The 44637-nt window shown below is 64.9% G+C and carries 46 protein-coding genes, 1 tRNA gene and 1 pseudogene; 29 read left to right on the forward strand and 19 right to left on the reverse strand.

Features of this window, described 5'->3' with window-relative positions; translation table 11 throughout:
• Positions 1-228 precede the first annotated feature (228 nt).
• Positions 229-1608, reverse strand: a complete 1380-nt coding sequence (locus AC066Y_RS37620; RefSeq protein WP_478278266.1) for an MFS transporter — start codon at positions 1606-1608, stop codon at positions 229-231.
• A 125-nt stretch (positions 1609-1733) separates the two neighbouring features.
• Here AC066Y_RS37620 and ggt point away from each other — a divergent pair, with 125 nt between their 5' ends.
• From ggt to AC066Y_RS37645, 5 genes are all read left to right on the forward strand, one after another.
• Entirely contained in the window at positions 1734-3479 is a 1746-nt protein-coding gene (gene ggt / locus AC066Y_RS37625; RefSeq protein WP_478278267.1) for a gamma-glutamyltransferase, read from the forward strand.
• 114 nt (positions 3480-3593) lie between these two features.
• Positions 3594-4892 (forward strand): MFS transporter, encoded by a 1299-nt coding sequence (locus AC066Y_RS37630; RefSeq protein ID WP_478278268.1) that lies wholly within the window; start codon positions 3594-3596, stop codon positions 4890-4892.
• 97 nt (positions 4893-4989) lie between these two features.
• On the forward strand, positions 4990-5886 hold the full coding sequence (locus AC066Y_RS37635) for an SDR family oxidoreductase (protein ID WP_478278269.1): 897 nt from the start codon (positions 4990-4992) through the stop codon (positions 5884-5886).
• A gap of 36 nt (positions 5887-5922) precedes the next feature.
• Complete coding sequence (locus tag AC066Y_RS37640) at positions 5923-6273, forward strand: hypothetical protein (RefSeq protein WP_478278270.1); 351 nt, start codon at positions 5923-5925, stop codon at positions 6271-6273.
• Between the two features lie 59 nt (positions 6274-6332).
• Positions 6333-6770 (forward strand): DUF1330 domain-containing protein, encoded by a 438-nt coding sequence (locus AC066Y_RS37645; RefSeq protein ID WP_478278271.1) that lies wholly within the window; start codon positions 6333-6335, stop codon positions 6768-6770.
• Here AC066Y_RS37645 and AC066Y_RS37650 read toward each other — a convergent pair.
• Positions 6767-7432, reverse strand: a complete 666-nt coding sequence (locus AC066Y_RS37650; protein WP_478278272.1) for a glutathione S-transferase family protein — start codon at positions 7430-7432, stop codon at positions 6767-6769. The two genes, AC066Y_RS37645 and AC066Y_RS37650, sit on opposite strands and share 4 nt — an antisense overlap.
• A gap of 131 nt (positions 7433-7563) precedes the next feature.
• On the opposite strand from AC066Y_RS37650, the gene AC066Y_RS37655 reads away from it, so the two are divergent.
• The 4 genes from AC066Y_RS37655 to panE all read left to right on the forward strand — a co-directional run bounded on the left by AC066Y_RS37655 (position 7564) and on the right by panE (position 11490).
• Positions 7564-8151: a DUF2239 family protein gene (locus AC066Y_RS37655; protein ID WP_478278273.1), complete on the forward strand. Its 588-nt coding sequence runs from the start codon at positions 7564-7566 to the stop codon at positions 8149-8151.
• Positions 8152-8371: 220 nt separating this feature from the next.
• On the forward strand, positions 8372-9727 hold the full coding sequence (locus AC066Y_RS37660; RefSeq protein ID WP_478278302.1) for an MATE family efflux transporter: 1356 nt from the start codon (positions 8372-8374) through the stop codon (positions 9725-9727).
• A 77-nt stretch (positions 9728-9804) separates the two neighbouring features.
• Entirely contained in the window at positions 9805-10455 is a 651-nt protein-coding gene (locus tag AC066Y_RS37665; protein ID WP_478278274.1) for a DsbA family protein, read from the forward strand.
• Positions 10456-10572: 117 nt separating this feature from the next.
• Complete coding sequence (gene panE, locus AC066Y_RS37670) at positions 10573-11490, forward strand: 2-dehydropantoate 2-reductase (RefSeq protein WP_478278275.1); 918 nt, start codon at positions 10573-10575, stop codon at positions 11488-11490.
• A 145-nt stretch (positions 11491-11635) separates the two neighbouring features.
• On the opposite strand, the gene AC066Y_RS37675 is transcribed toward panE, so the two are convergent.
• From AC066Y_RS37675 to AC066Y_RS37695, 5 genes and pseudogenes are all read right to left on the reverse strand, one after another.
• Entirely contained in the window at positions 11636-12214 is a 579-nt protein-coding gene (locus AC066Y_RS37675) for a c-type cytochrome (protein ID WP_478278276.1), read from the reverse strand.
• Positions 12215-12400: 186 nt separating this feature from the next.
• Positions 12401-13678, reverse strand: a complete 1278-nt coding sequence (locus tag AC066Y_RS37680) for a PQQ-dependent sugar dehydrogenase (protein WP_478278277.1) — start codon at positions 13676-13678, stop codon at positions 12401-12403.
• Positions 13679-13946: 268 nt separating this feature from the next.
• Positions 13947-14324, reverse strand: a pseudogene (locus AC066Y_RS37685) (DUF2865 domain-containing protein); the annotation flags it as partial.
• Positions 14325-14463: 139 nt separating this feature from the next.
• Positions 14464-14538: transfer RNA gene (locus tag AC066Y_RS37690), tRNA-Gly, on the reverse strand.
• A gap of 160 nt (positions 14539-14698) precedes the next feature.
• Complete coding sequence (locus AC066Y_RS37695; RefSeq protein ID WP_478278278.1) at positions 14699-15154, reverse strand: SRPBCC family protein; 456 nt, start codon at positions 15152-15154, stop codon at positions 14699-14701.
• Between the two features lie 239 nt (positions 15155-15393).
• Here AC066Y_RS37695 and trxA point away from each other — a divergent pair, with 239 nt between their 5' ends.
• Both trxA and AC066Y_RS37705 read left to right on the forward strand, forming a co-directional pair.
• Positions 15394-16314, forward strand: coding sequence for a thioredoxin (gene trxA / locus AC066Y_RS37700; RefSeq protein ID WP_207834130.1), 921 nt, complete (start codon positions 15394-15396; stop codon positions 16312-16314).
• A gap of 31 nt (positions 16315-16345) precedes the next feature.
• Positions 16346-17020 carry an LON peptidase substrate-binding domain-containing protein gene (locus tag AC066Y_RS37705; RefSeq protein ID WP_478278279.1) on the forward strand — a complete coding sequence of 225 codons (675 nt, stop codon included), beginning with the start codon at positions 16346-16348 and terminating at the stop codon, positions 17018-17020.
• A 42-nt stretch (positions 17021-17062) separates the two neighbouring features.
• Here the strand turns inward: AC066Y_RS37705 and AC066Y_RS37710 are convergent, their stop codons facing one another.
• The 6 genes from AC066Y_RS37710 to AC066Y_RS37735 all read right to left on the reverse strand — a co-directional run bounded on the left by AC066Y_RS37710 (position 17063) and on the right by AC066Y_RS37735 (position 22419).
• Complete coding sequence (locus tag AC066Y_RS37710) at positions 17063-17617, reverse strand: cytochrome b/b6 domain-containing protein (RefSeq protein WP_478278280.1); 555 nt, start codon at positions 17615-17617, stop codon at positions 17063-17065.
• Between the two features lie 10 nt (positions 17618-17627).
• Positions 17628-17912 carry a PepSY domain-containing protein gene (locus tag AC066Y_RS37715; RefSeq protein ID WP_478278281.1) on the reverse strand — a complete coding sequence of 95 codons (285 nt, stop codon included), beginning with the start codon at positions 17910-17912 and terminating at the stop codon, positions 17628-17630.
• Between the two features lie 222 nt (positions 17913-18134).
• Positions 18135-20669 (reverse strand): bifunctional diguanylate cyclase/phosphodiesterase, encoded by a 2535-nt coding sequence (locus tag AC066Y_RS37720; protein ID WP_478278282.1) that lies wholly within the window; start codon positions 20667-20669, stop codon positions 18135-18137.
• Positions 20670-20831: 162 nt separating this feature from the next.
• Complete coding sequence (locus AC066Y_RS37725; protein ID WP_478278283.1) at positions 20832-21254, reverse strand: PaaI family thioesterase; 423 nt, start codon at positions 21252-21254, stop codon at positions 20832-20834.
• Positions 21251-22057 carry a crotonase/enoyl-CoA hydratase family protein gene (locus AC066Y_RS37730; RefSeq protein WP_478278284.1) on the reverse strand — a complete coding sequence of 269 codons (807 nt, stop codon included), beginning with the start codon at positions 22055-22057 and terminating at the stop codon, positions 21251-21253. Before AC066Y_RS37730 ends, AC066Y_RS37725 begins: the two co-directional genes overlap by 4 nt.
• 11 nt (positions 22058-22068) lie before the next feature.
• Entirely contained in the window at positions 22069-22419 is a 351-nt protein-coding gene (locus tag AC066Y_RS37735; RefSeq protein WP_478278285.1) for a hypothetical protein, read from the reverse strand.
• A 92-nt stretch (positions 22420-22511) separates the two neighbouring features.
• On the opposite strand from AC066Y_RS37735, the gene AC066Y_RS37740 reads away from it, so the two are divergent.
• From AC066Y_RS37740 to AC066Y_RS37750, 3 genes are all read left to right on the forward strand, one after another.
• The gene (locus AC066Y_RS37740; RefSeq protein ID WP_478278286.1) at positions 22512-23048 is read left to right on the forward strand and encodes a TetR/AcrR family transcriptional regulator; all 537 of its coding nucleotides are present in this window, start codon (positions 22512-22514) and stop codon (positions 23046-23048) included.
• 106 nt (positions 23049-23154) lie between these two features.
• Entirely contained in the window at positions 23155-23352 is a 198-nt protein-coding gene (locus AC066Y_RS37745) for a Trm112 family protein (RefSeq protein ID WP_018269337.1), read from the forward strand.
• An 85-nt stretch (positions 23353-23437) separates the two neighbouring features.
• Complete coding sequence (locus tag AC066Y_RS37750) at positions 23438-24352, forward strand: alpha/beta hydrolase family protein (protein WP_478278287.1); 915 nt, start codon at positions 23438-23440, stop codon at positions 24350-24352.
• A 102-nt stretch (positions 24353-24454) separates the two neighbouring features.
• Here AC066Y_RS37750 and AC066Y_RS37755 read toward each other — a convergent pair whose 3' ends face one another.
• Entirely contained in the window at positions 24455-25675 is a 1221-nt protein-coding gene (locus AC066Y_RS37755) for a ubiquinone biosynthesis hydroxylase (protein ID WP_478278288.1), read from the reverse strand.
• A gap of 215 nt (positions 25676-25890) precedes the next feature.
• Between AC066Y_RS37755 and tesB the strand changes: the two genes are divergently transcribed.
• Positions 25891-26754 (forward strand): acyl-CoA thioesterase II, encoded by an 864-nt coding sequence (tesB, locus tag AC066Y_RS37760; RefSeq protein ID WP_375786069.1) that lies wholly within the window; start codon positions 25891-25893, stop codon positions 26752-26754.
• 5 nt (positions 26755-26759) lie between these two features.
• Here the strand turns inward: tesB and AC066Y_RS37765 are convergent, their stop codons facing one another.
• Positions 26760-27650, reverse strand: coding sequence for a DUF4339 domain-containing protein (locus AC066Y_RS37765; RefSeq protein WP_478278289.1), 891 nt, complete (start codon positions 27648-27650; stop codon positions 26760-26762).
• A gap of 326 nt (positions 27651-27976) precedes the next feature.
• On the opposite strand from AC066Y_RS37765, the gene AC066Y_RS37770 reads away from it, so the two are divergent.
• From AC066Y_RS37770 to AC066Y_RS37805, 8 genes are all read left to right on the forward strand, one after another.
• On the forward strand, positions 27977-28315 hold the full coding sequence (locus AC066Y_RS37770) for a P-II family nitrogen regulator (RefSeq protein ID WP_092121117.1): 339 nt from the start codon (positions 27977-27979) through the stop codon (positions 28313-28315).
• A 155-nt stretch (positions 28316-28470) separates the two neighbouring features.
• Complete coding sequence (locus tag AC066Y_RS37775; protein ID WP_478278290.1) at positions 28471-29787, forward strand: ammonium transporter; 1317 nt, start codon at positions 28471-28473, stop codon at positions 29785-29787.
• A gap of 138 nt (positions 29788-29925) precedes the next feature.
• Positions 29926-30240, forward strand: coding sequence for an ArsR/SmtB family transcription factor (locus tag AC066Y_RS37780; RefSeq protein ID WP_478278291.1), 315 nt, complete (start codon positions 29926-29928; stop codon positions 30238-30240).
• Complete coding sequence (locus AC066Y_RS37785) at positions 30237-30590, forward strand: SRPBCC family protein (RefSeq protein WP_478278292.1); 354 nt, start codon at positions 30237-30239, stop codon at positions 30588-30590. Before AC066Y_RS37780 ends, AC066Y_RS37785 begins: the two co-directional genes overlap by 4 nt.
• Positions 30591-30646: 56 nt before the next feature.
• Positions 30647-31249, forward strand: coding sequence for an ATP-dependent Clp protease proteolytic subunit (locus AC066Y_RS37790; RefSeq protein WP_092121107.1), 603 nt, complete (start codon positions 30647-30649; stop codon positions 31247-31249).
• Between the two features lie 316 nt (positions 31250-31565).
• On the forward strand, positions 31566-31904 hold the full coding sequence (locus AC066Y_RS37795) for a P-II family nitrogen regulator (RefSeq protein ID WP_029080945.1): 339 nt from the start codon (positions 31566-31568) through the stop codon (positions 31902-31904).
• A 39-nt stretch (positions 31905-31943) separates the two neighbouring features.
• Positions 31944-33392 (forward strand): ammonium transporter, encoded by a 1449-nt coding sequence (locus tag AC066Y_RS37800; RefSeq protein WP_478278293.1) that lies wholly within the window; start codon positions 31944-31946, stop codon positions 33390-33392.
• 201 nt (positions 33393-33593) lie between these two features.
• Positions 33594-33998 carry a GFA family protein gene (locus tag AC066Y_RS37805; RefSeq protein WP_244068903.1) on the forward strand — a complete coding sequence of 135 codons (405 nt, stop codon included), beginning with the start codon at positions 33594-33596 and terminating at the stop codon, positions 33996-33998.
• Between the two features lie 261 nt (positions 33999-34259).
• Here the strand turns inward: AC066Y_RS37805 and AC066Y_RS37810 are convergent, their stop codons facing one another.
• The gene (locus AC066Y_RS37810; RefSeq protein WP_478278294.1) at positions 34260-35033 is read right to left on the reverse strand and encodes a GGDEF domain-containing protein; all 774 of its coding nucleotides are present in this window, start codon (positions 35031-35033) and stop codon (positions 34260-34262) included.
• A 133-nt stretch (positions 35034-35166) separates the two neighbouring features.
• On the reverse strand, positions 35167-35640 hold the full coding sequence (locus AC066Y_RS37815; protein ID WP_478278295.1) for an NUDIX hydrolase: 474 nt from the start codon (positions 35638-35640) through the stop codon (positions 35167-35169).
• A gap of 189 nt (positions 35641-35829) precedes the next feature.
• Between AC066Y_RS37815 and AC066Y_RS37820 the strand changes: the two genes are divergently transcribed.
• From AC066Y_RS37820 to AC066Y_RS37835, 4 genes are all read left to right on the forward strand, one after another.
• A complete protein-coding gene (locus tag AC066Y_RS37820) occupies positions 35830-37056 on the forward strand; it encodes an aminotransferase class I/II-fold pyridoxal phosphate-dependent enzyme (RefSeq protein WP_478278296.1) in 1227 nt (408 codons plus the stop codon).
• A 16-nt stretch (positions 37057-37072) separates the two neighbouring features.
• Complete coding sequence (locus tag AC066Y_RS37825) at positions 37073-39547, forward strand: DNA translocase FtsK (protein ID WP_478278297.1); 2475 nt, start codon at positions 37073-37075, stop codon at positions 39545-39547.
• A 99-nt stretch (positions 39548-39646) separates the two neighbouring features.
• Positions 39647-40471: an outer membrane lipoprotein carrier protein LolA gene (locus tag AC066Y_RS37830; RefSeq protein WP_478278298.1), complete on the forward strand. Its 825-nt coding sequence runs from the start codon at positions 39647-39649 to the stop codon at positions 40469-40471.
• Positions 40472-40627: 156 nt separating this feature from the next.
• Positions 40628-41443: an exodeoxyribonuclease III gene (locus tag AC066Y_RS37835; RefSeq protein WP_478278299.1), complete on the forward strand. Its 816-nt coding sequence runs from the start codon at positions 40628-40630 to the stop codon at positions 41441-41443.
• 158 nt (positions 41444-41601) lie between these two features.
• Here AC066Y_RS37835 and AC066Y_RS37840 read toward each other — a convergent pair whose 3' ends face one another.
• Positions 41602-42042 carry a Crp/Fnr family transcriptional regulator gene (locus AC066Y_RS37840; RefSeq protein ID WP_176534510.1) on the reverse strand — a complete coding sequence of 147 codons (441 nt, stop codon included), beginning with the start codon at positions 42040-42042 and terminating at the stop codon, positions 41602-41604.
• 57 nt (positions 42043-42099) lie between these two features.
• Positions 42100-42786: a response regulator transcription factor gene (locus AC066Y_RS37845; protein ID WP_016841446.1), complete on the reverse strand. Its 687-nt coding sequence runs from the start codon at positions 42784-42786 to the stop codon at positions 42100-42102.
• Positions 42787-43028: 242 nt separating this feature from the next.
• Between AC066Y_RS37845 and AC066Y_RS37850 the strand changes: the two genes are divergently transcribed.
• Both AC066Y_RS37850 and AC066Y_RS37855 read left to right on the forward strand, forming a co-directional pair.
• A complete protein-coding gene (locus tag AC066Y_RS37850) occupies positions 43029-43568 on the forward strand; it encodes a L,D-transpeptidase family protein (protein ID WP_478278300.1) in 540 nt (179 codons plus the stop codon).
• A 117-nt stretch (positions 43569-43685) separates the two neighbouring features.
• Positions 43686-44471: a 2-keto-4-pentenoate hydratase gene (locus tag AC066Y_RS37855; RefSeq protein ID WP_478278301.1), complete on the forward strand. Its 786-nt coding sequence runs from the start codon at positions 43686-43688 to the stop codon at positions 44469-44471.
• Positions 44472-44637: the final 166 nt, after the last annotated feature.

Here is a 44637-nt window from a genome sequence, read left to right on the forward strand (position 1 = left end):
GCTTCGACGTATCCATCCCAATACGGATAATCTTTCTCACGGACGGTCTCCTTGTCTGAGATTTGCAACAACCTCATTCTGGCACACTGATGCCGTAGGGGGCCGTCCACACCATCAACCACAGGCGTCCGTTGTTAGAAAAGCTGGGGCTCCAGCGCCGCGCAACACGAGCTGCGGTGGTTATGGGTCCCGGCTCGCGCTTCGCTTGGCCGGGACGACGGTCGTGATTTACTCGCGCACCTTCGCTAGCAGAATGAGCCCCACCACGAAGAACCCCACCAGCACCGCCATGCCGTACTTCTGGCTCGCGGTCGCTGCCGTGATCGCGCCGATCAGGAGCGGGCCAATGAACGAGGTCACCTTCCCGGTCAGCGCGAACAAGCCGAAATACTGCGCGATGCGATCCTTCGGCGCGAGGCGGATCAGGAGCGAGCGCGAGGCCGCCTGCAGCGGCGCGCCGGTGGCGCCGATCAGGCAACCCAACACGATATAGGCGCGCTCGGCGGCGCCCGCGAACAGCGGGCCGCCCGGCACCGGCGGCGCGACCGGGATGAACAGGATGGAATCCTTGTTCACCGTGAGGATCACGACGATCGCAAACAGCAGGATCACGAGGCTGCCGGTAATCACCCGCTTCGGCCCGAACGCATCGTCGAGCTTGCCGCCGAGCCAGCCGCCAAATGTGCCGGCAACTGCGAGGATGATGCCGAAGGTACCGATCCGGATCGTGTCCCAGCCGAACGTGCCGGCGGCATAGATGCCGCCGAACGCGAACAGCGAGACCAGCCCGTCGGTATAGATCATGTTCGCCAGCAGAAACCACGCGAGCGACTGCTGCTTCGGCAAGCTGGCCAATGATTCCCTGAGCTCGCGCAGGCCTTCGCCGAGCGCCGCGCGCATCGGGCGCTTCGCCGGATAGTCCGGCGTGAACAGGAACATCGGCGTCACGAAGATGATGAACCACAGCCCGGTCAGCGGCCCGGTGATGCGGTCGCCTTGATGCATGACCGGATCGAGACCGAACAGCGGCACGAAGCCGAACAGCGTGCGGCCGGTCTCGGCATTGACGGCGAGGAAGCCGAGCACCAGCACGAGGCTCAGGATGTCGCCGACATAGCCGGTGGCCCAGCCAGTGCCGGAGAGCCGCCCGATCCGGTCCGGAGGCACCAAGGTCGGCATCATTGCATTGTTGAACACGGTCGCGAACTCGACGCCGACGCTCGCGATCGCATAAGCGAGCAGCAGTGCGGGGATGATGTCGGGATTGCCGGGCTTGCCGATCCACATTGCGCTCGAGCCGATCACCAGCAGCGCGCCGAAAACAGCGATCCACGGCTTGCGCCGGCCGCTGGCATCGGCGATCGCACCCAGCACCGGCGACAGCAGCGCGATCGCAAGTCCCGCAGCTGCTGTGGCAAAGCCCCACAGCGCCTGCCCGCTTGCGGCATCGGGCGCAACGAAGCTCGCGAAATAGGGCGCGAACACGAAGGTCGTGATCAGCGTGAAATAGGGCTGCGCGGCCCAGTCGAAGAAGATCCAGCTGACGACGGCTGCGCGGCCCGGATAGACCTTGGTGTAGGCCTTCGCATGTTCAGCGCCCGTCTGCATTGTTGCCGTCATCGCGAAAGATATTCCCCAACTCGAACTACAGGCAGGCTTTTGCCGCTTCAATCCGTTCCCATATAGCATGGGCCGGTTTGCTGATACGGCGATGAACAGGGCAGGACATTTCGATGGCGCTGACAGCAACGATGTCGCGACGGCTGTTTGCCGCTCTCCTCGTGATCGGCATCGCGACACCCGCCCTCGGTCAGGTGCAGCGGCGCGCTTACGAGCCCTCAGCCACCAATACGATTCAAAGCATTCGCGCCGAAAACGGCACGGTGGTGGCGCAGGAGAAGCTGGCCGCGCGGGTCGGCACCGACATCCTCCGGCAAGGTGGCAACGCCGTCGACGCCGCGGTCGCCACCGGCTTTGCGATGGCGGTGACCTATCCGCGCGCCGGCAATATCGGCGGCGGCGGTTTCATGGTGATCCATCTCGCCGGCCGCAACGAAGACGTCGCAATCGATTATCGCGAAACCGCGCCGCAGGCCGCGTCGCGCGATATGTTCCTGAACGCCGACGGCAAGCCGGACCCGGACAAGTCGCGCAACTCCGCGCTCGCGATCGGCGTGCCCGGCACGGTCGCGGGCCTTGCGCTGGCGCTGGAGAAATATGGCTCCGGCAAGTTCACGCTGGCGCAGATCGTCAAGCCCGCGATCGATCTCGCCCGCGACGGCTTCATCGTCACCGATGATACGTCGGACACGCTTGCGGACATGTATCGCCGCATGTCGCGCTGGCCGAATTCCGCCAAGACGTTCTCGCATGCCGACGGCACGCCGTTGCATGAGGGCGACCGCCTGATCCAAGGCGATCTCGCCGGCGTACTGACGGCAATTGCCGAGCAGGGACCGCGCGGCTTCTACGAGGGCGCGGTCGCCGAAAAGCTTGTCAGCGGGATCAGGAATGCCGGCGGCATCTTTACGCTCGCGGATCTGAAAGCCTACCAGCCGGTGATCCGTACGCCGATCCGCGGCACCTATCGCGGCTACGACATCGTCTCGATGCCGCAGCCGTCCTCCGGCGGCGTCGTGCTGCTGGAGATCCTCAACATCCTCGAAGGCTTTCCGATGTCGGACATGAAGCAGGGCTCGGCGGCCTCGCTGCATGTCATGATCGAGGCGATGAAGCGGGCCTATGCCGATCGCGCCCGCTATCTCGGCGACCCCGCCTTCGTCGACGCGCCGACCCAACTGCTGATCGACAAGGATTATGCCGCGAGGCAGCGCGCGACCATCGACCTTGCCCGCGCCACGCCCTGGACCGATGTGCGCAACGCCAAGCAACCGCACGAGGGCGACAACACCACGCATTATTCGGTCGTCGATGCCAACGGCAACGCCGTCAGCAACACCTACACGCTGAACTTCCCCTACGGCGTCGGCCTCGTCGCCGACGGCACCGGCGTGCTGCTCAACAATGAGCTCGACGATTTTACCGCGGCGCCTGGTGCGTCCAATGCGTTCGGCCTGGTCGGTTTCGAGGCCAATCTGCCTGGCCCCGGCAAGCGCCCGCTGTCGTCGATGGCGCCGACCATCCTGCTCAAGGACGGCAAGCCCGTGCTGGTGACGGGGTCGCCCGGCGGCAGCCGCATCATCTCCGCGGTGACGCAGATCATCGTCGACGTCATCGACTACAGGATGGACATCGCGGCTGCGGTCGCCGCGCCCCGCATGCATCATCAATGGCTGCCCGACGAGGTCCGGATCGAGCGCGGCTTTCCCGACGAGGTGCTCGCCGAGCTGCGCGCCAAGGGCCACAAACCGGTCGAGCCGCTTGGCTACTCCTCCGCGAACTCGATCGTCGTCACGACCAACGGCCTGCTCGGCGCGCCCGATCCGCGCACGCGCGGCTCGGAGGCGGCGGGATACTAAAGGAGGGGCAAACGCGGCTTTGCCCGGCCTGCAACATCGCGATAGATTGGCGGTCCGCGCAACTCCGGCCGCGGATCGCAAACAGCCGGTGAAAGATTTCTCCGGGGAACGCGCATGAGCACGTCCGAATCCAAAACGATCGAAGTCGCAGAGATCGAGGACACCAGCCTCCTCGCCTTCTATCGCGACATGAACCTGCCGGAGCGGCGCACGTTCTGGGCCTGCGCCTCGGGCTGGACGCTCGACGGCATGGATTTCATGATCTATCCGCTGGTGATCGGCACCATCATCACGCTGTGGAAGGTCGATGCCGGCACCGCCGGGCTCGCCGGCACCGTGACGCTGCTGGCCTCCGCCGTCGGCGGCTGGCTCGGCGGCTATCTCTCCGACCGGATCGGGCGGGTCAAGACGCTGCAGCTCACCATCATCTGGTTCTCGTTCTTCTCGCTGGTCTGCGCCGTGGTGCAGAATTTCGACCAGCTCCTGATCGCTCGCGCGCTGCTCGGCTTGGGCTTTGGCGGCGAATGGGCGGCCGGCGCGGTGCTGATCGGCGAGGCGATCCGGCCGCAATATCGCGGACGCGCGGTCGGCTCGGTGCAGTCGGGCTGGGCGGTCGGCTGGGGCCTCGCGGTGCTGGCGCAGGCGATCCTGTTCTCGATCCTGCCCGCGGAGAATGCGTGGCGCTGGATGTTCGTGATCGGCGCACTGCCGGCATTGCTGGTGTTCTATCTGCGCCGCTACGTCACCGAGCCGGAGATTTCGGCCGCGACCATGGCGCAGCAGCAGGCATCCGGCAGCGGCCCGGCCGCATTGTGGGAGATCTTCCAAGGGCCGATCCTGAAGACCACGCTGCTGGCCTCGCTGGTCGGCACCGGCATGCAGGGCGGCTATTACGCCATCACCTTCTGGGTGCCGCGCTTCCTCACCACCGAGCGCAAGCTCTCGGTGGTCGGCTCGACCGGCTATCTCGCGACACTGATCATCGGCTCCTTCATCGGGTATCTGGTCGGCGCCTGGCTTGCCGACCGGATCGGCCGGCGCAATCTGTTCCTGATCTTCTCGCTCGGCGCCATCGCGATCGTGCTGCTCTATACCCAATTGCCGCTGTCCAACGAGGTGCTGTGGGTGCTGGGCTTCCCGCTCGGCTTCTTTGCCTCAGGCTATTTCTCCGGCATGGGCGCGTTCCTGACCGAGCTCTACCCGACCCGGCTGCGCGGCTCCGGCCAGGGCTTCTGCTACAATTTCGGCCGCGGCGTCGGCGCGCTGTTTCCGTTCCTGGTCGGCGCGCTCTCGACCACGACCACGCTGGCCAACGCGATCGCGATCTTCGCGGTGGCGGCCTATTCCGTGTTCTTCATCGCCGCCTACGCGCTGCCGGAAACGCGCGGCCGCGTGCTGCATGCGGGTGGGTAGGCCATGATGAGCTCGCATGATCACCCCTCTCTCCAACCCTGCCCCGCGAGGGGGAAGGGACCCTGACAATGTGCGTTCCTAACTGGAGGCCATTCTCATGACATCGCTCAAAGGCAAGACGCTGTTCATCTCGGGCGCGAGCCGAGGCATCGGGCTTGCGATTGCGCTGCGCGCCGCGCGCGACGGCGCCAATGTTGCGATCGCGGCGAAGACCACAGAGCCGCATCCCAAGCTGAAGGGCACAATCTACACCGCCGCCGACGAGGTCCGCGCCGCCGGCGGCAAGGCGCTGCCGGTGCTCTGCGACATCAGGGACGAGGCGCAGGTGATGGCGGCGATCGAAGCCACCGTCGCCGAGTTCGGCGGCATCGACGTCTGCGTCAACAATGCCAGCGCCATCAGCCTGACCAATTCGCAGGCGACCGACATGAAGCGCTACGATCTGATGATGGGGATCAACACCCGCGGCACCTTCATGGTGTCGAAATACTGCATTCCGCATCTGAAGAAGGCGGAGAATCCGCACATCCTGATGCTGTCGCCACCGCTCGACATGAAGACGAAATGGTTCGAGCACTCGACCGCCTACACGATGGCGAAGTTCGGCATGAGCATGTGCGTGCTCGGGCTGGCCGGCGAGCAAAAAGCCGCCGGCATTGCGGTCAACGCATTGTGGCCGCGCACCACGATCGCAACCGCCGCGGTCGGCAATCTGCTCGGCGGCGACGCCATGATGCGCGCGAGCCGCACGCCCGAGATCATGGGCGATGCGGCCTATGCGATCGTCACGCGGCCATCGCGCGAGTTCACAGGCAATTTTTGCATCGACGACAAGGTGCTCTATGCCAACGGCGTGCGCGACTTCGAGCGCTATCGCGTCGATCCCTCGGTGCCGTTGATGTCGGATTTCTTCGTGCCCGACGACGACGTGCCGCCGCCCGGCGTCACCGTGCAGCCGTTGCCGTCGGCGGGCGGCGCGCAGACCTCGCGTTAAGCTAGACCGCCGACGCGTTGAGCTGCGCGCGCGCCAGTGCTGTACGCGCTCCTTGAGCAGCGTATCGCGGACATAGGCAAGCTCCTCGTCCTCGATCCGCTCCAGCGTTTCGAGCGAGAGATTGTCCGCGCCATGCGCCGACCAGGCGCGCTGCAGCTCGGCATTGCGGTGGCTGCCCATCCCCAGCGTGAACCAGACGCAGTTCTGGATTTTCGCCAGATCGAGCGCCTGCCCGACCCAAACCTCCCCGGTGGCGCGGCAGCGAATCGCGAACACGCCGGCCACAGCAGTGCGCTTCTTGTAGTCGGCGATGGCCAGCTTGCGGTCTTGGGTCTTCATGGCGGCTCCTGTCGTATCGGCACGCTATTTATACCCGGATATTATTGACAAAGCAATTATGCCCGGGTAAAACCATGAGATCGAGACCGGTAAGCGGACGAACTGATATGGACGCCACCTGCCATCTGGAGCCGACGTGGAACGCCGGTCGCGACTTTGCCCAGCGCGAGATCACCGGCGAGCTGGTGATGCTCAACCTGCTGCGCTTCCGCGACATCGCCGACTATTCGCAAAGCCCGGAGCTGGCCCCGCCGCACCCGGTCACGGGTGCGGAAGCCTACGACCGCTACGTCGCGCACACGCTGCCGCATCTGCGGAAGAGCGGCGGCGACATCCTGTTCATGGGTGAAGGCGGCCCGTTCCTGATCGGTCCCGAGGGCGAGCGCTGGGATCGCGCGATGCTGATCAGGCAGAAGAGCCGCGGCGCATTCCTCGCCTTCGCGGTAGCGGAGGCTTACCTCGCCGGCATCGGACACCGCACGGCGGCGCTGGCCGATTCACGGCTGCTGCCGCTGGTCGAGTTGCCGCGATGCCCGAGATGCTAGCGGCCAACCTCGTACGGCCCACCCTTCTCGAGCGCCCGCGCATAGGCCGGGCGCGCGTGGATGCGCTCGAGGAAGGCGACACATTTCGGATGGCCGTCAGCGAGCCCGCCGCGCGCGGCGGCAGCCTCCAGCGGAAAGCTCATCTGGATGTCGGCGCCGGAGAATTCGTTGCCGGCGAACCACTCGCTCTTGCCGAGCTCGCCTTCCCAATAGGCCATGTGCTGCTTGATCTGCGGATTGACCAGCGTGGACAGCGCCTGGTTCGAGACCTTGCGCACCAGCGGTCGCAGCAACGCCGGCGCGCGCTTCGGCATCAGCGTGAACAGCAGCTTCAAGAGCAGCGGCGTCATCGCCGAGCCTTCGGCATAGTGCAGCCAATAGGTGTAGCGCAGCCGCTCCGGCGTATCGGACGGCGGGATCAGGCGGCCATTGCCGTAGGTCGCGATGATGTATTCGAGGATCGCGCCGGATTCCGCGATCGTGTTGCCGTTGTCGGTGACAACAGGCGACTTGCCCAGCGGATGGATCGCGCGCAGCTCCTTCGGCGCCCGCATGTCGGGCTGCCGCTGGTAGCGCACGATCTCGTAGGGCACGCCCAATTCCTCGAGCAGCCACAGCACGCGCTGCGAGCGGGAATTGTTGAGATGATGAACCGTCAGCATGGGCGTCCTCTGAAATGTCGGCGCAATCGGGCGGCGTGTGGCGCCAGCCGGGACCAGGAAAGTCGAGATCCACGCGCCGTGCTTGCTGGAAATCAACCGGGCAATACGTCGCGCAATCTGAGAGGTCTACCATGAATCCTGCCTATGTCGCCTTCGAAGGCGAGCATCGCATCGGGGCCGGTGACCTCCCGGAGGTCGCACGCGCCGCCAAGCAGCTGCTCGACCTTCGCAAGGATGCTGCGGTCCTGGTGTTCAACGGCCGCACCTCGGCGCTGGTCGACATCGATTTCCGCGGCTCGGTCGACGACGTGCTGGCGCGGCTGCCGAAGCTCGCGCCTCCGCTCGACGAGGAGCCGGCAACGCCGGCCGGGCCGCGCGGTCCGGGACGGCCGAAGCTTGGCGTCGTCGCGCGCGAGATCACGCTGTTGCCACGCCATTGGGACTGGCTCGCGCAGCAGAAGGGCGGCGCATCGGTTGCGATCCGCAAATTGATCGACGAGGCACGGCGCGCGAGCGGCGACAAGGACCGCACGCGCAGCGCCCAGGATGCCGCCTATCGCTTCATGACAACGATGGCCGGCAACCGGCCAAACTACGAGGACGCGATCCGCGCCCTGTTCGCGCACGACCGGCGGCGCTTTGCGACGCTGATCGCGGACTGGCCCGCCGATATCCGCGACCACGCGATCCGGCTCGCCTATAGCGATCAAGCGGACTGACGCGCGATGCCGTATTTCAACGAGCGGCCGCGAACGGGATGTCCTCCCTGCGAAAGCAGGGACCCATAACCACCGTAGTAGTTGCAGCGCGTCGAACTAGCCGCGTGCCCTTTGCAAGAGCCGCGGCGTATGGGTCCCTGCTTTGGCAGGGACGACAGTGGTGCGCTGCCTGACCTGACCTACTCACCAAGCCGCATAAGCTCGGTACCATATGTGGAAGTTGAACGTGCCCAAGCCTCCCTCCCTACGCAAGGCCTTCCTGTCGTTCCTGGCGCCGATGCTGCTGAGCAACGTGCTGCAGTCGCTGTTCGGCACCATCAATGGCATCTATCTCGGCCAGATGATCGGCGTCGACGCGCTCGCGGCTGCGTCGGTGTTCTTTCCGGTGATGTTCTTCTTCATCTCCTTCGTGATCGGCCTGAGCGCCGGCGCCTCGGTCATGATCGGCCAGGCCTGGGGCGCCAACGAGCCCGATCGCGTCAAGGCGGTCGCCGGCACGACCATGACCGTGACGCTGCTGCTGGCGCTCGCGATCGCGATATCAGGCGGCCTGTTCGCCCGCCCGCTGTTGATCGCGCTCGCCACGCCGGCAGACGTCCTCGACGCCGCGGTGTCCTATGCGAGGATCATGATGATCACGATGCCGGTGACCTTCGCATTCCTGCTGCTCGCGGCGATGATGCGCGGCGTCGGTGACACCGTGACACCGTTGCTGGCGCTGACGGTCTCGACCGTCGTCGGCCTCGTGGTGACGCCCGCATTGATCCGCGGCTGGCTGGGCCTGCCGATGCTGGGCGTCGCCAGTGCCGCAATCGCCTCCGCGGTCTCGGGCGTCGTCACGCTGCTCTGGCTGCATATCCACATGCTGCGGCACAAGCATCCGCTGGCCTTCGACGCCGCGTTCCTGCGCGCGATGCGGCCGAACGGCGCCCTGCTGCGCATCGTGCTGCGGCTCGGCATTCCGACCGCGATCGGCATGGTGGTGGTCTCGCTCGCCGAACTGGTGCTGCTCGGCCTCGTCAACGGGTTCGGCTCGGAGGCCACCGCCGCCTATGGCGCGGTCAACCAGGTGATCGGCTATGTGCAGTTTCCTGCGATCTCGATCGCCATATCCGTGTCGATCTTCGGCGCGCAGGCAATCGGCCGCGGCGATTCCAACCGGGTCGGCGCCATCGTCCGGACCGGGATCGAGATGAACCTCGCACTGACCGGCGGACTGGTCGTGCTCGGCTATCTCTTCGCGCGGCCGCTGATGGGCTTCTTCATCGTCGATGGCGCCGTGCTCGCGCTGGCGCAGCAGCTTCTCTACATCGTGCTGTGGAGCATGGTGCTGTTCGGCGTGGCGACGGTGTTCTCGGGCGCGATGCGTGCCGGCGGCACGGTGTGGATGCCGCTGTTCATCTCGATCCTGGCCATGGCGCTGGTCGAGGTGCCGGTCGCGATCCTGCTCAGCCGTGCCATCGGCATCAGCGGCATCTGGATCGCCTATCCCGCCACCTTCGCAACCATGTTCGTGCTGCAGATGGCCTATTACGCCCTGGTATGGCGCAAGCAGACCATCAGGCGGCTGATTTGACATCGCGCACTGCTGCTCACATGATGAGTATCATATTCTCCTGATGGCGCCTGCGGCAGCAGGCCCATGCTAGAGAAATGCCAAACAAGCCCAAACGAGATAAGTCGAGGGGAGAGATCGCCGTGAGCCAGAATCCGCAATTCCTGTTCGATTTCGGCAGTCCCAACGCCTTCCTAAGCCACGAGGCGATCCCGGCGATCGAGCAGCGCACCGGCGTCAAGTTCGAATACGTCCCGATCCTGCTCGGCGGCATCTTCAAGGCCACCAACAACAAGTCGCCGGCCGAGACGCTGGCGGGGGTCAAGAACAAGCCGGAATTCATGAAGATCGAGACCGAGCGCTTCCTCAAGCGCTTCAACGTCAAGCCCTACACCTGGAACCCGTTCTTCCCGGTCAATACGCTGAACCTGATGCGCGCGGCGGTCGCCGCCCAACTCGAAGGCGTGTTCGAGAGATACATCGAGGCGGCTTTCCACCACATGTGGGTCGAGCCGAAGAAGATGGATGATCCGGAAGTGGCCGGCAAAGCCATCGCCGCCGCCGGCCTCGACGCCGCCAAACTGTTCGCCCGCGCGCAGGACGCCGACGTGAAGGCCAAGCTGATCGCGAACACCCAGGCCGCCGTCGAGCGCGGCGCGTTCGGCTCGCCGACCTTCTTCGTCGGCAACGAGATCTTCTTCGGCAAGGAGCAGCTGCGCGAAGTCGAGGAACTGGTGTCGGGAAAGTGAGATGAGCGAACGGCCAATAGCGGGTAGCGAATAGTCGAACAGCATCCTTATCTATCCCCCATTTCCCATTCGCTATTCGCTCGCTTCCCGGGCAACAACAAAGAAGGACAAATTCCCATGCGCGTTCTCGTGGTCGGCGCCGGTGCGATCGGCGGTTATTTCGGCGGCCGGATGCTTCAGGCCGGCCGCGACGTCACATTTCTCGTCCGGCCCCGCCGTGCCTCCGAGCTCGCCTCCGCCGGGCTCGTGATCAAGAGCCCGAATGGCGATGTCACGCTGAACAACCCGCCGACCGTGCAGGCCGACAAGCTCTCGGACAAATTCGACGTCGTGCTGTTGAGCTGCAAGGCGTTCGATCTCGAGGACGCGATCAAGTCCTTTGCGCCTGCGGTCGGCGACAAGACCGCGATCATCCCGCTGCTCAACGGCATGCTGCATCTCGATGCGCTCGACAAGAAATTCGGCGCTCAGCATGTGCTGGGCGGTCTCTGCGCGATCGCAGCGACGCTGAACGAGAAGCGCGAAGTGGTGCAGCTGCAGCCGATGCAGTCGCTCGGCTTCGGCGAACGCGCCGGCGGCCTGTCGGACCGGGTGCGCGCGATCGCCGAGACCTTCTCCGCGATCAACGGTGCGGCCGCCAGCGAGCACGTGATGCAGGATATGTGGGAGAAGTGGGTGTTCCTGGCATCGCTCGCCGCCTCCACCAGCCTGATGCGGACCTCGGTCGGCAACATCCTGGCCGCACCCGGCGGCCAGGATTTCCTGCTCGGCATCCTCGACGAATGCAGCGCGATCGCGGCCGATGCCGGCCACGCGCCGGGCGGCCCGTTCTTCCAGCGCACCCGCGGGCTCTTGACCACCGAAGGCTCGCCGATGACCGCATCGATGTTCCGCGACATCAAGGCGGGGCTGCCGGTCGAGGCCGACCACGTGATCGGCGACCTGATCGTGCGCGCCGACGCCGCCAAGATCCCGGTGCCGAAGCTGCGCACGGCCTACACGCATCTCAAGGCGTATGAGAAGCAGCGGGGATGAATCTATCTCCGTCGTCCCGGCGAAGGCCGGGACCCATACGCCGCGGCCTCTCGATTTGAGGCGGTGCGGGTTGATATCCGTTCAAGACAATTGACGCCGGTGGTTATGGGTCCCGGCCTGCGCCGGGACGACACCGTTGTTGCGGCTACAGATGCGCCAGATAATGCGCGAGCGCGGTGATCTCTTCGTCGCTCAGCGGGTACGCCACGTCGGCCATCGCCGCCTGCGCCCCGCCGGAGCGTACGCCGGATTTGTAGTCATGCAGCGCCTTGACGAGATATTCCTCGCGCTGGCCGGCGATGCGGGCCACCGCCTTGATGCCGGCGAAGCCGTCGCCATGGCATGAGGCGCAGCGGCGGCCGGCGGCGGCCTGCTTGCCCTTCTCGGACAATTCCGGATTGTCGTCCTTGCCGCCCTTGAACGGCGCCAGCGACGCGAAATAGGCGCCGAGATTGCGGATGTCGTCATTGTTGAGCTGCTCGACGATCGGCTGCATCTGCTCGTTCTTGCGCGCACCGGCGCGGAAGAACACCAGCTGCCATTGAATAAACTGGTCGAGCTGGCCGGCGAGCGAGGGAATATTCTCGGTCTGCGAGATGCCGTTGTCGCCATGGCAACCGGCGCAGATTTCGGCCTTCGCCTTGCCGGCGGCGACGTCGGCCGCCTGGGCGGACGACGCCAGCAGCAGGGCCGCTGACAGAATTCCAAACGACGCATGACGCATTGTCAGTTTCTCCGGCTGTCATTGCCGGGCTCGACCCGGTAATCCATCGCGCTTGCTGAAGGGTTTTTGTTGGGATGGATGCCCGGATCAAGTCCGGGCATGACGAGTCTGTTCCGTAGCTTGGCACCAAGCAAACGGGGCTGCGGCCGCCTCATTGGCCACCGCAGCCCCGCATGCGTTCAACCGTTATTTCTTGCTGTAGCTGATGCGATAGATCGCACCGGCCCAATCGTCGGCAACGAGGATGGAGCCATCCTTGTCGAGCAGGATGTCGGCGGGACGGCCGAGATAGCCCTGGTCACCCTCGATCCAGCCGGAGGCGAAGATCTCCTGCTTGGCATTCTTGCCGTCGGGGCTCGCGGTGATCTTCACGATGCGGCCGCCCTGGTACTTGTGCCGGTTCCAGGAGCCGTGCTCGGCGATGAGGATGCTGTTCTTGTACTCGGCCGGGAATTGGCTGCCGGTATAGAACTTCATGCCGAGCGGAGCGACGTGCGCACCGAGATTGTACACCGGCGGGGTGAACTCCGAGCACTTGTGACCCATCGCGAATTTGGTGTCCGGCAGGTTGCCCTGGTGGCAATAGGGATAGCCGAAGTGCTCGCCGATCTTCGAGATCATGTTGAGCTTGTCGCTCGGCAGATCGTCGCTGATCCAGTCGCGGGCGTTTTCGGTGAACCAGTACTTGCCGGTGCGCGGGTCAACGTCGCCGCCGACCGAGTTGCGCACGCCGAGCGCCCAGATCTCCGCATTGCCGGTCTTGGGATCGACGCGGCGGATCTGCGACACCGAGGTCGGCGGGATGCCGATGTTGAAGGGAGGTCCGAACGGAATGTAGAACCAGCCGTCCTTGTCGACGGCGATGTATTTCCAGCCATGCGCCGCGTAGGATGGCATGTCGTCATACACCACCTTGCCGCTGCCGAGATTGTCGAGATTGGCTTCGGCATTGTCGTACTTGATCAGCTTGTCGACCGCGATGACGTAGAGCGCGCCGTCGCGGAAGGCGAGGCCGGTCGGCATGTTGAGGCCCTTGAGGATGGTCTTGACCTCTTTCTTGCCGTTGTTGTCCTTGATCGCATAGACGTTGCCGAGGCCGAACGAGCCGACGAACAGCGTGCCCTTGTCGCCCCAGGCCATCTGCCGCGCGGCGAGCACGTTCGAGGCATAGACCTCGATCTTGAAGCCCGGCGGCAGCTTGATCTTCTTCATCATCGCGGCGAGTTCGGCGTCGGATGCGCCGGTCGGCGGACCGGACGGCGGGGCAAGGCCCTTCTGCGCTTCCGTCTCGTCGCCGAGGAACCAGTCATCCGGCGGATGGGTCCAGAATTCCTTGGTGCCGGATTCGTACTTCTTCAGCGCCCGGTTCTTGTCGGTCTGTTGCTGCGCATTGGCGAAGGTTGTCCCCGCCAGCAGCGCAATCGCCGCGAACGCAAGTATGGATCGATTGAAAGCCGATTTCATCGCGTCACTCCCCTACGCAAGCCGTTGCAGCTTGCCTGTTATTGATTTTGAACGCCTTGAGAGATGATGGTGGCGGTCTGTGAGGTAGGTCAGACGGCAAAATGGTAGCACATCCATCGACGCTGAAAAGCGCATGCGCGGGTGTGCGCTGCGTCAAAACAAGTTGAGACGAAATTTGAGACGAAATTTTCCTGCGCTGACTGCCTGATAACAAGGCATTCTGCACCGCAGCGTGATATTCGAACGAAGCTAACGCTCGTGATCGCGTCTATCGCGACGAGAGGCGCGAACGCCCGAGTGCCTGTGCCTTCGGCAGCGGCCTGAACAACACACTGCGCTTCTGCCCGCCGAAGACCGCCGCGATCCTGAAGCCGTCATCGGCGGCGATGATGTTGCCATTCCGCAGCGTCATGTTGTCCGCGATCGCAATCGGCGACAGTCCGGTGGACGCGCCGGCGCTGCACGCGCAGTGCGGCACGATCGCGCGCTGGAATCGGAATGCATCCGCGAGCGCCTTGCAGCTCTCGCCCGCTTCGGTTGTGGCGCTGTCGATGTCGGAGCCGGAATCCAGCTTCACCTCGGCCGCGGGACAGATCGCCTCGCAGGTCCTGACATCCGCGGCGTCGCTCACGCTCGGCAGCGGGAAGAAGCGGCCATCGCGCGCCGCGGCATCCTGACCGCGAGGTCACGGCACTGCCTGAACTGCAAAACCGTCCGAACAGCAAAAAAGCCCGCACCAATGGGCGGGCCTTCATCAGACTGTCAGCTCGGTCAGCGAGATATTTTGGAGCGGGCGAAGGGGCTCGAACCCTCGACCCCGACCTTGGCAAGGTCGTGCTCTACCACTGAGCTACACCCGCATCCGAAATGGCGGCGATCGCTCGCCGGCAACGGCAGACCTATGCCAAATGCTGTCTGTGAATGCAACACAAGAGCGCGGTCCGAACTTCACGAAATCGCACGGTTTCCTTAAAAATTGACCCCGAATCGGCCGAAACCGGCGATCGCGACGATTTCTTTTTATGATTCGGCCGGAACCGGCCTCAGCGCCATCTCATCCCGGAGCGATTCGAGCCAGGTCTCGAACCAGCCGGTCAGCGTCTGCGCCAGTTCGACGCGGCGGGCCGCGTCGCAATCGAACACCGCCCACCATTCGATAAAGGCCCGGTCGCCGTCGACCACCGGGGTCACCCGGAGGGTCGCGCTGAAGTCCGTCACCGGCAGGGTCGGCGGACCGGCAAATTCGTAGGTCTGGAAGCGCTCGACGTCGGACTGTGCGAGCAGCCGCTGCCGGATCCGCCGCTCCCCGTACAAGACGTTGCGCACGGCGCCGACGGTGTCGCCGGACTTGCCGTCCTCGATCTCGCTGGTGCCCGAGCCATGGACCCAGACCGGGTAATTGTTGAAATCGCGGATGATTTTCCAGACCTCGCCGGCCGGCTGCTCGAACACGGTACTGTAATAGGCCTTTGCCATGGGCGATCCCCTGTTGCCATGAAGGAGCGCTATCGTCGGCCGTTCCGGACCTCAAACCCACCCGATCTCCGATGGAACGGGCCGGGCGACGAGCGATTGAATTTCGCCGGCCAACCGCCATCTACGGAGCATGTTCCGGGATCATGCTCCGGGCTGACAGAACGGCTGAACACGCCGTCCGGAGCGTGCTAGAACGCCCCCGTATTTTTCCGACCTCAGAAGACCAAGGCGAGGACAACGTGACGATAATGGAGCAGGGCGGCCCCACGCCCGAGGCAGCGCCCGATCTGATCAAAGAGACGACGACCCAGACCTTCGTCAAGGACGTCATCGAGGAATCGCGCCGCCAGCCGGTCATGATCGACTTCTGGGCGCCGTGGTGCGGTCCGTGCCGCCAGCTCACGCCGATGCTGGAAAAGGCGGTTCGCAACGCCAAGGGCCGGGTCAAGCTGGTCAAGATGAACATCGACGAGCATCCGCAGATTCCCGGCCAGATGGGCATCCAGTCGATCCCGGCCGTGATCGCCTTCGTGGGCGGCCAGCCCGCCGATGGCTTCATGGGCGCGGTGCCGGAGAGCCAGATCAACGCCTTCATCGAGAAGATCACCAAGGGTGTGCCCGCCGCCGGCGAGCCCAATCTTGCGGAGATCCTGGCCGAGGCCGACGCCGTGCTTGCCGAGGGCGATGTCGAGGGTGCGGCGCAGATCTATGCCGAGGTGCTGGCGCACGACGCCACCAACATCGCGGCGCTGGCCGGCCTCGCCAAGTGCTACGTCACGTCGGGTGCGGTCGAGCAGGCCAAGCAGACGCTCGCGATGGTGCCCGAATCCAAGCGCAATGATGCCGCGGTGAAGGCGGTGCAGGCGGCGATCGATCTTGCCGAACAGGCCCAGTCGGTCGGCCCGATCGCCGAGCTGGAACAGAAAGTCGCGGCAAACCCGCTCGACCATCAGGCCCGATTCGATCTCGCGACCGCGCTCAATGCCATGAACAAGCGCACGGAGGCGACCGAGCAGCTGCTCGCGATCGTCAAGCGTGACCGCAAGTGGAACGACGACGGCGCGCGCAAGCAGCTGGTGCAGTTCTTCGAGGCGTGGGGCGGCACCGATGAGGCAACCGTCGAGGGGCGCAGGCGGTTGTCGACGATTCTATTCTCGTAACGCACGCCCCGTCACAGCAGCGGGACCGCAGATGCCGATCAATGCCGAATATCGCGGGCCCGGCGAGCTCCCCGAGGTGATCCCGGTGTTCCCGCTGCCTGGCGCGCTGCTGTTGCCGCGCGGCCAGATGCCGCTCAACATCTTCGAGCCGCGTTATCTCGCGATGATCGACGACGCGCTGCGCGACGGTCACCGCCTGATCGGCATGATCCAGCCCGACGTGGCGCATTCGCAGAATGAGGCGAAGCCGGCGCTGTTCCGCGTCGGCTGCGTCGGCCGCATCACCCAGCTCGCCGAATCCGGCGACGGCCGCTACATCCTCGAACTGACCGGCGTCGCGCGCTTCAAGGTGATCGAGGAGCTGTCCGTGCAGACGCCGTACCGGCAATGCAAGGTCGACTTCTTCTCCTTCGCCGGCGACTTCACCGCGCGCAAGGGCGAGGACGCCGTCGATCGCAAGGCGCTGCTCGAGGTGCTGGCGGATTTCCTCGAAGCCAACAATCTGAAGGTCGACTGGGAAGGCATCGAATCCGCGCCGAACGAGGCGCTGGTCAATGCGCTGGCGATGATGTCGCCCTATGGTCCGGCCGAGAAGCAGGCGATGCTCGAGGCGCCCGACCTGAAGACCCGCGCCGAGATCCTGATCGCGGTCACCGAAATGGACCTCGCCAAGAAGCGCACCTCCGGCGACCCGCCGGTGCAATGAGGGATGATCCCTCGCGACAAACGCAAAGCGTTTGCGCGGAGATCAACGGTTGCGAAGCTGCTTGCGCCCGGTGAACATCGCGCGCACCAGGTTCTGACGCTGCAGCAATCCCACCACGATGACGCCGAGCACGTGCAGAGCGACCAGGACGATCACCGCATCCGAAGCATAGGCGTGGGTGTCCTCGACCCACCAGACGCCGAAGAAGGTGACGGTGACCTCCATCGCACCCGTGATCGCGGAGACCGCGAGCGTGAGCAGCAGCGCCACCAGCATCACGGTGCCCGCGGGATTGAGCCCGATATAGCGGCCGGTGATGCCGCGGCGGAGATTCCAGATGTAGCGCGGCGCGGCTCGCAACCGGACGCCGAGCTTGTCGAAACGCGCATAGCGCGTGCCGGCAAAGCCCCAGATCAGCCGGAACGCCAAGAGCCCGATCACGGAATAGCCCGCCAGCCGGTGCAGCCGGTCATAGACGTTGGGCGTCACCCAGGCGACCAGGACGAGGATGGCGAGCGCCCAGTGCCAGAGCCGCAGCGGCAGGTCCCAGACCTGCACGGTGGTGGCGCCGCGGGCGCCGGGCGCCGCCTTCGTCATCGCGTCTGCTTCACTTCGCGATCGTGTGCTTCAGGCTGAGATCCTCCGGGCTGTAGAACAGCTCGTAGAGCTTGCCTTCCTTGACGCCGTATACTTCGTAGCAGGAGCCCTCGACCTTCGAGCGGCGCACCTCGTAGCCCGCGGCCTTGGCCTTGGCTTCGGCATCGGTTGCCGGCTTCCACGACGCCTTGTCGAGCTTGGTGCAAGTCTTGTAGCCGTCGGCGAACGCCGCCGATCCTGTCAGCCCCAGAACACCAGCTGCAAGTACAGCGCTCAAAATCACTCTCACGCGCATCTCCCCTCCGTTGACGATCATGCCCACGACGCCATCGCGCCGAGCACATGCGTGAACAATGCTGAGGTGATTGCCAAGTCAAGGAAGCGCGGACACGGCACGCTTTAGAGAAATTCTAACGGGCGCGAAAACCGCTTTGCGCTCCACGCGCAATTTCGTTTTGACCGCTTGCTGCGGCCTTACGCCTCACGGATGTCCGAATCTGCCGGCGCTGCCCTTCGGTCAGGACGCGGCACCCGCCATTGCGAGGCGAACCGCGGGGCGTTCGGCTGCTGCCGGCATCCGCCCACCGATCATCTGTGCGACCTTCTCGCTCTGGACCGCGGGGCTGAAGTGGAAGCCCTGCACTTCCACGCAGGCGTCGGCGCGCAGGATGTCGAGCTGCTCCCTGGTCTCGACGCCTTCGGCCGTCGTCGTCTTGCCGAGGCTGACGGCGAAGCGAACGACCGCGCGCGCGATCCGGCGCGACTCGTCGGTTGCGCCCGCGAGTTCGGACACGAAGCTGCGGTCGATCTTGACCTTGTCGAACGGAAACTTCTGCAGGAAGCTCAGCGACGAATAGCCGGTGCCGAAATCGTCGAGCGCGATCCGCACCCCGAGATCATGCAGCTGGCTGAGCGCCGCGAACACCGCCTCGCTGTCCTGGATGATCGCCGTTTCGGTGACTTCGAGCTCGAGCCTGTCAGGCGAAACGCCCGAGCTCGCCAGCGCGTGCACGATCACCGGGACCAGTTCGGGGCTCCTGAATTGCACCGGCGACAGATTGATCGCGATCTTGAGGTCGTCGGGCCATTTGGCGGCTTCCGCACACGCGGTACGCAGCACCCATTCGCCGAGCGGCACGATCAGCCCGGTCTCTTCCGCCAGCGGGATGAACTGCGCCGGGGACACCATGCCGCGTTGCGGATGATGCCACCGCAGCAGCGCCTCGAAGCCGCAGGTCTCCCCGCTCGCGACATTGATGAACGGCTGATAGTGCAGCTCGAACTCGCCGTTGGCGAGCGCGCTGCGCATGTCGCGCTCGAGGCTGCGCCGGGTCTGCAGCAGCCGATCGAGCTCCGGCTCGAAGAAGCGGAACGAGCCGCGCCCACAGCTCTTGGCCGAGTAGAGCGCAAGATCGGCGCTGCGCAGGACCTCGTCGGAATCGGTGCCGTCGCGTGGTGCGATCGCGATCCCGATGCTGGTCGTGGTGGTCACCCGATGATCGCCGAGATCGATCGGCTCGCTGAGCGCCTTCCTGATCCTCTCGGCGAGCACACCGGCTTCCGCGACCGGATCGGTGACGTAGTCGATGACAGCGAACTCGTCGCCGCCGAGCCGCGCGACCAGCGTGGTATCGCGGACGCACCTGCGCAACCGCGAGGCTACCGACTTCAGCAACGCATCGCCCGCCGGATGCCCGAGGGTGTCGTTGACGTCCTTGAAGCGGTCGAGATCGAGCATCAGCACCGCAAGGCTCGGCCCGCCGCACCGCGCGCCGGAGAGCGCCTGCTCCATCCATTCCTTGAGCAGCACGCGGTTCGGCAAATCGGTCAGCGCGTCGTGTTGCGCCATATGGGTGATCTTGGCCTCGGAGCGCCGCTGCTCGGTAACGTCGCGATGCGTCGCCACCCAGCCGCCGCCGGGCATCGGCTGCCGCGTCACGCAGATCAGGCGGCCGTCGGCAAGCTCGTCGACCCGGCTGCTGATCTCGTCGGCCGGCAGCGCATTCAATGTCGCGAGCACTTGCGTCGCGGCGACGTCGGTGGTCTCGCCCTTGAGAATGCCGTTGGCGATCCGATGCGTGATGATCTCGCGATGGGCGGTGCCGGGCAGCAGCAATTCGGGCGGCAGCCGGTACATCTTGGCGTAGCGCTCGTTGCACACGACGAGGCGCTTCTCAGCATCGAACATGCAGAGCCCCTCACCCATGTGGTTGATCGCCGTATCCAGCCGGAGCCTCTGTTCCTCGAGCTCCTTCTGCGACGCCTCGACCTGCTGGCGCGCCAGCGAGAGCTGGCTGATGATCTCCTCGAAGCGCCGGGTGCGAAGCGCGAGGCGCCGGTCGGCAAGCACGCCGACCAGGCTCATCCCGAGTACCGAGAGCGCCACGCCCGCGATCACGATGGCGAGGAAGGCGGGAGAGAGCGACAGGGCTTCCGGAGCCAGCAGCGGGTCCGGAACGATCTCGACCGCGCCCATCGCGGTGAAATGATGCGACACGATCGCAAGCGTCAGCAACAGCGCCGCGACGAGCGACATCCAGCGATCCTGATAGCGGACCGCGACCGACAGCGCGGCGTAACCGAACAGCATGCCGAGCACGATGGAGGCCGCCACGAGATCCATCGACCACACCACATGGCCCGGCACTTCCAGCGCCCACATTCCGAGATAATGCATGCTGGCGATGCCTACGCCGATCACCGCGCCGCCGACCGGCGCACGCCAGCTGCTGGAGTCGCTGGCGGCAAGGCCGAGGCCGCCGGATGTCAGCATCATCGCTGCAACGAGCGACAGGCCGGTCAGCACGATACCGTAGCCGGTCGGCACGCCCGGCTCGTAGGCGAGCATGGCGATGAAATGCGTTGCCCAGATGCCGTAGCCGATCGCAGCTCCCGCGATCGCGATCCAGATCAGCCGCGTCCTCGCCTGTGAAGCGATCGCGCGATGGAAGATGTTGACGGCGACAATGCTGGCAACGAAGCAGACGAGGCCGGCGAGCAGAACGAGCCGCCAGTCATGCTCACCTGAAAGACACGTAACAACACGAAACATGCGTCGGCCCATGGTTGTCGGCGCGGACAAGCTAGGCCGATTGAATTGTCTTCTCGATAATTTTCTACAACTTTCGGTGGCATGGTTATCCGCGCGTAAGCCGATTCCGCACGGAAATTGATGGCTCCATAAATATTGCACACATCCTGCGATCGCGCGTCTTCAGCCCTCGAGCGGAACCAGGACGGTTTCGCCGGTTGCGACCAGCGATGCCTCACCCCGTTCGTTCTCCGCGAACAGCTCGGCGCGCGCGAACACCTGTCGGCGCCCGGCGCGCAACGTGACGCCTTTGGCGATGAAACAGCGGCCCACCGCGGGCTTCAGGCAATTCATCGAGAAGTGCGATCCAGTGACGGAACCCACGAGCGACGCCGCGGCAAAGCCGCAGGCGGTGTCGAGCAGGGCCGCGATCATGCCCGCATGCAGGTGGCCTGCATATTGGGTCAGATCATCGCGCCAGGGCATCCGCAGCTCCACCGCGCCGGCGCCGGCGGAAACCACCTCGAGGCCGACAAGCCGGTTGAATGCCGCCGACGCATTGGTTGCAATCAGACGCTCCAGATCGAATCCCGCTCCAGTGGTCATGCAAAACTCCATTGCGGCGGTCGTCGCTCGAGATTCGCCTTGACCGCTTCGATGTGATTGGGCGTCCCAAGCAGAAGCGCCTGCTCGGCCGTTTCAGCCGCGAGCCCGGTCGCCGCATCGCGATCGGCTGCAAGATTGAGCAGCCGCTTGGCGGCGCGGATCGCGTCCGGGCTGCGGTCCGCGATCGCGCGCGCCGTCTCCAGTGCAGCGTCGCGCGGCTCGTCGACGATCCGGGTCGCGAAGCCGTAACCAAGCGCTTCCTCCGCAGAGAAGACGCGCGCGGTGTAGGTCAATTCGCGGATCACGTCCTCGCGCGCGATATGACGCATCAGCTGCGTTCCGGCCATGTCGGGCACCAGCCCCCATTTGGCTTCGATGATGGCAAGACGCGTGGCTGGCGCAAGATATCTGATGTCGGCACCGAGCATCAGCTGAAAGCCGCCGCCGAACGCGATGCCGTGGACGGCGGCAATCACCGGCACCGGCAACTCGCGCCAGAGCCACACCAGATGCTGCGCGAAGTTGGCGATGCCGTGGGTGCGCTGCCTAAGATCGACAAAAGGCAGGATGGATTCGCCTTCCGTCGTTGCGACCAGACGTTCGACATCGAGGCCGGCGCAGAACGCCTGGCCTTCGCCCGACAACACCACGGCGCGGACCTTCGGGTTGTCCTTGAGCTGCGCGCCGATGTCGGCGACTGCGGTGAACATCGCCGGATCGAGCGCATTGAGCTTGTCCGGACGGTCGAGCCGGATGTCGGCCACGCCATTGGCGATGCGCAGGCTGATGCGATCAGTCGTCATGATCGCGCCTGCTAGTAGCCGGCGGCGGCGAGCGCCACGACGGCGCTCATCGCCATCCAGCCGAAATGCCGGCCACGCGTCGCGACTGCATTGGCGAGCGCGGCGCTGCCGAACACAATGGCGAGCGTTGCCACGATCCAGTGCCGCGCGGCATCGGAGGCCATCGCCGGCGCGGCGACCAGCAGCACGCCGCCGCCGATCCAGGCGACCGTGCCGGCCTGATAGACCAGACGAAGCAAGAGACGCAGCCGTGCTGGTTCGACGGTGGCGCGTGCGAACACTTTAGTCTCGCCGAGAACGCCATGGATCAGGCTGACCAGGATGGCGATGATTCCGGCGCCTTGCAGCAGAAGGTCACGCATCGCGACTCCTCCATACAGTACTGTATGGATAGGACACCGCCGGCTGGCGCCTGTCAATACACTTGTGTATGGTCGGGCGCGGACGGGGAACCATGACGGAACAGCTCTCGGTCAAGGACTGGCTCGATCAGGGCCTGAAGACGCTGGCGAAGCACGGCTTCACGGCGCTCAAGGCCGAGCCGCTGGCCAAGGCCATGGGGGTCTCGCGCGGCAGCTTCTACTGGCATTTCGCCGACATCGGCGCCTACCGGACCGCAATCCTCGACCATTGGCGCGAGGTTGCCGCCGAGCAGGTGATCGCCGAACTCGAGACCGTTCCGGAAGGCGGCGATGCCCTGGCGCTGCTGCTGCGCCGGACCTTCTCGGCGCGAATGGCACTCGAACGCGCGGTACGCAGCTGGGCCACCGCCGATGCCGCGGCGCGCGCCGCCGTGCTCGAGGTCGACCAGCGCCGGATCGGCTATATCGAAACCCTGCTCCGGCACGCTGGATTCCCCGACGGCGTGGCGCGCGGCCGGGCGCAGATCTTCTATTGGGCGTTCATCGGCTACGCGCTGTCCGAGCAGACGCTGCCGAAGCCGCGTCAGCAGGCCGCAATCGACGAGCTGTTGCGGATGACCAAGCACTGACAGCTGACACGGGAATGTGCTACACGACGGCCAGTTTGTTCTGACGCGTTTTCTTCACGCGAACCGCTGCCCACTTCGCTCGAAAACGCTCCAGTCGGAGACATCAATGAATTCGACGACCGACCACCTCGAAAGCACCGCCGACCCAAAACTGCTCGAAATCCTGGTGTGCCCGATCACCAAGGGACCGCTGGAATTCGACGCCGCGCGGCAGGAGCTGATCTCGCGCTCCGCAAAGCTCGCCTATCCGATCCGCGACGGCATCCCGATCATGCTGCCGGAAGAGGCGCGCAAGATCGACTAGAGCATGATCCGGAAAAGTGTGAGGTGGTTTTCCCGCGACAAACGCAAGCGTTTGCGCTGAGATCATGCTCCAATAAGAGGACCACATGCGCGCCCTCGTCACATGGCTGCTGCTGCTCGTCTCGGTGGCGAGCGCGACAGCCGACGAGAGCTGGCTGCGCATCGGCGCCATTGACGCGGTGCTGACGGTGCCGCCCGACATCGCAAAACCGCCGGTGGCGCTGCTGATCGCCGGCTCCGGCTCGACCGATCATGACGGCAACGGGCCGCAGCTCAAGCCGGCGACATTGAAGAAGCTCTCCCAGCAGCTGGTCGCACGCGGCATCGCGACGCTGCGCTACGACAAGCGCGGCGCCGGCGAATGGAAGAAGGAGTTCGGCCGTCCGGAGGACTTTCGCTTCAAGGACTATGTCGGCGATGCGGCGGCACTGATCGAGTATCTGCGCGGCGGCGGCAGGTTCGCCCATGTTGCGGTGGTCGGGCACAGCGAGGGCGGGCTGGTCGCGATCCTCGCCGCACAGCGCGTGCCGATCGACCGGCTGGTGCTGCTGGCAACGGCGGCGCGCAAGCAGGGCGACCTGTTGAAGGCGCAGCTCGAAAAGCAGCTGCCGCCGGACAAATTCGCCCCGATCGGAAAGGCCATCGACGACATCATGGCCGGGCAGATTGTCAACCCGCCGCCCGCGGGCCTGGCGATCGCGCCTGCGATGCAGCCCGCCATCACATCAGCCTTCACCGAGGATCCGATCGATCCGATGAAGAAGATCACAGCGCCTGTCCTGATCGTCGCGGGCGGCCGCGACCATCAGCTGGCGCGGCTCGACTTTCTCGCGCTCACCACCGCCGACGTCGCAGCCAAATCATTGTGGCTGCCGGACATGAATCACCTGCTGGTCGACGTCACCGACGCGGCGGACGACATGGCAAGCTACAACGAGCCGGAGCGGTCGCTCGATCCCGACCTGATCGACGCGGTGGCGGGCTTCATTTCGCAGAAATAGTGGATGCGGATGAAGCGCAGCGCAATCCGGGGCCGATCCACCCGTGGAGAGATTGCTCCCGGATTTCGCTTCGCTGCATCCGGGCTACGGCACCGAGCAAGCCTACAGCGCTTCGCCCTTCAGCAGCCGCGGCACTTCGCCCGACAATCCCGCCGCCTGGCGGATGAACATGCTCTTCAGCGGCGGCGCGCGATCGACGAGGCCCAATCCGATGTCGCGTACGGTGCGCAGCAGCGTCGATTCGTTGGAGAACAGGAAGTTCAGCGAGTTGGTCGCAACCCCCATCGCCATCGTGTCGAAGCGCCGCCACCGCTGATAGCGCTCGAGCACGTCGGCCTGTCCGAGATCCATGCCCAGCCGCGCCGCATCGACGACCACCTCGGCAAGTGCAGCGACATCCTTCAGGCCCATGTTGAGCCCTTGTCCTGCGATCGGATGGATCACATGCGCGGCGTCGCCAATCAGCGCCAGCCGTTCGGCAATGAACGAGCGCGCGACGAAATAGCCGAGCGGGAATGCGCGCGGCTTGTCGAGCGCCTTGATCTCACCGAGGTGCAAACCAAAACGCTGCTCGAGCTCGGCGTGGAATTCCGACTCGCTCAGCGCCGTGATGCGCGCGGCTTCCTTGCGCGTCTCGGTCCACACCAGCGACGAGCGATTGCCGGTCAGCGGCAGGATCGCGAACGGACCGGCGGGCAGGAAATGCTCCTCGGCGCGGCCGTGATGTTCGCGCTCATGCCCGACGGTGACCACGATGCCGGATTGGTCATAATCCCAGCCGTGGGTGGCAATCCCGGCGCGCTCGCGCAGTTTCGAGCGCGCGCCGTCGGCGGCGACCAGCAGGCTCGCATCGATCTCGGTGCCGTCGGCCAGCCGGACGCTGACGCCGTCGGGCCGCGAGTCGAAACTCGACACCGCGGTGGCACGCAGCTCGACGCCCTCGGCCTCGGCGCGGGTCGCCAGCGCATCGATCAGATAGCGGTTCTCGACCATATGGGCGAACGGCTCGCCGGGCTCGACATTGCCGGCGAAGGTCAGGAACACCGGACGCGTCGCGTCCTCCAGCTTGGAGTCGGTCACGACCATGTCCGTGATCGGCTGCGCCGTCGGCGCCACCTGCCCCCAGACGCCGAGGGTCTCGAACAGCCGCCGGCAGGCGGCCACGATCGCGGTCGCGCGCGGATCGCGGCTCGGGCGCTGGCTCAGCGCCGGATCGGCCACGATGACCGGAATGTCCGGGCCCAGCCCCTGGCGCAACGCCACGGCCAGCGCCAGACCCGCAAAAGCGCCCCCGCAGATGACAATACTTCGCTGTGCCGGCATGCCGTTCCTTTACGCGCCCCGCGCTCTCAGACTGTGCTTGCTACCTGATAATAGCTGGGCGAAACAGGGGACAGAAACAAGGCCAAATCCAACGGTCGTCATTCCGGGGCTCGCGCAGCGAGAACCCGGAATCCATCAAGCCGCATGTTCCGTGGACGAATGGATTCCGGGCTCTCGCTTCGCGAGCCCCGGAATGACGAAAGAGAGCACCACCCATGTCCAAGAGCCTGATCGACCTGTTATCCATCCTCGATCTCGAGCAGCTCGAGGTGAATTTGTTCCGCGGCAACAGCCCGAAGACCAGCTGGCAGCGCGTGTTCGGCGGCCAGGTGATCGGCCAGGCGATGGTCGCGGCCTGCCGCACCGTCGAGGGCCGGCTGCCGCACTCGATCCATTGCTATTTCATCCTGCCGGGCGATCCGCAGATCCCGATCATCTACCAGGTCGAGCGGCTGCGCGACGGCAAGAGCTACACTACCCGCCGCGTCACCGCGATCCAGCACGGCAACGCGATCTTCTCCATCATGGTCTCGTTCCACGCCGAGGAAGAGAGCAACTTCAATCATCAGGAGAAGATGCCCGACGTGCCGCCGCCGGAGAAGCTGACCGCGGAGGAAGTGTCGAAGCAGCCGATGTTCAAGGAAATGCCGGTGTTCATCCGCCGCTACTATGAGAGCGACCGGCCGATCGAGCTGCGCCCGGTCGAGCTCGGCCGCTATTTCGGCCAGCAGATCGAGGATGGCCGCATCCATGTCTGGATCCGCACCGCGGCGAAATTGCCCGACGATCCGGCGCTGCATTTGTGCGCGCTCGCCTATGCGTCGGATTTCTCGCTGCTCGACGCGGTCATGGCGCGCTACGGCCGCACGCTGTTCGACCGGCGCATGATGCCGGCGAGCCTCGATCACGCGATGTGGTTTCACCGCCCGTTCCGCGCCGACGAATGGCTGCTCTACGCGCAGGATTCGCCGAGCGCGCAATCAGGCCGCGGCCTGACCCGCGGCCAGATCTTCAAGCCCGACGGCACGCTGGTGGCGTCCGTCGCGCAAGAAGGTTCGGTGCGCGAACGCAAGGCGTAATCGCTTTAGCCGTTGGCGTAGGCGCCGCGCTCGGTCAGCGCGAATTGCGAGATGAACCAGTTGGCGTACCAGCGCAGCACCCACGGAATCGGGATCAGGAAAGCGCAGCCGACCGAGAACACGATGGTTCGCCACAGCACCTCGAGGCCCGAGGCATTGAAGGTGACCTCGCGGCGCGTACCTTCGACGTTGCGGCAGATCCAACGCAACCACGCCGTCATCACCCAGGCCCAGCCGATGATGGTGATGGCCGCGATCACCATCAGCACGTACCAGCCGACATAGACCGCCGGACTGCCGTTGAACGAGATCGGCAGCTCCTGGCCGCTCGAGCTGAGGCGGCCGAAGATCCAGCGAACGATCATCCAGCTCAGGAAGCCCTGCAGCAGCAGCGAGAGCAGCGTGACGATGTTGCTGTTGGCCGCTCCGGCATAGGTCAGAAGACCGAGCACGATGAAGACGTACCAGATGTCGAGCGGCTGCCCGGTGAAGCCGAGATGCGGCCGGCCCGGCACGCGGATATAGGGAATCGCGAAGCGATATAGGCCGGTCGCGGTCCACGGCGCGGGGATGACGAAAATCTGGCCGATGAACATCAGCAAGCTGCGTCCGAACAGGCCCCAGATCGGGAAGTCGGCGGACAGCGCGCCGCCGCTATAGCTTGCCGATGCGGCCACCGGCGGCGGTCCGCCGGCCTGCGGAAACGCCGGCGGCGCCCCCGCGCTCGGAACAAGGCCAGGAATCTCCCCGGCCTTCTGCCAGCCGGCCATGCCCTCGGTCCACACCAGGGTATCGGCGCCCACCATGCCACGGGTGATCAGGTCGCGGAGCTGAGCTTCAGGCAGGGGGCCCTTTTGCTGGCCTTCAGATGCATAAAACCAGTTTCGATTCGACATTTTATTGTTCCTCGGGGCGCGGGCGCACGCGCTGTGGCGAGAATGAGCCAGCGGGAGCGCTGACCGGGGCGGGAAAGCCATATTCTGGCCGACGGTTGTCGTCCCGTACAGTGACGGAGTTCACGCGCTGCGCACGTTTTCCCCTTCAACCTGCAACTTTTTTATGCCATTTGCCCAGAAAGCTGCCAGATTTGGCGGACGGCAAATTGCCGCTCCGGTGGCGGGACGTGCAGGCTCGGAGATGGCAAGTGCCGCTCCGGAGACGGCAAGTGCCGCTCCGGGGATGGGCGCACACGGAAAACCTCAAGGAAATGAAGGCTTGAACCATGAAACTCGTCGTCGCGATCATCAAACCGTTCAAGCTCGATGAGGTACGCCAGGCCCTGACCGCGATCGGCGTTCACGGCATGACGGTGACCGAGGTGAAGGGCTATGGCCGCCAGAAGGGCCACACCGAGATCTATCGCGGCGCCGAATATGTGGTGAATTTCCTGCCCAAGCTCAGGATCGAGATCGCCGTCGACACCGCGCTCGCCGACAAGGCGGTCAGCGTCATCACCGAGCACGCCCGCACCGGCCAGATCGGCGACGGCAAGATCTTCGTAACGCCGATCGACCACGCACTGCGCATCCGCACCGGCGAGACCGACAACGACGCGCTCTGAGCCTTGAAGCATGAGCCTTGGAGCATGATCCGGAAAAGTGGAAGCCGGTCTTCCGAAAGGATCATGCTCAAGAAAAGTTCGAGATCATCGCCGGCAACGACGCCGGTGCACGCCGAAATCCACATCAAGAAACGACGACACGCCGGGGAATGATGATGGGGGCACGAGCTCTTCGTGCAGCGATATCAGCTGCGCCGATCACTGCTGCAATCCTGCTCTCGTGGGGTACGCCGGCGTCAGCGCAAGACTCCAGCGCTTCCGGCATCAACGCCGCCGACACCGCCTGGATGATGGTGGCCACCGCGCTAGTGCTGATGATGACGATCCCGGGGCTCGCGCTGTTCTACTCCGGCATGGTGCGCAAGAAGAACGTGCTGGCGACGATGGCGCAGAGCCTCACGGCCGTTGCGATCATTTCGATCCTGTGGGTCATCTTCGGCTATTCGCTGACCTTCGTCGGCAACGGCCCGTGGCTCGGCTCGCTCGACAGCTGGTTCCTCGCAGGCATCACGATGGACAGCGTCAATCCGGCGGCAAAGACCATCCCGGAAGCGCTGTTCATGCTGTACCAGATGACGTTTGCGATCATCACGGTGGCGCTGGTTGCCGGCTCGGTCGCCGACCGCATGCGGTTCTCCGCCTATGTGCTGTTCTCGATCGGCTGGTTCATCTTCGCCTATGTGCCGCTGGCGCATTGGGTGTGGGGCGGCGGCTTCCTCGCCTCGATGGGCGTGATGGACTTCGCCGGCGGCCTCGTCGTGCATCTGTCCGCCGGCATCAGCGGCCTGGTCGCGGCCAAGGTGATGGGCAACCGGCACGGCTATGGCAGCGAGAATCTGTCGCCGTTCGACCTGTCGCTCGCCGTGGTCGGCACCGGCCTGCTCTGGGTCGGCTGGTTCGGCTTCAACGGCGGCTCGGCGCTGGCGGCCAATTCGCGCGCGGTGATGGCGATCACCGCCACCCATCTTGCGGCCTGCGCCGGCGCGCTGACCTGGGGCGCGATCGAATGGGCGACGCGCCGCAAGCCGTCGGTGCTCGGCATGATCTCGGGCGCGGTCGCAGGGCTCGGCACCATCACCCCGGCATCCGGTTTCGTCGCGCCGTGGCACGGCATCATCATCGGCATCATTGCCGGCCTCGTCTGCTTCTGGGCCTGCACCTGGCTGAAGCATCGCTTCCAGTACGACGACTCGCTCGACGTGTTCGGCGTGCACGGCATCGGCGGCCTGACCGGCACGCTGCTCGCGGGCGTTTTCGCCACCGCGGCGATCGGCGGCACCTCCGGCCTGCTCGAAGGCAATCCGCAGCAGCTGCTGATCCAGCTCTACGGCGTCGTCGTTACAGCGCTCTGGTGCGGCGGCGTCACTTTCGTGCTGCTCAAGCTGGTCTCGGCCTTCGTCCCCTTGCGGGTCTCGATGCAGCAGGAGCTGGAGGGCCTCGACATCTCGCAGCACGGCGAGGCGCTGCAGTAGCGGCCGAGGTCATGGGGGCGCAGCGAGGGCAAACTCGCAAAACAACCCCATGCAAAGGGACCGGGCGCGATCTCACCCCGCACGGCGCGCGCAGAGTTCACGCTTGCACGTCACATAAGCGTATGCTTATGTGTCGGCATGGTCGATACCGATATCTTCAAGGCACTGGCCGATCCGACCCGCCGCAGGGTCTTTGAGAAGCTGGCCGGCGGCAGCCTGAATGCCAGCGCCTTGCGCGACGGATTGGAAATCAGCCAGCCGGCGATGTCGCAGCATCTGGCCGTGCTGCGCGCGGCTGGACTGGTGCGCGAGCAGCGGCAGGGCCGCTTCGTGAATTATGAAGTCGACCCGGACGGGATCGCCAGCATCGGGACCTGGCTCGCCCGCTACCGCGCCTTTTGGCCGAAGCGCATCGAAGCGCTCTCCGACCTCTTGAAGGACATGGATCAATGAGCGACACGGTTGAGCCTGACGCCGATGCAGCCTTGGTGATCGAGTACGAGCTCGACGCACCGCCTGACAAAGTATGGCGCGCCGTCACCATTCCAGCCCTGCGTGAACGCTGGCTTCCGGATTGTGATCTCGCGGGCGCTGAACCCCTATCATCGATCACGGGCGAAGAGGTGCGTTACCGGCTCCGCGATTCCGAGCCGCCGTTTCGCGAGAGTCACGTCACCTTCCGGATCGAGCCGAACGAGGCCGGCGGCACCCGGTTTCGCATCATCCAGGAAGCCTGCGACCAGCGCGCAAACCCGCCGCAAGCGGCCAACAGCAACAGCCGCGCGCTGATGCGCGCGGCCTGATCGCAGACTTCATCATCCGCTGAAACTTCATCACCTGCTGAAATGGGAGGTCGCCGATGCGCGACATGATGCAACTCGTCCCGATGGTCGTCGAGCAGTCGTCCCGCGGCGAGCGGTCCTTTGACATCTATTCCAGGCTGCTGCGCGAACGCATCATCTTCCTCAACGGCGAGGTCAATGATGCGATGTCCGGGCTCGTCTGCGCGCAGCTCTTGTTCCTCGAGGCCGACAACCCGAACAAGCCGATCAACCTCTACATCAACTCCTATGGTGGCGTGGTCACCAGCGGGCTTGCGATGTACGACACCATGCAGTTCATCAAGGCGCCGGTGCACACGCTGTGCATGGGCACCGCGCGCTCGATGGGGTCGTTCCTGCTGATGGCCGGCGAGCCCGGTCACCGCGCGGCGCTCCCGAATGCCAGCCTGCACGTGCACCAGCCGCTCGGCGGCTTCCAGGGCCAGGCGTCCGACATCCAGATCCATGCCGCCGAGATGCAGGCGACCAAGCGGCGCATCATCCGGCTTTATGCGCAGCACTGCCGGCGCACCGAGGCGGACGTGGAACGGACCTTGGACCGCGATCACTTCATGTCAGCGGAGCAGGCGCTCGAATGGGGACTGATCGACAGGGTTTTTGCAGCACGCGACGCCGCCTAATGGCCCGGCACTTCCTTATCTAGATACCGTCACCTGCACCGCGACTGAGCAGAATTGTGTCCAGACCCTGGCTTGCTCACGAATTAGGCCAATATGATTAGATTTTAGGCGCGACGGAATGGCGCAGCCGCAGCTGGCTCCCGCAACGCGGGAAAAGGTCCGGATTCATAATCCATTAGCGAACCCGAGCCGTTTGGCACGGCATTTGATTCTAAGGGTCCCGGCTGTGCCCGCGTAGTGGATGTCTTCCGCGTGGTGAACCTCAGTCGAAACTCCCGGTGTTCGTTCGCACCGGGCCCAAGCGGGGATAGGACTCATGAAAATTGTTATGGCGATCATTAAGCCATTCAAGCTGGAAGAGGTCCGTGACGCCCTGACCGCCATTGGCGTTCACGGTCTCACGGTGACGGAAGTCAAGGGGTACGGCCGTCAGAAGGGCCACACGGAAATCTATCGCGGCGCCGAATATGCGGTGAGCTTCCTGCCCAAGATCAAGATCGAGGTCGCAGTCGCCTCCGATCAGGTCGACAAGACCATCGACGCCATCACCTCCGCCGCCAAGACCGGTCAGATCGGCGACGGCAAGATCTTCGTCATCAGCCTCGAGCACGCCGTGCGCATCCGCACCGGCGAGGCCGACGCCGCGGCCCTCTGACTTCGCGCTCAACCTTTAAGACCTCAGGAGTGAAATAACATGACGTTCAAGCGTCCCTATGGCGCGGGTTTGGCGGCCCTCGCAATCGGCCTGTTTGCCGCGACCGCCGCCTACGCCGAGCCAACCGTCAACAAGGGCGACAACGCCTGGATGCTGACATCGACGGTGCTGGTGCTGTTGATGACCATCCCGGGCCTCGCGCTGTTCTATGGCGGTCTCGTCCGCTCCAAGAACATGCTCTCGGTGCTGGCGCAGGTGTTCTACACCGTCTGCATCGTCACCGTGCTCTGGGCCCTCTACGGCTACAGCCTCGCCTTCACCGGCGGCTCCGACTTCATCGGCGGCTTCTCCAAGGCCTTCCTGATGGGCGTCACGCCGGACTCCAAGGCTGCGACCTTCTCGGTCGACGCCAACATCTCGGAGCTCGTCTATGTGTGCTTCCAGATGACCTTCGCGGCGATCACGCCGGCCCTCATCGTCGGCGCCTTTGCCGAGCGCATGAAGTTCGCGGCGATCGCGCTGTTCATCCCGATCTGGGTCACCGTGATCTACTTCCCGATCGCGCACATGGTCTGGTACTGGCCGGGCCCGGACGCGATCCAGGATGCTGCCAAGGCGCTCGCCGCCGCGGCTGACGGCGATGCCAAGACGAAGGCGCAGGCCGCCCTCGACGCGATCAACGCCGACGCCGGCTGGATCTTCAAGAAGGGTGCGATCGACTTCGCCGGCGGCACCGTCGTGCACATCAACGCGGGCATCGCCGGCCTCGTCGGCGCGCTGCTGATCGGCAAGCGCACCGGCTACGGCAAGGATCTGATGGCTCCGCACTCGCTGACCATGACCATGATCGGCGCCTCGCTGCTTTGGGTCGGCTGGTTCGGCTTCAACGCTGGTTCGAACCTCGAAGCCAATGGCGGCGCTGCGCTCGCCATGACCAACTCCTTCGTGGCCACGGCCGCGGCGGCGCTGGCCTGGATGTTCGCGGAATGGATCATCAAGGGCCATCCCTCGCTGCTCGGCGCGCTCTCGGGCGCGGTCGCGGGCCTCGTCGCGGTGACGCCCGCGGCCGGTTACGCCGGTCCGATGGGTGCCATCGTGCTCGGCCTCGTGGTCGGCGTGGTCTGCCTGTTCTTCTGCACGGTCGTGAAGAACGCGCTCGGCTATGACGACTCGCTCGATGTGTTCGGCGTCCACTGCGTCGGCGGCATCATCGGCGCGCTCGGCACTGGCATCCTGGTCAACCCGGCGCTCGGTGGTGCCGGTATCATCGACTACACCGCGATCCCGCCGAAGGTTGCCGATTACGACTTCGTGGCGCAGATGACCTCGCAGTGCTGGGGCGTCGCCACCACGCTGGTGTGGTCGGGCATCGGCTCTGCGATCCTCTACAAGATCGTGGACGTGATCGTCGGCCTGCGTGCCAACGTCGAGACCGAGCGTGAAGGCCTCGACATCACCGAGCACACGGAGCGCGCCTACAACATGTAAGAGGTTCTCCCGGGGCGCGACCTCCCCAAGCGGTCGCTCCCAGAACTACGGTCCGGGCACATACCCGGCAATGTCCGGACCGTTGAGGGGCTCCAGCGCAAGTTGGAGCCCCTTTCTTTTTCCTGCGGCTTGAGAAAATATTGTCGGAATTGCCTGCTATCGTGGAATAACAGGCTACAGACAAGAAAACGGGAGGACGTCATGAAGGTGCAAGGCAGGTGCTATTGCGGCAACGTGCGCTATGAGGCCGAAGGCGAACCGATGATGGCGGCGCAATGCCTGTGCCGCGAATGCCAATACATCACGGGCGGCGGACCGAACATGTTCATGGCGATGCCGACCACCGGCTTCAAATACACCGCCAGCCAACCCAAGCAGTTCACCCGGAAGGACCTCGAACGCGCCGTGACGCGCGAATTCTGCCCGGAATGCGGCACCCATCTGGTGACCAAGGTGCCGGGCCTGCCCGCCACGATCCTGAAGGTCGGCACGTTCGACGACCCCAGCGTGTTCACCCCGCAGATGACGATCTACACCTGCGACAAGCAGACCTTCCACCATCTCCCCGAGGGCAAGCCGTCGTTCGAGAAGCTGCCGGCGCGGTAGACGTCACGAAAGCGACCGCGCAGCCCGGATGGAGCGCAGCGCAATCCGGGAACGGTGTCTACGTGGGCGATACTGCCCCGGATTTCGCTGCGCTGCATCCGGGCTACGGGTGCAAGCAAATTGGATTCGTCATGGCCGGGCTTGTCCCGGCCATCCGCGTCTTTGCGTCACGGAAACCAAGACGTGGATGCCCGGCACAAGGCCGGGCATGACGGGATCATGTAACTCGCACTCGTTTGGCCGCGCGAAAAGCAGCGAAGCTCACGCCGCGTCGCGCGCGTGCTCGACGCGGTCGCGGCCATGGCGCTTGGCGGCGTAGAGCGCCTGGTCGGCGGTTCGCATCAAATTGCCGAGATCGAAGCCGGAGTCCTTCAAGGTGAAGCCGATGCTGATCGTCACCGGCAGAAGGGTCACGCCGTCGAGGATGGTCCGCGCCGCGCAATCGCGGCGGATTTCCTCGGCGCCGTGCGCGGTCTGCTCGTGGCTCAGGCCGGTCACCACGGCTGCGAATTCCTCGCCGCCGTAGCGGGCGACCAGCGCGCCGTGCCGGATCGCGAACTGGCGCAACACGTCGGCGATCTCGACCAGCACTCTGTCGCCGATCTCATGGCCGTAGCGATCGTTGATCGACTTGAAATGATCGATGTCGCACATCAGGACCGCCACCGACGCGCCGTCCGCCTGCGCCCGGTCCAGCGCCGCGGCGGCCTCAGTGTCGAAGCCGCGCCGGTTCAACAGGCCGGTCAGCTGGTCGGTCTGCGAGATCTGGGCCAGCTCGCGGCGGGTATGTGCGAGCTCCAGCATCAACAGGCCGGCGCGATAGGACATCGCGCCGCTGAGCGCGATCGAGATAAAGACGCCGGCGGTGAGCCCGAACAGCTGCATCTGTCCGACCGTGATCGGCGCGGCCAGATCGCGGCCGAACACCAGCATGCCGATGGTGAAGGACATCACCGCGGTCATGCCGGCGGCAATCGCCATCACCTTGCCGGTGCGGCGCAGAACATCGCCGTGTGTCTCGATCCTGATGGCCATGTCCGTCTGCACGTCCTCGCAATACGCGAGATCATTCGGTCGTGCTGTGTTGCGAATTGCTGAAGGAACTCGTGACGTCCGCGCTGGCCTTAATGGCGGGTAAAGCGGATCACTCGAATGCACGGCAATGCTGTCAGTCGATCAGGACTTCCTCGTCCGGCAGCTCGCCTGGCGCGCCGTCGCGCAAATAGCTTTCGAGGATGCCGGCCAGCGACAGCGGCGTGAGGCGCTCCTCCGCGCGGGATAGATCGGCGATCGGCCACCAGCGAAAGCAATCGAGCACCTTCGCCTCCGTCTTGTCGCTCATCACGGGCGCGAATCGATCCGTGTGGACGATCCGGTATTCTTCCCTCTGGGAGATCCGCCGGCCGCCCCAGTTGAAGATGTGATGACGCCGCCAGACGGCGGGACCGGGCTGAAAATCGACCAGCCCCAATTCCTCGGCCAATTCCCGTTGCAACGCTTCTTCCGGCGCCTCGCCGGCCTCGATGCCGCCGCCGGGCGCGATCCAGAAACAGTCGTGGCCGTGCGGCGGGCGAATCCGGATCAGCAGGACTTCGCGTTCACCGGTGATGATGAGCGCCCTGACGGCGCGGCGATGGATCATGTCTCGGTGCAATTTTGATGCGGCTTTTCAATGCGTTTTCTGGGGGGTGCTGATATCACGCGCCGGCCAAACGTGCCGCGCCGCCGATGGTTAATCGCGTCTTAACCTCGCCCTATCTATGGTGATTTGATCGGTTTACGGTCGGCTCCCCTCACCCCCGATCGCAGTGAAAGTGCTGGCATTTCAACCATGGCAATGACCGCCTCATCCGGCTTGGCGCAGGGCGCCGGCGATGTCGCATCCGCCGGCCAAGCCGAGCGTTCCCCGTTCTTGCGTACAACCGAGCTGCTGGCGCCCTATCAGCCAGCCAAGCCCTTGATTACGCTGTCGTTAGGCGAACCGCAGCACCCGGTGCCCGAGTTCGTCGGGCCGGTGCTGGCCAAGCACACCGCCGAGTTTGGCCGTTACCCGATCGCCAAGGGCATCGAGCCGTTTCGCCGCGCGGTCGCGACCTGGCTATCGAGCCGGTTCCAATTGCCGCGGCCGGTCGATCCCGAGAGCGAGGTGATGGTGCTGAACGGCAGCCGCGAGGGGCTGTTCTTTGCCGCCATCACCGCGTCGCGCTATGTCGCCGCGCGCAAGGGACGGCCGGCGATCCTGATGCCGAATCCGTTCTATCCGGCCTATGGCGCCGGCGCCCGCGCGGCCGGCTGCGAGCAGATCCATCTGCCGACCACGCTCGCCAACGGTTTTCTGCCCGATCTCGATGCGATCGACGAGGCGACGCTGGCGCGCACCGTCGCGTTCTTCATCGCCTCGCCCGCCAATCCGCAAGGCTCGGTCGCCTCGCGCGCCTATTTTGCGCGGCTGAAAGAGCTCGCCGACCGGTTCGGCTTCATGATTCTCTCCGACGAGTGCTACTCGGAGATCTACACCCGCGAGGCGCCGGGCAGCATTCTCGAATGCGCCGGTCCCGACTTCAGCAATGTGGTCGCGTTCCAGTCGCTGTCGAAACGCTCCAACCTGCCGGGCATGCGGGTCGGCTTCGCCGCCGGCGACAGAAAGTTCCTCGCTGCATTCCACGAGCTGCGCAACGTCGCCGCACCGCAGGTGCCGGTGCCGCTGCAGCATGTCGCGGTCGCCGCCTATAGCGACGAGGCGCACGTCGAGGAAAATCGCAGGCTCTATCGCATCAAGTTCGATTTCGCCGACCAGATCCTCGGCAACCGCTACGGCTACAAGCGTCCGGCCGGCGGCTTCTGCGTCTGGCTCGACGTCTCTGACCGCGGCGGCGACGAGGCGGTGACCGTCAGGCTCTATCGCGACGCCGGCGTTCGCGTGATTCCCGGCAGCTATCTGGCGCGCGAGCAGAACGACGGTTCCAATCCGGGCGCGGGCTATATCCGCCTTGCGCTGGTCTCCGACAGTGAATCGACGGCCGAGGCGATGCACCGCCTGGTCGAAACCCTGGGTTAATCGCGAAGCGCGAAGATTGAGTATGCCAGCGATCGAACGTGTCATCCCCCTGGTCGGCCATCTGCCGCTCTCGTTGCGCGAAGCGCTGGCGCGGCGGCTGCGCGAACTCACCGGGCTCGGCCTGATTGCGCTGTCGGGCGCCATCACCGCTGCGCTGATGACCTGGTCGGTGCAGGATCCGTCGCTGAGCCACGCCACCTCGCGCGCGATCCGCAACGTGCTCGGCTATCCCGGCGCGATCGGCGCCGACCTGCTGATGCAGATTCTCGGCCTCGGCGCCATCATGCTGCTGCTGCCGGTCGCAGTGTGGGGCTGGCGGATGCTGACGCATCGTCCGTTCGACCGGGAGGCATTGCGGCTCGGCTGCTGGATCCTGTGCACGGTGATCGCGGCGGGTTTTGCCAGCTGCTGGCCGCACAATACGTCCTGGCCATTGCCGACCGGGCTCGGCGGCGTGGTCGGCGACGCGCTGCTGCGTGCGCCGGCCGTCGTGTTCGGGCCGCCGGGCTTCATCTATCGCGTCGTGCTCGGCCTGATCCTGTTTGTCGCGATGGCCGCGAGCTTCCTGTTCGCCTGCGGTTGGGGCGCCAAGGAGCAGGACGAGGAGCTGACGCCGATCTCTGACGACGACGAGCCGTTCGTCGAGGACGAAGACAACGACCGCAGTTCGGTCTCGCTGGGCTGGCTGTTCCACGCGCTGATGAGCGCGAAAGCGCGGCTCGGCTGGCTGTTCTCGACCGCCTACAAATCGCTGGTCTCGAGCGGATCGCAGGGCCGCACCGCTGCGTTCGAGCGCCAGGAGCCCAATATCGGCGGCGGCCGATCGGCGCCCTCGATCGCGCCCGCCCATGACGAGGACGAAGACGAGACCGAGGCTTTCGACGACGAGGAAGCAGAGGATGACGAGGAGGAAGCTCCCGTCGCCCGCGCCCCGCGCAAGAAGGCCGAGCCGAAGCCGAAGAAGAAGAATTCCGACAAGTTCGAGCTGCCGTCGGTCTCGGTGCTCAGTGCGCCGAAGGCGAGCGATCGCCAGCCGCTGAGCAAGGCCGAGCTCGAAGCCAATTCGCGTTCGCTGGAAGGCGTGCTGCAGGATTTCGGCGTGCGCGGCGAGATCGTCAAGGCCAACCCGGGCCCGGTGGTCACGCTGTACGAGCTGGAGCCCGCGCCCGGCATCAAGTCGTCGCGCGTGATCGGATTGTCCGACGACATCGCGCGTTCGATGAGCGCGCTGTCGGCCCGCGTCGCGGTGGTCGCCGGCCGCAATGCGATCGGCATCGAACTGCCGAACGCGCATCGCGAGAAGGTCTACCTGCGCGAGCTCCTGGTCGCGAAGGAAAGCGTCGATTCAGTTGCGAAGCTGCCGCTGTGTCTCGGCAAGACGATCGGCGGTGATCCCGTCATCATCGACCTCGCGCGCACGCCGCATATGCTGATCGCCGGGACCACGGGCTCCGGCAAATCGGTCGCGATCAACACCATGATCCTGAGCCTGGTCTACCGGCTGCGTCCGGATCAGTGCCGCCTGATCATGGTCGACCCGAAGATGCTCGAACTCTCCGTCTATGACGGCATCCCGCATTTGCTGACGCCCGTTGTCACCGACCCGAAGAAGGCGGTGGTCGCGCTGAAATGGGCCGTGCGCGAGATGGAAGAGCGCTACAAGCGGATGGCCAAGCTCGGCGTGCGCAACATCGACGGCTACAATGCGCGCCTCGTCGAAGCCAAGGCCAAGGGCGAAGAGCTGACGCGCACCGTGCACACCGGCTTCGACAAGGAGAGCGGCAAGGCGATCTACGAGGAAGAGAAGCTCGACCTCGAGCCGCTGCCCTACATCGTCATCATCGTCGACGAAATGGCCGACCTGATGATGGTCGCCGGCAAGGACATCGAAGGCGCGGTGCAGCGCCTGGCGCAGATGGCGCGCGCCGCCGGCCTGCACGTGATCCTCGCCACGCAGCGTCCGTCGGTCGACGTCATCACCGGCACGATCAAGGCGAACTTCCCGACCCGCATCGCCTTCCAGGTGACGTCGAAGATCGACAGCCGCACCATTCTCGGCGAGATGGGCGCCGAGCAGCTGCTCGGCCAGGGCGACATGCTCTACATGGCGGGCGGCGGCCGCATCAGCCGCGTGCACGGCCCGTTCGCGTCCGACGAGGAAGTCGAGAAGGTGGTGCGTCACCTCAAGACGCAGGGCCAGCCGGAATATCTCGAAGCCGTCACCGCGGAAGAGCCGACTGACGAGGACGGCGCCGTGTTCGATGCCACCGGCATGGGCGGCGACGGCGGCGGCGATCTGTTCACGCAGGCGGTTGCGATCGTCAAGCGCGACCGCAAGGCGTCGACCTCCTACATCCAGCGCCGGCTGCAGATCGGCTACAACCGCGCCGCCTCGCTGATGGAGCGGATGGAACTTGAGGGCATCGTCGGCCCGGCGAATCACGCCGGAAAGCGCGAAATCCTGGTCGGGGAGGAAGAAGGCCAGTTCTGATCGGGGCGATCATCATGGAAAAACCATATCTCCCTCGGAAGAGGCGGGATAAAATCCGGCAAAGCGGGACGAGCGTCGAACAGAGACCTGACATATCTGATGGCAAAACATCTCATTGACCGCGGCGCGCGCACTGCGCTGGCTCTTCTCGTCACCGCCGCGATCGCCGGCGGCGCGACCGCGCAGAATGCGCCGGCGACGCCGAAATCCGTGGCCAACGCCGGACCGAAGGCTGCGCCGAGGGCCAAGGACGCCGGCGCCCAGAGCAATGCGGACAAGGGCCCGACCACAACAGGCGCCACCCAGGCACCGCCGGACCCGGTGATTCCCGATCCGCGCCGCAACGTCCCCGCCAACATCTTCCAGACCTTCGACGCCAACCAGAAGGCGCAGGCCGCCAAGGTCTCGGCCTATCTGTCGTCGCTGCAGACGCTGGTCGGAAATTTCGTCCAGGTCGGCCCCGACGGCACCAAGACCAAGGGCGATTTCTACATCCAGAAGCCCGGCAAGCTGCGCTTCGAATATGACAATCCGAGCACCATCGAGGTGATCGCCGACGGCTCGTCGGTCGCGGTGCGCGATCGCAGGCTCGCCACCCAGGACATCTATCCGCTGTCGCAGACCCCGCTGCGCTATCTGCTGTCGGACCGCATCGACCTGATGAAGGACACCAACGTCGTCAGCGTCACCGCCGACGACGTGTTCGTCAGCATCACGATCGAGGAGAAGCAGGCGCTGGTCGGCACCAGCCGCTTCCTGCTGATGATCGGCGCCAAGGACGGCAAGCTCAAGCAGTGGACCGTCACCGATCCGCAGGGCTACGACACTACCGTTGCAGTCTACAATCTCGACGCGACGCAGAAGCCAGATCCGGGGCTGTTCAAGATCGACTTCACGACCTATCCGGGTTCTTCGCCGGGCTAATCGAGATGCGTAGGGCGGGCAGAGCGCAGCGAAACCCATCGTCTTCGTGCCGCGCATTGAGATGATGGGTTTCGCTTCGCCCTACCCATCCTGCAAGCGCTTGCTTGTGGACAAAGCGCCGACCCGCACCGAGAACCGTGCTAAGACGCACCTCTCATGCGGTTCTCCGTCACCACCTGGAACATCAACTCGGTGCGCCTGCGCATCGACATCGTCGCCAAATTCCTGAAGAGCGCGCGGCCGGATGTGCTGTGCCTGCAGGAGACCAAATGCATCGACGATGCGTTTCCGCTGAAGCGCTTCAAGCGGCTCGGCTATGAGCACGTCGCGCTGAACGGGCAGAAGGGCTATCACGGCGTCGCCATCGTCTCGCGCCTGCCGTTCGAGACGACCGACATCCGGACGTTCTGCGACAAGATCGACTCGCGGCACATTTCAGTTTCCTTCGGCGAGAAAGCTCAGCTTTCAAAACCGCTGGTGCTGCATAATTTCTACGTGCCGGCCGGCGGCGACATTCCCGATCCCGCGCTCAACCCGAAGTTCGAGCACAAGCTGCAATTCCTCGACGAGATGAAGGCTTGCGAGCCGCTGCATCCGCGCGGCGACGACCGTCACATCCTGGTCGGCGACCTCAACGTCGCGCCGCACGAGAACGATGTGTGGTCGCACAAGCAGTTGTTGAAGGTGGTCTCGCATACGCCGGTCGAAACCGAGAAGCTGCTCGCAGCGCAGGCGCATGGCGAATGGTTCGACATCGCGCGCGAGCGGATTCCGATGTCGGAAAAGGTCTACACCTGGTGGAGCTATCGCGCGGCGGACTGGACCGTCGGCGACCGCGGCCGCCGGCTCGATCACATCTGGGTCTCGCGCGCGCTGAAGGATCAGGTCAGCGACTTCAAGATCACCCGCGACGCCCGCAGCTGGGAGCGGCCGTCGGATCATGTGCCTGTCACGGCGGTGATGGAGCTTTAAGCGCGGCGTCAGCCTAAGCACCGTGATCCTGAGGCGCGAGCGGAGCGAGCCTCGAAGGATGAATCGGCCCGGCTGGTGGCCGTCGACCCTTCGAGACGCGCGCAAGAGCGCGCTCCTCAGGGTGACGGATCAATGAGTTGTCGACGCAACGACAGCGACTAAGTGCTCAGCTTCCCGCCCGCTATCAGGATATCGCTGGCCAGCTGGCTCGTCCGCAGCGCGAGCTCGTCGCGGAGCCGGCGGGCAGCGGCCGGATCGCTTTCCAGCACGCGCTGGAACAGGCTGCGCGCGACGCGGATCACCGAGCCGCGCTCCAGCGCGGTCGCGGTCGAGGGCCGTTTCATCGCGACGATCAGCGCGAGCTCGCCGATCAGCGCGCCGGGACCGGCGATGATCTCGGCGCCGCCTTCCTCGACCCGGAACGTGCCGCGCTGCACGACATAGCCGGCATCGGCCGTGTCGCCGGTCTTGAACAGCACCTCGCCTGCGTTGAAATCCCGTTGCTCGGAGCCGATCGCCAGCATGCGCAAGGAGCTGTCGCCCAACAGACGCATCGTCGGGACCTGCTCAAGCAGGGCTACGTCATCATCGATCGACATTCAGGGCCGGTAACCGCGGTGCGCCTCGACTTCACGAATCGTTGAGCGCGAAGCGTATCACGGCACCAGCTTGTAGCCACCGGCTTCCGTCACCAGGATTTCCGGATTGGCGGCGTCCTTCTCGATCTTCTGGCGGAGGCGGTAGATGTGGGTTTCCAGCGTGTGGGTGGTGACGCCGGAATTGTAGCCCCAGACTTCCTGGAGCAGGGTCTCGCGCGACACCGGCATCTGGCCGGCGCGGTAAAGGAAGCGCAGGATCGCGGTTTCCTTCTCGGTCAGCCGCACCTTCCTGGCATTGGCGCCGGTGAGCATCTTCGAGCCGGGCCGGAACGAGTAGGGGCCGACCGAGAACACCGCGTCCTCGCTGGCCTCGTGCTGGCGCAGTTGCGCCCGGATCCGGGCCAGCAGCACCGCGAAGCGGAACGGCTTCGCCACATAGTCGTTGGCGCCGCTTTCGAGGCCAAGGATGGTGTCGGAATCGGTGTCGTGGCCGGTCAGCATGATGATCGGGGCCTTGAAGCCGCCCTTGCGCAGGCTGCGCACCACTTCGCGGCCGTCGGTGTCGGGCAGGCCGACATCCATCAAGACCAGATCGGGAGAATTGGCTTTGGCGGCAGTGGCGCCCTTGGCGCCGGTGTCGACTGCGGAGGCTTCGAACTCCTCGTGCAGGGACAGCTGCTCGACCAGCGTATCGCGCAGATCGGTATCGTCATCCACGATCAAGATCTTGCGGGCATTGGCCATAGGTACAATCCTTCGGGGGCGGGGCGGTCAGAAGCGGGGGGCGCTTATGGCCGTAGCATCGGCTAGATACGTGCTCAGGTAGGCCATCGTTACCGATTCACAAGGCAGCGCAGTCTACCTCAAATCCGGCGGGGCAGGACGTGAATGTCCTGTAATGCCGGGAGATAGAATGATCGAACCGTCCAAGGCAAGTTCAGTTTTGAACGATTCTTAAGGGAAGACCAGCTATTTCAATCACTTATATGACAGCGAAACGTGATCGCCCGCTCTCCGCCATCGAGGTCCGCAGCGCCGCCGGCGACCCGCGCCGAGGCTGGCTGACGGCCGATGGCTGGACCGTTCCCGTGGCACTCGGACGCGGCGGAATCCTCGCCAACAAGCGCGAGGGCGACGGCGGCACGCCGCGCGGCGTCTTCCATCCGCGGCAGCTCTGGTGGCGCGCCGACCGGCACCGGCGTCCGGTGACCTTCCTGCCGGCGCGGCCAATCCGCCGCGAGGACGCCTGGTGCGAGGACCCCGCCGATCGCCACTACAACCAGCCGATCCGGCTCGACCGCGAGCAAGGCGGCGACCGCCTGACGCGCGAGGATCACCTCTACGACTTCATTGTCGAGATCGACCACAACGTCGCGCCGCGCATCGCCGGCCGCGGCAGCGCCGTGTTCCTGCATCTGGCGCGGCCGAATTTCGGGCCGACCGCGGGCTGCGTCTCGATGACCAAGGCGTCGATGCTGCGGCTGCTGCGGCGGATGTCGCCGCAGACCAAAATCATCATCGGGTAAAATTCTCGAATAACTGAGCATCGGTTTTCCCACGCGACAAGCGCGACGCGTTTGTGCTGAGATTGCGCGCAACAGAAAAACATTCCCAAGAATGCTTCACGGGGGAAGCGAAAAACCATGCTCGACAACAACCAGATCGCCGCCGCTGCAAAAGTCCTGCACGATCACTGGCACGCCGGAACAAAACTCGCCGTGCTCGACAGCGCCATCCGGCCGCGCGACCGCGCCGAGGGTTACGCGGTGCAGGCTCAGCTGGAAAAGACATCGCGCGAAAAACTGTTCGGCTGGAAGATCGCGGCGACCAGCGAGGCCGGCCAAAAGCACATCAACGTCGCAGGTCCGTTGGCCGGACGCATCCTCGCCGAGACATTGATCGCTGATGGCGGCACCGCGTCGATGAAGGGCAACGAGATGCGCGTCGGCGAACCGGAATACGCCTTCCGCATGGCGCGCGATCTCGCGCCGCGCGCCACGCCCTACAGCGTACAGGAGGTGCTCGACGCGGTCGGCACGCTGCATCCCGCGATCGAGATTCCGGATTCGCGCTTCGCCGATTTCGCATCGGCCGGCGAGGCGCAGCTGATCGCCGACAATGCCTGCGCGCATCTGTTCGTGCTCGGACCTGCAACGTCAGCCGACTGGCGCGCGATCGATCTGGTCGAGCAGCGCCCGACCATCACGCTGCGCGGCGAGCGCTACACCGGCCATGGCAAGAACGTGCTCGGCGATCCCCGTGTGGCACTCGCCTGGTGCGCCAACGAGCTGCACGCGCTCGGGCTGACCTTGCGGGCAGGGGAAGTCGTCACCACCGGCACCTGCCATCCGCCGCTGCCGATTCAGGCCGGCGATGTGTTTGCAGCCGATTTCAGCGCGATCGGAAAAGTGTCGGTGAAGTTTAATTGAACTGCGCGCTCGCTGCACACACCGCTGTCGTCCCTGCGAAAGCAGGGACCCATATGTGGACGGCCCCCGTGGCACAAGAGCGTTCTGGGCTTGGTCGGATCGCTGTCATCCATATGTCCGGCCTGTTTGATGCGATCGTGTTGATCGCTGGGCCAAGATGGTTTCC

The sequence above is a fragment of the Bradyrhizobium sp. USDA3010 genome, assembly GCF_056429065.1.

What these genes read in the sequence shown, in the direction of transcription:
- AC066Y_RS37680 (WP_478278277.1), bottom strand. Translation starts at nt 13,678, where the DNA reads ATGAAATCGGCTTTCAATCGATCCATACTTGCGTTCGCGGCGATTGCG.
- AC066Y_RS37630 (WP_478278268.1), top strand. Translation starts at nt 3,594, where the DNA reads ATGAGCACGTCCGAATCCAAAACGATCGAAGTCGCAGAGATCGAGGAC.
- AC066Y_RS37750 (WP_478278287.1), top strand. Translation starts at nt 23,438, where the DNA reads ATGCGCGCCCTCGTCACATGGCTGCTGCTGCTCGTCTCGGTGGCGAGC.
- AC066Y_RS37785 (WP_478278292.1), top strand. Translation starts at nt 30,237, where the DNA reads ATGAGCGACACGGTTGAGCCTGACGCCGATGCAGCCTTGGTGATCGAG.
- AC066Y_RS37850 (WP_478278300.1), top strand. Translation starts at nt 43,029, where the DNA reads ATGACAGCGAAACGTGATCGCCCGCTCTCCGCCATCGAGGTCCGCAGC.
- AC066Y_RS37665 (WP_478278274.1), top strand. Translation starts at nt 9,805, where the DNA reads ATGCCAAACAAGCCCAAACGAGATAAGTCGAGGGGAGAGATCGCCGTG.
- AC066Y_RS37710 (WP_478278280.1), bottom strand. Translation starts at nt 17,617, where the DNA reads ATGACGAAGGCGGCGCCCGGCGCCCGCGGCGCCACCACCGTGCAGGTC.
- AC066Y_RS37675 (WP_478278276.1), bottom strand. Translation starts at nt 12,214, where the DNA reads ATGCGTCATGCGTCGTTTGGAATTCTGTCAGCGGCCCTGCTGCTGGCG.
- AC066Y_RS37775 (WP_478278290.1), top strand. Translation starts at nt 28,471, where the DNA reads ATGGGGGCACGAGCTCTTCGTGCAGCGATATCAGCTGCGCCGATCACT.
- AC066Y_RS37715 (WP_478278281.1), bottom strand. Translation starts at nt 17,912, where the DNA reads ATGCGCGTGAGAGTGATTTTGAGCGCTGTACTTGCAGCTGGTGTTCTG.
- AC066Y_RS37845 (WP_016841446.1), bottom strand. Translation starts at nt 42,786, where the DNA reads ATGGCCAATGCCCGCAAGATCTTGATCGTGGATGACGATACCGATCTG.
- AC066Y_RS37830 (WP_478278298.1), top strand. Translation starts at nt 39,647, where the DNA reads ATGGCAAAACATCTCATTGACCGCGGCGCGCGCACTGCGCTGGCTCTT.
- AC066Y_RS37835 (WP_478278299.1), top strand. Translation starts at nt 40,628, where the DNA reads ATGCGGTTCTCCGTCACCACCTGGAACATCAACTCGGTGCGCCTGCGC.
- AC066Y_RS37815 (WP_478278295.1), bottom strand. Translation starts at nt 35,640, where the DNA reads ATGATCCATCGCCGCGCCGTCAGGGCGCTCATCATCACCGGTGAACGC.
- AC066Y_RS37655 (WP_478278273.1), top strand. Translation starts at nt 7,564, where the DNA reads ATGAATCCTGCCTATGTCGCCTTCGAAGGCGAGCATCGCATCGGGGCC.
- AC066Y_RS37705 (WP_478278279.1), top strand. Translation starts at nt 16,346, where the DNA reads ATGCCGATCAATGCCGAATATCGCGGGCCCGGCGAGCTCCCCGAGGTG.
- AC066Y_RS37755 (WP_478278288.1), bottom strand. Translation starts at nt 25,675, where the DNA reads ATGCCGGCACAGCGAAGTATTGTCATCTGCGGGGGCGCTTTTGCGGGT.
- tesB (WP_375786069.1), top strand. Translation starts at nt 25,891, where the DNA reads ATGTCCAAGAGCCTGATCGACCTGTTATCCATCCTCGATCTCGAGCAG.
- AC066Y_RS37840 (WP_176534510.1), bottom strand. Translation starts at nt 42,042, where the DNA reads ATGTCGATCGATGATGACGTAGCCCTGCTTGAGCAGGTCCCGACGATG.
- AC066Y_RS37795 (WP_029080945.1), top strand. Translation starts at nt 31,566, where the DNA reads ATGAAAATTGTTATGGCGATCATTAAGCCATTCAAGCTGGAAGAGGTC.
- AC066Y_RS37790 (WP_092121107.1), top strand. Translation starts at nt 30,647, where the DNA reads ATGCGCGACATGATGCAACTCGTCCCGATGGTCGTCGAGCAGTCGTCC.
- AC066Y_RS37780 (WP_478278291.1), top strand. Translation starts at nt 29,926, where the DNA reads ATGGTCGATACCGATATCTTCAAGGCACTGGCCGATCCGACCCGCCGC.
- AC066Y_RS37855 (WP_478278301.1), top strand. Translation starts at nt 43,686, where the DNA reads ATGCTCGACAACAACCAGATCGCCGCCGCTGCAAAAGTCCTGCACGAT.
- panE (WP_478278275.1), top strand. Translation starts at nt 10,573, where the DNA reads ATGCGCGTTCTCGTGGTCGGCGCCGGTGCGATCGGCGGTTATTTCGGC.
- AC066Y_RS37650 (WP_478278272.1), bottom strand. Translation starts at nt 7,432, where the DNA reads ATGCTGACGGTTCATCATCTCAACAATTCCCGCTCGCAGCGCGTGCTG.
- AC066Y_RS37620 (WP_478278266.1), bottom strand. Translation starts at nt 1,608, where the DNA reads ATGCAGACGGGCGCTGAACATGCGAAGGCCTACACCAAGGTCTATCCG.
- AC066Y_RS37820 (WP_478278296.1), top strand. Translation starts at nt 35,830, where the DNA reads ATGGCAATGACCGCCTCATCCGGCTTGGCGCAGGGCGCCGGCGATGTC.
- AC066Y_RS37730 (WP_478278284.1), bottom strand. Translation starts at nt 22,057, where the DNA reads ATGACGACTGATCGCATCAGCCTGCGCATCGCCAATGGCGTGGCCGAC.
- AC066Y_RS37805 (WP_244068903.1), top strand. Translation starts at nt 33,594, where the DNA reads ATGAAGGTGCAAGGCAGGTGCTATTGCGGCAACGTGCGCTATGAGGCC.
- AC066Y_RS37765 (WP_478278289.1), bottom strand. Translation starts at nt 27,650, where the DNA reads ATGTCGAATCGAAACTGGTTTTATGCATCTGAAGGCCAGCAAAAGGGC.
- AC066Y_RS37635 (WP_478278269.1), top strand. Translation starts at nt 4,990, where the DNA reads ATGACATCGCTCAAAGGCAAGACGCTGTTCATCTCGGGCGCGAGCCGA.
- AC066Y_RS37770 (WP_092121117.1), top strand. Translation starts at nt 27,977, where the DNA reads ATGAAACTCGTCGTCGCGATCATCAAACCGTTCAAGCTCGATGAGGTA.
- AC066Y_RS37725 (WP_478278283.1), bottom strand. Translation starts at nt 21,254, where the DNA reads ATGACCACTGGAGCGGGATTCGATCTGGAGCGTCTGATTGCAACCAAT.
- AC066Y_RS37720 (WP_478278282.1), bottom strand. Translation starts at nt 20,669, where the DNA reads ATGTTTCGTGTTGTTACGTGTCTTTCAGGTGAGCATGACTGGCGGCTC.
- ggt (WP_478278267.1), top strand. Translation starts at nt 1,734, where the DNA reads ATGGCGCTGACAGCAACGATGTCGCGACGGCTGTTTGCCGCTCTCCTC.
- AC066Y_RS37800 (WP_478278293.1), top strand. Translation starts at nt 31,944, where the DNA reads ATGACGTTCAAGCGTCCCTATGGCGCGGGTTTGGCGGCCCTCGCAATC.
- AC066Y_RS37645 (WP_478278271.1), top strand. Translation starts at nt 6,333, where the DNA reads ATGGACGCCACCTGCCATCTGGAGCCGACGTGGAACGCCGGTCGCGAC.
- AC066Y_RS37695 (WP_478278278.1), bottom strand. Translation starts at nt 15,154, where the DNA reads ATGGCAAAGGCCTATTACAGTACCGTGTTCGAGCAGCCGGCCGGCGAG.
- AC066Y_RS37745 (WP_018269337.1), top strand. Translation starts at nt 23,155, where the DNA reads ATGAATTCGACGACCGACCACCTCGAAAGCACCGCCGACCCAAAACTG.
- AC066Y_RS37740 (WP_478278286.1), top strand. Translation starts at nt 22,512, where the DNA reads ATGACGGAACAGCTCTCGGTCAAGGACTGGCTCGATCAGGGCCTGAAG.
- AC066Y_RS37810 (WP_478278294.1), bottom strand. Translation starts at nt 35,033, where the DNA reads ATGGCCATCAGGATCGAGACACACGGCGATGTTCTGCGCCGCACCGGC.
- AC066Y_RS37735 (WP_478278285.1), bottom strand. Translation starts at nt 22,419, where the DNA reads ATGCGTGACCTTCTGCTGCAAGGCGCCGGAATCATCGCCATCCTGGTC.